This window comes from Luteimonas sp. AC640a (assembly GCF_979256585.1).
In genome coordinates this window covers 261,889-316,566 of sequence record NZ_CEEDOV010000007.1, presented here as the reverse complement: position 1 = coordinate 316,566, position 54,678 = coordinate 261,889, and the positions used below count along the sequence as shown (strand labels likewise).

Here is a 54,678-nt window from a genome sequence, read left to right as displayed (position 1 = left end):
ATCGATGCCGCGGTCGCCGCGATGCCGGCCGCCACGGGCGATGCGCCGGCGCTGTACGTCGTCGGCGTGGCCGGCGATGCCAGCGAGGACGTGTTCCGCAACGAGGTGCGTTTCCTCACCGAGCGCGTTGCGCCGCGCCTCGGCGCGGGGGCGCGTGCGCTCGCGCTGGTCAACAACGTCGACAGTCTCAAAGGCGCAGGCACCCCGCTCGCCACTGCGCCGAATCTGAGTCATGCGCTAGCCGCGGTCGGTGCGCACATGGACCCTGAGCGCGACGTACTGCTGCTCTACCTGACGATGCACGGCTCGCCCGACCACGCACTCGGACTGGCCCTGCCCGATGGCAGCGAAGACACGATCACGCCCGATGCCTTGCGCGCCGCGCTCGACGCGTCCGGCATCGTGAACCGCGTGGTCGTGATCTCGGCCTGCTACTCGGGCGGCTTCGTGCCTGCGCTCAAGGATCCCGACACGCTGGTGCTGACCGCAGCGCGTGCCGATCGGCCCTCGTTCGGTTGCGGCAGCGAATCGACGATCACGTTCTTCGGCCACGCCTGGCTGCTCGATGGGCTCAATGCGGATCGTGATTTCACGAACGCCTACCGTCTGGCGGCGCGCGCCATCAAGCAGCGCGAACGCAAGCTCGGCTACGAACGCTCCGGTCCGCAGATCGCCGCCGGCGCGCGCATCGGCGAAACGCTGTCGCGCTGGCACGCCACGCTGCCGGCAGACGCAGCATCGGCGGTGTATCCCTACCCGATCGAACCCTAAGCGCCATCGGCAGACGGTCCCAGGCCGCAGGGTCCGTAAGCGCGATGCCGTACTTCGCGAACACCGCATCGCACGCAAGCGCGCGCCTACGCGATTGAGGCTGGGGGGCCCTCCGCATCGCTCGTCACGTCTGATTGCGCCGAGACTGATTCTCGTTTCGTCATTGCGCTGCGGTGCCTCGATAGACTCCCACCGCGCCGCCAGCCAGCCATCGCCAGCCAGCGACGCGCACGACCCGCCCGCCAGCCTTCGCGCGCCAGCCGGTCATCTTCGAAGAACCCGCCAAGTGCGGGTTTTTTTGTGGCCGCAATCCATGGCAGCCACTCTTTGGGCCGTCGCGTTGCGACGTCACGAATCGCGCGAGGCGATTCTTTGTGGCGTGCGATCCAGCGGATCAGCCGTGCAGACGCTCGCCACGCGCGAGCATGTCCGCAAGCGCCTGTGCCCGGCGCACGCGTCCGGCCGCAGTCTTCAACGTCGCGACCCGGAAGCACACCGCATAGCGGTTGGTCCGGTCGAGCGCGTCGAATGCGGCCTGCGCGCCGGGCGTCGTCACGAGTGCCGCCTGCAGTTCATCCGGTGCCGCCATCGAGGCTGCGCCGGCGTAGGCCGCGTCCCAGCGACCGTCCGCCTTCGCCGCGTCGATTTCGCGTTGCCCCGCCGGGCCGATGCGCTCGGCCGCGTGCAGACGTCCGACATGCGCGACGTTGCGCGCCGACCACAGACTACGCGTGCGTCGTGGCGTGAAGCGCTGCAGGAACCACGCATCGTCGAAGCCGCGCTTCTGACCGTCGATCCAGCCATGGCACAGCGCCACATCGAGCGCCTGCGCATACGTCACAGACGGCGTGGCGTTGCCCTGCTTGGCAATCTTCAACCACAGCCCGGCGGCCTCCGCGTGCGCGAGCAGCCATGCTTCCCAAGCTGCCTCGTCAGCGAATGCCTGCACCGGCAAGCCGTCGGGCGGTGCGGCGCTCATGGTCTGGAACCAATGCGTTCGAAACGGTCGAGGCGATACGTCGTGTGCGCACGCTGTTCGCGCTGCCAGACGTCGACTACACGGACCTCCACCACGTGCTCGCCGACCTCGCGGTCGGTCGGCAGCGCGCCACGCCACAGATGCATCGATGGCGTCGCTTCCGGCGAACGATCCAGCCCCCGCAACGCATCGGCGAGATCATCGCGTGCGTTCTCCAGCAGCAGGCGCGGATCCGCGCGTTCGACACGGCGCATCGGTGCCCAGGCGCCATCGCCGACGCGGAACTCGACCCGCGTGTCGGCTTGGCCCATGTAGACGTTGGCGTAGACGCCCCAGGCCGGATACGCGCCCTGCCGCAATACGCGCGGCGCATGCAGCGCCATCGCCTGCGTGGTGGCCGGATCGTCGGAACTGCGCGCCGGATACCAGTCAAGGCGGTAGTCGCCATCGGCTTCGATGTGCAGCGTGGCGAAGCCGTTCGGCGTGCCGTCGGCCATCGTCGCGTCCGGAATGCCATCGGCATCGGGCGCGCCGCTCCAGAACGCGCCGCTGACCGCGCCGACGTTGTACTCGTGCAGCGGCGTCGCGCCGTGCCAGCCGTTGGCCGCGTCGTGATGCACGTGCTGTTGCGTGTGGCGATGGCCGGTCAGCAGCAACACATGCGGATAGCGTTGCAGCGCCGCGAACAGACGCGCGCGATCCGCGCTGCGCATGGTCTCGGGTGCGCCGGCGGACGCGGTGTCGAACCAAGGCACATGCGCGGCGACGACCAGCAGGCGATCGACCGGTGCGTCGGCGAGGTAGGCCTCGACGAATGCGAACTGATCCTCGCGCAGACCGCCGACGTAGGACGGACGCGCGCCCGGCTGATAGATCACGTTGTCGAGCACGAGCACGTTCGCCAGCGGCGTTTCCCACGCATAGGTCTCCGGGCCATACGCGGCGCGGAACGACGCAGTCGAACCCGCGTCGTCCGCGGCTTCGAAATCCAGATCGTGGTTGCCAGGCGCATGCAGCCACGGCGTGTCGAGACGCGCGGTCGCGCGATCGATCAGCGGATACAGTGCGGGATCGTCATTGGTGACGTCGCCGAGCATCAGGCCGAGCCCGAACGGGCCGACGGCACGCGCGGCCTCCACCACGGCGCGGTCGTAATAGCCCACTTCATCGGCGGTTCCGGTCTGCGGATCGGCGAACACCGCGACATCGAGTGGACCCGCCGCCTCGCCCGCCTGCAGCCCGAACGTGCAGGCGGCGCCACTGCTGCCGGCCGCGCGCCAGAACGCGGGATTCGCTCCTTCGCGCGGCAGCGTCCAGCCCGCGGGCTTGATGACGAACACCGGCGCGTCGTCGCCGGATAGGCCTTCGAAGCGCCCGTCCGCGTCGGTTTCAACGATGTGACGACCATCCGACACACGCACGCCCGGCACGCCTGCGCTGCGCCCATCGGCCTGCGTGCCGACCACGCGACCCGCGTCGCAGGCGAACGCGACGCCTGTCGACAGAGACAGCAGGATGAGTGCGGTCGGCACGAACCGGCGACGGTGAATAGGCGACATCGGCGACACCTGTGTTGCAGGGGAATCGGCGGATTATGCCGCCGGATGATTTCGCCCGGCCGCTGGTCTACGCTTGCCGCGTTCGAAGGCCATGGATATGGCCGATGCGGCGCGGCATGGAACACGGGGGCGACAGGATGACGCTGATCGGCAGGGCGATGCGGAGGTGGCGATGCTGGCTGTTGTTGGCATGCCTGTGCTGTCCGCTGGGTGCACCGGCGCTCGCGCGCAGCGACGTCGTGCTGACGCCCGCGACCGATCGCTACGCGCTTTCGTCGCAGCTGGGCCACTACCACGACCGCGACGACATCGACGACCTCGCTACCGCCTGGCAACGGGTCGACGTGAACGGCATGGCGCCGCTGCCCGGTGGCGCCGATGCGTTCGGGTTCCAGCACGGCACGTTCTGGTTCCACGCGCGCGTGGTCAATCGCAAACCCGGTGACCCGCGCTGGATGCTGGTGCAGGAATATCCGCTCAGCGACGAAGTCGATCTCTACGTGCGCTACGCCGACGGTCGCGTGCTGCACCTTGCCGGTGGCGACCACCGTCGGTTCGCCTCGCGCAGCGTGCGCTACCGGCATCCGAACTTCAGTTTCGAACTGCCGGTCGGCGCACCGGTCGATCTGCTGGTGCGCGTGCGCAGCCAGAGCTCGATGCAGGTGCCGCTGCAGCTCTACACACCGAAGGCATTCACCGAAGTCTCGCGCGACGCGCAGCTGGCGATCGGCCTGTACTACGGGATCATGCTGGCGCTGTTCTTCTACAACCTCGTGCTGTGGTTGTCACTGCGCGATGCCAGCTACTTCTGGTATCTGTGCCACGTCACCGCATTCGGCCTCGTGCTGTTCACGCTCAACGGTCTGGGCTTCGAATACCTGTGGCCGGGATCCTCGTGGATGGCCGATCACATGGTGCCGATCTCGATCTGCCTGGCACTGATCGCGATGCTGCAGTTCTCGCGCACATTCCTCGAACTCCCACGACGCTGGCCGCGCGGCAACGTCCTGTTGCTCGCGCTGATGACGTTTTTCGTGCTGTTCGGCATCGCGTCGATCTGGTTACCGCTGCGCATCTCGACGCCTGTCGCTTCGCGCGCGGTGCTGCTGGGTGTGGTCGGCATCGTCATCGCGACGATCGTCGTGCTGCGTCGCGGGTACGCCCCGGCCTCGCTGCTGCTGCTCGCGTGGTCGATGTTCCTGCTCGGCACCGCGGTGTTCACCCTGCTGGCGTTCGGCATGCTGCCAAAGAACTTCGTCACAGAATACGGCGTGCAGATCGGTTCGGCACTGGAGATGCTGCTGCTGTCGATCGCGCTGGGCCACCGTTACGCCGCGCTGCGCCACGAGAACCTGCGCATCACCGCCGAGGCCAACCAGAGGCTCGAACGCAAGGTCGCGCAGCGCACCCAGGAAGTGCGCAGCACCCTGCTGCAGCTGGAAGAGGCGCACGCCCGCCTGCGCGATTCCAGCCGCCGCGATGGCCTGACCGGCCTTTACAACCGCACCTGGTTCCACGAGGCCGTTCGCGATCTCGCGCAACAGGCGAAGCAGACTGGGACGCCACTCGCGGTACTGATGATCGACCTCGACCACTTCAAGTCGATCAACGATCGCCATGGCCATCTGGCCGGTGACGACTGCCTGCGCTGGGCCGCACGTCGTATCGGTCGCATCCTGCGCCCGCACGACGCCCTGCTCGCGCGATTCGGTGGCGAGGAGTTCGTGGCCGCGATTCCCGGCTGTGATCTCGCAGCTGCCGGCGCCGTCGCCGAATCCATCCGCCACGCGCTCGGCGACGAGCCGTTCGACAGTGGCGAGACCTGCATCCGGGTCACCGCCAGTCTCGGCGTGCACGTGATCGAGCCGACGGCAGATACCGGCGTCGACGACGCGCTCGGCAACGCCGACCGCGCGCTGTACGCCGCCAAGGCCAACGGCCGCGACTGCGTGGAGCTGGCCGCCGGGCACTGCTGAGGCCCGCCCTGTACGCAGCCGGACCCATGGTTTCGTGGCGCTGCGGCAGTCCGGTATCCTGTACGGCTTCACGGCCCCGTAGCTCAGCTGGATAGAGCGTCCCCCTCCTAAGGGGAAGGTCGCCCGTTCGAATCGGGCCGGGGTCACCAACCGCGACTTCCCCTACCGGCCCTGCGCCGCGTCGCGCCGCTTCCCACCGTACGCCAGCCGGTTGTCCTATCGGCGGCGTCCGCTCACAAGGAGTTCTGTCCATGACCCATTCCGTCCTCACCGCGCTCGGCCTGTCCGGCACCGAATCGGGCACCTACCTGGGCAACGGCGAGTGGTCGAAGACCCGCGATGCCGGCGTCATCGAGCCCATCAACCCGACCGATGGCGAAGTGCTCGCCCGCGTACAGGCCAGCTCACAGGCCGATTACGATCTGATCGTTGAGCGCGCCCAGGCGGCGTTCAAGATCTGGCGCAAGACGCCGGCCCCGCGCCGCGGTGAAGCGGTGCGCCTGTGCGCCGACGCGCTGCGCACGCACAAGGACGCGCTGGGTTCGCTGGTCGCGCTGGAAATGGGCAAGTCGAAGCCGGAAGGCGACGGCGAAGTGCAGGAAATGATCGACATCGGCGAGTTCGCCGTCGGCCTGTCGCGTCAGCTCTACGGCCTGACGATGCACTCCGAGCGTCCGGGCCACCGCATGTACGAGCAGTGGCACCCGATGGGTGTGGTCGGCATCATCAGCGCGTTCAATTTCCCGGTTGCGGTGTGGGCCTGGAACGCGCTGGTCGCCGCGGTCTGCGGCAACATCTCGATCTGGAAGCCGTCGCCGAAGACGCCGCTCTCCGCGATCGCGTCGATGAAGATCTGCAACGAGGCGCTGAACAAGGCCGGTTTCCCGGACATCTTCTTCCTGTTCAACGATGCCGGCAGCGATCTCGCGCAGGCCTTCGTCGACGACAAGCGCGTCGCGCTGGTCAGCTTCACCGGTTCGACTAAGGTCGGCCGCCACGTCGGTGAGCGCGTCGCCAAGCGCATGGGCCGCTCGCTGCTGGAGCTGGGCGGCAACAACGCGATCATCGTCGACCCGACCGCCGATCTGAAGCTGGCGATCCCGGCGATCGTGTTCGGCGCCGTCGGCACGGCCGGCCAGCGCTGCACGACGACGCGCCGCCTGTTCGTGCACGAGTCGATCTTTGATGACGTGCTGGCCAAGCTGAAGACCGCCTATGGCCAGGTCGAGAAGAAGATCGGTGATCCGACCGACGCCGCCAACCTGATGGGCCCGCTCAACAGCCGCGATGGTGTGCAGGCGTATCTCGATGCGGTCGCCAAGGCCAAGGCCAGCGGCGGCACGATCGAAAGCGGCGGCCGCGCGCTCGACGATCGCAAGGGCAACTTCGTGCTGCCGGCGCTGATCAGTGGGCTGACCAACGATGCCGAGGTCGTGCAGACCGAAACGTTCGCGCCGATCCTCTATGTCATGAAGTACAGCGATCTGGAAGAAGCGATCGATCTGCAGAACGACGTGCCGCAGGGCCTGTCGTCGTCGCTGTTCACGACCGACCTGCGCGCGTCCGAGCAGTTCCTGAGCGCCTGGGGTTCGGATTGCGGCATCGCCAACGTCAACATCGGCACCAGCGGCGCGGAAATCGGCGGCGCATTCGGTGGCGAAAAGGAAACCGGCGGCGGTCGCGAATCGGGTTCGGACGCGTGGCGCGCCTACATGCGCCGCCAGACCAATACGATCAACTACTCCGACTCCATGCCGCTCGCCCAGGGCATCAAGTTCGACCTCTAAGGTCGATCCCGGGCGCCGCGGATTCCGGTCCGCGGCGTCTGCGCGCTTGCGCGCGATGCCCTGGTGTCTGAATAATCGTGTCTCCCCCCGCTTTCCCTGGACCGCCGCCGATGGCGCTGCGACTTCCGGCCTGCATGCCTGCCGCGATGTGCACCTGCGTGTCAGCTTCGTCTGCATGCGATCCGACGCGAGGCCCTCGCGCATGAACACGCCTGCGGTCTATCGCAGCACCAGCGCAATGGCGATCGTCAGTCTCGTCGCCGGCCTGCTCGGCTGGTCACTGCTGCCGGTCATCGGCAGCGTCGTGGCGATCGTCACCGGGCATCTGGCCCGCGGCGAGATCCGCCGTCGTCCCGAAGCGCTCGACGGCGATGGTCTGGCCGTCGCAGGTCTGGTGCTCGGGTATCTGATGGTGGCAATGACGGTCATTGGCCTGCTGTTCGTCTTTCTGTTCTTCGGCGGCCTGATGGCCGTGATCGCAGCGGCGTCCTGATGTACGCGAGCGCACGTCCGCTGCTGTTCCGGCTCGATCCCGAGCGCGCACACGGTCTGACACTGACGGCGATGGACGCGCTGCATCGCGTGGGTCTGTCGTCGCTGATCGCCACGCCGCCGCAGCCGCTGCCGACTGAAGCCTTCGGTCTGCAGTTCCCGAATCCCGTCGGCCTCGCCGCCGGGCTCGACAAGAACGGCGACCATATCGACGCGCTGTTCGCGCTGGGTTTTGGTTTCGTCGAGATCGGCACGACCACACCCAGGCCACAGGACGGCAATCCGAAGCCGCGCATGTTCCGGCTGCCGCGCCACCGCGGCCTGATCAACCGTCTGGGCTTCAACAACCAGGGCGTCGATGCGCTGGTCACCAACGTGAGCCGCGCGAAACGCGCCGGCATCCTCGGGATCAACATCGGCAAGAACAAGGACACGCCGAACGAATCGGCGGCCGACGATTACCTGTTCTGCATGGAGCGGGTGTATCCGCTGGCCGACTACATCACCGTCAACATTTCCTCGCCCAATACCGCCGGCCTGCGCGAGCTGCAGGAAGAGCAGGCGCTGCGCCGGTTGATCGGCACGCTGCGCGAGGCGCAGGAGCGGCTGGCCGCGCAACACGGCAGGCGCGTCCCGTTGCTGGTCAAGGTGGCGCCCGACCTCAGCGACGACGACATCGAGGCCGCGGCCCGCGTGTTGTCCGATCTGCATGTCGATGGCGTCATCGCCACCAACACCACGATCTCGCGCATCAGCGTGCAGGACGACCGCCGCGCCGACGAGACCGGTGGGCTGTCCGGCGAGCCACTGATGAACAAGTCGACGACCGTGTTGCGGATGATGCGCACGCGCCTCGCCAGCGAGATTCCGCTGATTGGCGTGGGCGGCATTCTCTCGGGCGCCGATGCGGTGAAGAAGATGGCTGCAGGCGCATCGCTGGTGCAGGTGTATTCGGGCCTGGTCTACCGTGGGCCGGCGCTGATCGGCGACTGCGTCGAGGCGATCCGCCGTCGACGAGAGGCGCCGAGTCGCGGCAACCTGCCCAGCCGCTGATCGCACCGATGTCCACTTCTTTCCGTCTGCTGCAGCCGGCCGATCTGCGCCCGCGCAATACCTTCGGCGTGGCCGCGCATGCGCGCCGGCTGATCGAGGTGCTGGATGCCGCGACCGTACCGCAGGCACTCGCCGCGCTCGACGGCGATGCACGCCCGCTGGTCATCGGCGGCGGCAGCAATCTGCTGTTCGCGGGCGACGCCGTCGATGCACTCGCGATCATCGATGCGCGACGCACCGTGGTCTCCGACGATGGCGAGCGCGTCGTCGTGCGCGCTGCTGCGGGCGCCGACTGGCACGGCTTCGTGCTGTGGACGCTGGCGCAGGAGCTCGGCGGCATGGAGAACCTTGCGCTGATTCCAGGCACGGTCGGCGCCGCGCCGATCCAGAACATCGGCGCGTACGGCGTCGAGGTCGGCGAACACGTGGTCGCGGTCGAAGCCTTCGACCAGGACACGCGCAACTTCGTGCGGCTCGATCGCGACGCCTGCCGCTTCGGCTATCGCGACAGCGTCTTCAAGCAGATGCCGGATCGCTGGATCGTCACTACTGTGGAATTCGCGCTACACCGCTTCGCGCAGCCGGTGCTCGATTACGCGGGCCTGCGCGATGTGCTGGCCGCGCGCGGCATCACCGCGCCCCGTCCGCTCGACGTGGCCGAAGCTGTCATCGACATCCGCCGCAGCAAGCTGCCGGACCCTGCGGTGATCGGCAACGCCGGCAGCTTCTTCAAGAATCCGATCGTGCCTGCCGCGCAGGCCGCCGCACTGGTCTCCGCGCACGCGGGCATTCCGGTGTTCGCAGTCGATGAGGGCCTGCGCAAGCTTTCGGCCGCCTGGCTGATCGATCGCTGCGGCTGGAAGGGCCATCGCGACGGCGACGCGGGTGTCGCGCCGGGCCATGCACTGGTGCTGGTCAATCACGGCAACGCACGGGGCACCGAACTGCTGGGGCTGGCGCGACGCATCGCGGCCTCGGTGCAGATGCGCTTCGGCGTGGCGCTGGAACCCGAACCGAAAATCGTCGGCGCGGCGTGGTGAGCGCACGCGCCCTGCTCCGCTGGCGCCCCGCGACCGTGCAGGGACAGGCCGCGCTGCTGATGCTCGGCAGCACCTCGGCGTTCGCGTTGATGGCCATCGCCATCCGCTACGCATCGGCGACCATTCCGACCACCGAAGTCGCGTTCTTCCGCAACTTCTTCGGCCTGCTCGCCCTGCTGCCGATCATCCTGCGCAGCGGCGCCGGTCTGCCGCGCACGCACAATCTGGGCCGCTACGCGATCCGCACCGTGGTCGGTCTGGGCTCGATGCTGTGCGCGTTCTGGGCGATCGGCCATCTGCCGCTGTCGCAGGCGATCTCGCTGTCGTATGCGGCACCGCTGTTCGCGACGATCGCCGCGGTGATCTGGCTCGGCGAGATCGTGCGTATCCGACGCTGGATGGCGGTGTCCGCCGGTTTTCTCGGCGTACTGGTGATCCTGCGACCGGGCGTGGCGTTCACGGCCGCGATGCTGGTGCCGGTGGTCGGCGCGCTGCTCGCCGCCCTCGTCGCGATCCAGATGAAGCAGCTCTCGAAGCTGGATCCGCCCGACACGATCGTGTTCTACACCTACCTGCTGTGGGTGCCGCTGTCGCTGATACCGGCCCTGTTCCAGTGGGTCTGGCCGAGCCCGACGGTGTGGCTGTGGCTGATCGCGACCGGCGTGCTGGGCACATTGGGCCAGTGGCTGTGGACGCGCGCGCTGCGCCTGGGCGAGGTGTCGGCGCTGCAGCCGATCAGCTTCGTGCAATTGCCGATCGTCGTGCTGTTCGGCTGGCTGCTGTTCGGCGAGGTCATCGACATGTGGACCGCGATCGGCGCCGGAATCGTGTTCGGTGCGAACGGTTACATCGCGCACCGCGAAGCGGTGCTGTCACGCCGGGCCGCGACGCAGCGACCGGCGGAAGCGGCGAAGCCGAGCGAATAACTGGATCTGTAGAAGCGCGCTGACGTGCGAAGAGGTGTTGCCGGTGACGCCCATCGCGCGCCAGCGCGCTCCTACAGGTCGCGCCTCAGACGTCGTCTTTCGCGACCTCGCGCAACTTGCCCTGATGCAGTTCCATGACCCGGTCGAGCTTGCGCGCGAGTCGGCGGTCGTGTGTCACCAGCACCAGGCTGGTGTGCTGCGCGCGATTGAGTTCGAGCATCAGCTCGAACACCGTTGCCGCGGTGCGTTCGTCGAGGTTGCCGGTAGGCTCGTCGCCGAGCACGCAGGCCGGCTTGTTGACCAGCGCCCGCGCCACCGCCGCACGCTGACGCTCGCCGCCCGACAGCTCGCCCGGCTTGTGGGCGAGCCGATGGCCGAGACCGACGGTCTCCAGAAGATCGCGCGAACGTTTCGTGGCGTCGGCATCGCTGGCACCGTTGAGCAGCGCCGGCAGCATGACGTTCTCAAGTGCCGTGAATTCCGGCAGCAGGTGATGGAACTGGTAGACGAAGCCCAGCGACCGGTTGCGCAGCGTTCCGCGGGCCGCGTTCGACAGCGCGCTCATCTTCTGCCCCGACACGTACACCTCGCCTGCGGTCGGCGTATCCAGCCCGCCGAGCAGATGCAGCAGCGTGCTCTTGCCGGCGCCGGATGCACCGAGAATCGCGACGGTCTCGCCGGCGCGCACCGCGAAGTCCAGGCCGTCGAACACAGGTGTGTTCAACGTGCCTTCGGCGTAGGTCTTGCCCAGGCCTTCGGCCGCGAGCACGACGGTGTCGGGCGCGGTCGTAGGTGCAGCCGTGATCGTGTCACTCATAGCGCAGCGCCTCCGCCGGTGCCGTGCGCGCCGCGCGCAGCGCCGGATAGATCGTCGCGACGAAGGCCATCACCAGCGCGACGCTGGCGATCATGACCACATCGCTGACCTGCAGATCGATCGGCAGGCCGGTCACGTAATAGACGTCCTCGGGCATCAGCACGACGCCGAACAGGCGTTCGATCGCACCGAGGATGTGTTCGAGATTGAAGGTCAGCAGCAGGCCACCGGTGATGCCGAGGATCGTGCCGATCACGCCGATCATCGTGCCCTGCACCATGAACACCTGCATGACACCGCCGGGCGTGAGCCCCAGCGTGCGCAGGATCGCGATGTCGGCCTGCTTGTCGGTCACCAGGCTCACCTGGGAGGCGACGAGATTGAACGATCCCATGACGATGATCAGCGACAGCAGGATGCCGATCATCGTCTTCTCGAGTTTCAAAGCCCGGAACATGTTCGCGTTCTCGATGCTCCAGTCGCTCACCCGGTACACGCCGCCGAGCTTGTGCACGAGATCGCGCGTGACCTGCTGCGCGCGGTCCATGTCGTGCAGTTTCAGGCGCACGCCGGTGACGCCGTCGCCAATGCGCAGCAGCCGCTGCGCATCGCTGAGATTGACCACCGCGAGGCGCCGGTCGAAATCCTGATAGCCGGCTTCGAAGATGCCGCTGACGGTGAAGCGTTTGAGCTGCGGCACCGCGCCCATCGGCGTGACCTGGAAATCGGTGGTCACGATGACACTGTCGCCGACGCCGACGCCGAGCCACAGCGCGAGTTCGCGCCCGAGCACGATGTTGAACGTGCCCGGCTGCAGATCCTCGAGCTTGCCGATGACCATCGACGTGGTGAGATCCGAGACCTGCGCTTCGTCCTCGGGCACGATCGCGCGCACCGCGGCCGGCTCGTTGCGACGGCCGCGCAGCAATGCCTGCGTGTCGACGTACGGCGCGGCGCCTGCGACGCGGGGATCCTCGCGCGCGACATCGACCGCGCGCTGCCAGTTCGACAGCGTGTCGCCGTCGGCGCTGATCGTCGCGTGCGCGACCATGCCGAGCATGCGGTCGCGGATTTCCTTCTGGAAGCCGCTCATCACCGCGAGCGTCGTGATCAGCACGGTCACGCCGATGGCGATACCGAGGATCGAAGCCAGCGAGATGAAGGAGATGAAGCCGTTGCGCCGCTTGGCCCTGAGATAACGCAGGCCGATGGCGGCAGGAATGGGTCTGAGCATGGACGTCCGGTCATGGGGGCCGCGGCGTCCGCGGCCGCCGGGCCGGTGCGCCGCCCGCCCGGGGCGCCGCTATGGTGCCATCGAATCCGGTGTCGGTCGCGTAACCAGCGCGGAAGCGGCCAGACGGAGTTCACGTCGCGCGGGCGGTGGCAGCGTGTCGGGCCACCACAGCAGTCGACGCACGCGGCGACCGTCGCGCCAGAGCAGGACCGCCAGCGGGCCACGCCATTCGAGATGCGGCGTGTCGAGGACGACGCCGTCGAGGTGGGCGGCACCTGCGGCATCGATCACGAGTGCGCGTACCGGCGCACGTCGCTCGACGGCGATGCGATGCAGGGTCGCGGCGATAACCAGCGGCATCGCGCAGAGGGTCGCGATCAATGGGAGCTCGGACAGCCACAGCGCGATGCAGGCGCAGAGGCCGATCACCGCGAGCATGGTCTGCAGCAGGATCGAAGGTCGCCAGTCCAGCCGCAGCGGCAGTGGCTCAGCCGGGCGGGAGCTGCCGGATCGACTGGACGAGGGTGTCGAGCTGCGCATCGTCGGAACGCTCATGGCCGAGGAACCACTTCCAGAGCCTATCGTCCTCGCAATCCAGCAGCCGTCGGAAAACCTCGCGCTCGGCTTCGGTGGATGTCGCCCAGCAGCGGTCGAGCCAGCGCTCGAACAAGCGATCGAGCTCGCGCATGCCACGCCGGCTGCGCCAGCGCAGGCGACGGAGTTCGGTGGCGTCGTCATGGGTCATGGTGCGCTCCATTGCGGCCGCATCGACTACGGAAAGGCGTCAGAACGCCGTCCCGCGAGAAAATCAGATCAGTCACGATCAATCAGTGCTCGGCGATCCGGACGGCAACATCGTCGCCCCAGCGAAAGCTGGGGTCCATCTTGACGTTAGACCACGTCGCGAGAATGGATCCCAGCGTTCGCTGGGATGACGAGAGACCGCAGCCGTTCAACGTGGTTGCGACTGCCGCGAACACAGTGTTCGCGTTCGCTGCACTCAGCCGCGACGCGCCAGCATCAGCTGCTTGATTTCGCCGATCGCCTTGGCCGGGTTCAGGCCCTTCGGGCAGGTCCGCGCGCAGTTCATGATCGTGTGGCAGCGGTAGAGCTTGAACGGATCTTCGAGATCGTCCAGACGCGCACCGGTGTCTTCGTCGCGGCTGTCGATGATCCAGCGGTAGGCCTGCAGCAGGACTGCCGGGCCGAGGTAACGCTCACCGTTCCACCAGTAGCTCGGGCAGCTGGTCGAGCAGCAGGCGCACAGGATGCACTCGTACAGACCGTCGAGCTTGGCGCGGTCTTCCTTGGACTGCAGACGCTCGCGATCCGGCGGCGCTGCGCTCTGCGTGCGGATCCAAGGCTGGATCGAGGCGTACTGCGCGTAGAAGTGGGTCAGATCGGGTACCAGATCCTTGACCACTTCCATATGCGGCAGCGGATAGATCGGCACCTCGGCCTTCTTGCAGTCCTCGATCGCGCGGGTGCAGGCCAGCGTGTTCGTGCCGTCGATATTCATCGCGCACGAACCGCAGATGCCCTCGCGGCACGAACGGCGGAAGGTCAGCGTCGGATCGATCTCGTTCTTGATCTTGATCAGTGCGTCGAGAACCATCGGCCCGCACTTGTCGAGATCGACCTCGTAGGTATCCGTCGACGGATTGCGGCCGTCATCGGGATTCCAGCGATAGACCTTGAAGGTGCGCGTGCGCGTGGCGCCCTTGGCCGGGAAGTGCCGGCCCTGCTGCACCTTGGAATTCTTCGGAAGCGAAAATTCTGCCATTTGGATTCCCCGGCTCAGTAAACGCGTGCTTTCGGCGGCACGACTTCGACTTCGTCGTCGAGCGTATACATGTGCACCGGGCGGTAATCGATCTGCGTGTTGCCGGCATTGTCGGCCCAGCACAGGGTGTGCTTGTGCCAATTCTCGTCGTCGCGGTCCGGGAAATCCTCATGCGCATGCGCGCCGCGGGATTCCTTGCGGTTCTCGGCCGAAACGATGGTGACCAGCGCCTGGCCCAGCAGGTTCTGCAGTTCCATGGTCTCGATCAGATCCGAGTTCCACACCATCGAGCGGTCGCTGACCTTGACGTCGGCGAACGAGGCATGGATCTCGCGGATCTTGTCGACACCCTCGGCTAGCGTCTTGCTGGTGCGGAACACGGCAGCGTCGTTCTGCATCGTGCGCTGCATGTTGTCGCGGATCACCGAGGTCGGCGTGCCGCCGGTCGCGTGACGCAACGCGTCGAGGTTGGCCAGCGACTTGTCGCAGGCATCCTTGGCGAGCGGCTTGTGGCGCGCGCCCGGCGTGAGCGTCTCGGCGCAGCGGTTGGCCACCGCGCGACCGAACACCACCAGGTCGAGCAGCGAGTTCGAACCCAGACGGTTGGCGCCGTGCACCGACACGCAGGCGGCTTCGCCGATCGCGTACAGGCCCGGGACCACCGCATCCGGATTGCCGTCCTTCAACTGCACGACTTCGCCGTGGTAGTTGGTCGGAATGCCGCCCATGTTGTAGTGGACGGTCGGAATCACCGGGATCGGCTGCTTCTCGACGTCGACGCCGGCGAAAATCCGCGCGCTCTCGGCGATGCCGGGCAGCTTCTCGTGGATTTCCTTCGGGTCGAGATGGGTCAGATCCAGATGGATGTGATCCTTGTGCTCGCCGACGCCGCGGCCTTCGCGGATTTCCATCGTCATCGAACGCGAGACGACATCGCGCGAGGCGAGATCCTTGGCGTTCGGTGCGTAGCGCTCCATGAAACGCTCGCCGCTGGCATTGCGCAGGATGCCGCCTTCGCCGCGCACGCCTTCGGTGATCAGACAACCCGCGCCGTAGATGCCGGTCGGATGGAACTGGACGAACTCCATGTCCTGCAGACCCAGACCGGCGCGCAGCGCCATGCCACCGCCATCACCGGTGCAGGTGTGCGCGGAGGTCGCGGAGAAATACGCGCGGCCGTAGCCACCGGTCGCCAGCACCACGCCCTGGGCGCGGAACAGGTGCAGCGTGCCCTCGGCCATGTCGAGTGCAAGCACGCCGCGGCAGGCGCCGTCCTCGTCCATGATCAGGTCGAGCGCGAAGTACTCGATGAAGAAGCGCGCGTCATGCGCCAGCGACTGCTGGTAGAGCGTGTGCAGGATCGCGTGACCGGTGCGATCGGCCGCGGCGCAGGTGCGCTGGGCGATGCCCTTGCCGTATTCGGTGGTCATGCCGCCGAACGGACGCTGGTAGATCTTGCCTTCTTCGGTGCGCGAGAACGGCACGCCCTGGTGCTCGAGCTCGATGATCGCGGGGATGGCCTCGCGGCACATGTACTGGATGGCGTCCTGGTCGCCCAGCCAGTCGGAACCCTTGATCGTGTCGTAGAAGTGATAGCGCCAGTCGTCGTCGCCCATGTTGCCGAGCGCGGCGGAGATGCCGCCCTGCGCCGCCACCGTGTGCGAACGCGTCGGGAAGACCTTGGTCAGACATGCGGTCTGCAGGCCCTTGTGGGCCAGGCCGAAGGTCGCGCGCAGGCCGGCGCCGCCGGCGCCGACGACGATCATGTCGTAGGTGTGTTCGGTGATCTTGTAAGCGTTGGTCATGTGGTTCTCAGCCCAGCAGTGCGATGCGTGCAATCGCGTACAGCGATGCGAGCGCGCCAGCGGCGCAGGCGAATGTGACGAGGAGCTGGAGGCTGACCTCCAGCGCGCGCTGGTGGATGTAATCCTCGATCACCACCTGCAGGCCGAGCTTGGCGTGCCAGAACATCGCGATGGCGAACAGCGCGAACGCGATCGCGTTGAACGGACGCGCGATGACGGTCTGCACGGTGACGAGGTCGGCACCGGCCAGCGACACCAGCGTGCCGATGAACCACGCGACCAGCGGCACCAGCGCCACGGCGGTGACACGCTGCCACCAGAAATGACCGGTACCGGTCTTGCCCGAACCGAGGCCGCGTGCGCGACCGACCGGCGTACGGAAATCAGGCCGCTGCACGGCCTGGTCCGGCGTCTTGGACTCGCTCATGCGCCACCCCGCAATGCAATGAACCAGATCACGGCAGTCAGCACGACGGCCAGCGTGATCACGGTGTACCCGGAGCGATAGACCTCCGGCAGTTCGAAGCCCATGCCCGCATCCCACATCAGGTGGCGGATGCCGTTGAGCAGGTGATAGACCAGCGCGAACGAGAACGCGATGAGCGCGATCGTGCCGAGCGGCGAACCGAGGCAGGCCGAAGCGCTCGCATAGGCGTCGCCGCCTTTTGCGACCGCCAGCAACCACCAGGCGAGGCCGAATGCACCGACCGAGGCGATGATGCCGGTGACCCGGTGCATCAGGGACATCACCGATGTGATCTGCAGGCGATACAGCGTGCCGAGCATGAACGGTGACAGGGGGCGGTTACGGTGTGCCATCGTTGTACTGCTCTCCTCGCTGGCGGCGTCTCGCCGCGTGGCTGGTACTGCGGATCTGTCCGCCAGACACGACGTGACGGATCAAAAATCGATGCAACGACCGTTCTTTTCCCAGTCGCCATACCGCGTGGGATCGAGACCGTTGCGGCCTCCGATCTCTTCTGCGGGCGGCGATGCCGGAACAGGCATTTCCGCAGGCGTCGACGACGGTGTGTCCGTGTCCTCGCCTATGATGTCCGGATTGGTCATTCGTTCAATTTTAGTTCCCACAGGCATGTCAGACAAGCTGCAATCCACTTCCGATGCTGCATTCGCGCTTCCAGACATCGCGTCGTTGACGCTTCGCGGACGCGATTGCATCGCATTCGCGCAAGCACAGTTCATGAGCGACATCGCGACGCTCGGCGACGGACAGTGGCAGTGGAGCGGTTGGTTGACCCCGAAGGGACGTGTTATCGCTCTGTTCGCCGTGCTCCGGCACAACGCGGAACGGCTCGATCTGATCGTGCTCGATGCCGACGTGGATGCATTGGCGACATCGCTGAAACGCTACGTCTTCCGCAGCAAGGTCTCGATCGAGGTGCGCAGCGACGTTTCCGCGTCGGGACGGTTCGCATTGCCTTCGATTGCGCAGGGCTCGACCGCGGCGATCGATTTGGCCGGCATCGAGCTGGACTTCGGCTCGCCGGGTGCGCCACGCACGCTGGTGCTGCGCGAGGCCGATACCGACATCGCACACGATGCCGACGCGCAGCTACGCTGGCGCGCGTTCGACATCGCCCACGGCCTGCCCCGCTTCGATGCGGACCAGCGCGAGCAGTGGACGCCGCAGCAGCTGTCGCTGGAACGTCTGGGCGCTTTCAGCGTCGCCAAGGGCTGCTATCCCGGACAGGAGATCGTCGCGCGTACGCACTTCCTCGGCCAGGCAAAACGCGGACTGGCCGTTCTGCGCGGCGCTGCCGATGCCGCAGCTGGCGAAGACGTGCGGTCCGGCGAACAGGCGCTGGGCAAGGTCGTGTCGGTCGCCGGCGATCTCGCGCTGGCCGTGTTGCCGCTCGAGCGACCTGACGCGACGCTGCAGATCGGCGGGGTCGATGTCGTCGACACACCGCTTCTGGATGGCCTCGCCCGCTGATCCCATGGGCGTTTCCGCCCCGCCCTGATCGCCATCCGACTGTCGTGATCCGGCTGTTATGCTCGGCCGCGACAGGGGGCGCACGCGCCCGGGGGAATGTCGAAGCCGTCGCCGCACAGGCCGAGGCCCGTGTGGAGACATGGATCAGGGGAACCATCCAAGGGGTCGTCATGAAGCACAGTTCGCTGTCCGCGGCATTTGCCGCGTCCGTTGTCGCGTGTGTACTCGCCGCCTGCGCCAGCTCCAAGCCGGTACAACCGCCCGCGCCGCCACCGCCGCCACCCGAACCCACCGCGTTCGTCGAACAGCTCGATGCCGATGGCCTGTTCGCGTTCGGCAAGGCCGACATCCGCGACATCAGCCCCGCGGGCCGCGCGGCACTCGATGCCCTCGCCGGCCGCCTGTCCGGCCGCACACTCGATGTCGTCCACGTGATCGGCCACAGCGACCGCATCGGCAACAAGCAGGGCAACCTGCGCCTGTCGAACCGCCGCGCCGAAGCCGTGCGTGCTTATCTGGTCGAACACGGCGTGCTGTCGGACCGCATCACTGCGGTAGGTCGTGGCGATGTCGAGCCGGTGACCGAGTGCACGTCCGAGCGTGGTCAGGCGCTGATCACGTGCCTGGCGCCGAACCGGCGCGTGGAAGTGCGGGTGCGCTTGGCGGATTGACGTCCGGACGATGGGTTTCGTGATCGTTCGACCCATCCTGCGCGCCACCGTTGGCAGGTACTTAAGCCCCTCTCCGCAAGAGAGAGGGGTTGGGGTGAGGGCGAACGCACGCGGCATGCCGAATCAAGCGGCTCGGCACGCTCGGGAATGCACGTCGCGATGCCAGCGCCTCACACCATCGTCAGCGCCGCCGCGACGATGTCCGCCTCCGACGGAATCACCAGGAACGCCGCCCCCGCCAGCGGCGTGAACGTATCGGCGCCCACCACGCGCCGCCACGGCGTGTCGCCGAAACCGGCCTCCGCGATCGCGGTGACGATGCCCTCGCCCACGCCCGCGCTGCGACGGCCTTCGTCGACCACGAGTACGCGGGCGCATTCGCCGACATGGCGGGCGATCTCGCCTTCGTTGAGCGGCAGCAGCCAGCGCAGATCGACCACACGCACCTTCCAGCCGCGCTCGGCTTCGATCAGCCGCGCCGCGCGCAGGCTCATCGGCACGCCATTGCCGAAGGTCAGCACGACCAGATCGGTGGCGTTTGCATCGTAGACACGCGCCTCGCCGAACGGCATCGCCTGATCGGGTGGCGGATAGGCCGTCGACCAAGCACCGTCTCCGGCGGCGTACAGATCCTTGGCCATGTACAGCGCGATCGGCTCGAGGAACAGGCACACCCGACCGTCGACCTTCGCCATCGCGGTGAGGGTGCGCAGCATCGTCGCCGCGTCGTCGCCGCGCGAGGGACAGCCGACGGCGATGCCGGGGATGTCGCGCAGCGCCGCGATCGAATTGTCGTTGTGGAAATGCCCACCGAAGCCGCGCTGGTAACCCAGTGATGCGATGCGCACGACCATCGGATTGCGGTACTGGCCGTTGCTGAAGAACTGCAGGCTCGCGGCCTCGCCGCGGATCTGGTCACCGGCGTTATGGAAATACGCGAGGTACTGGATCTCGGGCAGCGGGAGCATGCCCATGTTGGCGAAGCCCTGCGCCAGGCCGAGAATCGTCGTCTCGTCGAGCAGCGTATTGAACACGCGCCGCCCGCCAAAGGCTTTCTGCAGGCCCTTGGTGACGGTGTAGACACCGCCCTTCTGCGCGACGTCCTCGCCGAACAGCAACGCTTCGGGATACTTCGCAAACAGGTCGTGCAGCGCCTGGTTGATCTGCACCGCCAGATGCTTCGGCGGTTGGCGTTCGGGCAACGCAGCCTCGCTGCCGAAGGCCGCGATGCGCGCCTCGGCATCAGGCACACGCGTTGCTTCGGCATGGACTCGCTCGGGCGAATACGGCGCGAGCGGTGCCATGACATCGTCGAGTCGCGTCAGCCGCGGCCGGCTGTCGGCGTCTTCAGCCGCGGCGAAACAGCGCACGCGCATGGCTTCGTAGAGATCCAGCAATTCGCTCTTCGACAGCAGTCCGGATTCGAGCGCGATCGACGCGCTGCGCAGCAGCGGATCGCTGGCCTCGACCGCGCACAGCTCCGCCAGCGCGCGCCATTCGATCTCGAAGTCGGTACCCGCGTGGCCCATGAGCCGGGTCGTGCGCAGATGCAGAAAGGTCGGCCGTCGCGTGCGTCGGCAGTGTGCGACGGCGCGTTCGACATCCTCATAGCCGGAGGCCAGATCCAACCCGTCGGCAGCGAAATAGTCGAGATCAGGCCGGTGCGCGAAGTTGCGCGCGATCCAGCCATCCGGCGTCTTCACCGAAATGCCGATGCCGTTGTCCTCGCAGACGAACAGCACCGGCGCGGGCAGCTTCTGGTACGCGCTGTAGGCCGCCGCGTTGAACGCGGTCTGCGCGGTCGCGTGGTTGCTCGACGCATCGCCGAACGAGCACACGACGATGCTGTCGGCGGGCACGGGCAGCGCATGGCCGATACGGCGCGCGTGCTCGATCGCGATCGCGGTGCCGAGCGCCTTGGGCAGATGCGAGGCGATGGTCGAGGTCTGCGGCAGCACCCACAGCGGCTTGCTGCCCCAGACCTTGTGCCGGCCGCCGCTGGCCGGATCGTCCGCGCTCGCGGCGAACGACAGCGCCGAGTCCATTACCGGATCCATGCCCGGCACCTTGCGGAAGCGTTCGGCCATGAAGCCGCCACTGCGGTAATGCAGGAACGCCGGATCGGTATGCCGCGTGGCGCGCGCGACCATCGCATTGCCTTCGTGGCCACTGGAACCGATGGTGTAGAAGACCTTGTTCTGCACACGCAGCACGCGCGCCATCAGATCCAGATGGCGGCTGATCAGCTGCGATTCGAACAGTTCGCGGAAGCTACGTGCATCGAGCGCGCTGCCGGTGAGGATCGCCTCGTGATCGGCCGGCGCCATGTCGCGCGAGCCGTCCCATTCGCGGACGAACTGTTGGAAATTCGCGTCGCAGATCTCGGCGCGGTTGAGGCCCTTCATGCGGGCCGGGATCGGATCGGGAACGACTGCAAACATCGAGTCACCTTCAGTCCGTGGCCGCGAGCCTCGCGGCGTTGACCGGCGCGGGCGCCGGCATGTCGATGAAACCCGGCGTGCCACGTACGCGCGCGAGCCAGTCGCGCAGCGCCGGATACGGGGCCAGGTCGAAGCCGCCGTCAGGCGCGACGACGGTGTAGGCGAACAGTGCGACGTCGGCAACGCTATAGGCGCTGCCGGAGAACCAAGCCGCGCCGCCAGCAAGATGGCCGTCCATCACCGCCAGCGCACGGTGCCCGCGCGCCTGCAGCGCGGGCAGTTCCGCGCGGCGCGGCGAATCGGCATCGGTCCAGCCGCGGATGAAACGCGCGACCGCGATCGCGGGCTCGTGGCTGTACTGCTCGAAGAACATCCAGCGCAGGGCCTGCGCATACTGCCAGGGATCGCTCGGCAGCAGCGGCGTGCCGGCGGCGAGGAAGCACAGGATCGCATTCGACTCGACCAGCACACGGCCATCGTCGAGTTCCAGCATCGGCACCTGGCCGTTCGGATTCTTCGCCAGATATGCCGGCGTCCGCGTCTCGCCGCGACTGCTGTCGGTCTCGATCCACGTATACGGCCGGTCCAGCTGCTCAAGCAGCAGACGCACCTTGTGGCAGTTGCCGGACGGCGAATAGCCGTGGACGAGGGTCATGCGCGGGTCGCCCTGCCCGCCTGCCACTGCGCACGCGACTGGCCCCATATCTCCACCTGGTCGGTGTCGAAAGGTGCAGGCAGCAGGCCCATGCGCAGGAAGCGCGAGCCCAGTTTCTCGGCGACGCGCTTGGAACCGGTATTGGCCGGCGCGATGGTGTGGATCACCTCGTCCCACCCGAGCATGTCGAACGCCCAGTCGATCGTCGCGACCGCCGCTTCAGGCCCATATCCACGCCCCCACGATGCGCGGCGCAGGCTCCAGCCCACCTCGGTGCCCGGCCAGCCGAACGGCTGCCAGGGCCCGACCCGGCCGATCCAGTCGCCGCTGGTCTTCTCGATCACCGAAAACATGCCGAATCCGAGCAGGTGCCAACTGCCCAGCAGTCCGGCGAAGCTCCGCCAGGCGACCGGCGGCGGCTGCATGCCGCCGAGGTGACGCATGGTTTCCTCGTCGCCGGAAAATTCGGCGTAGGCCTCGAAATCCTCGCGCCGCGGCAGGCGCAGGATCAGGCGTTCGGTCTCAATCTGGACATCCGGATACGACACGTCATGTCTCCTGGAACGTCTTTGCAGGGGCACCGGATCCGGACGTGCGCACACCGCCCCGAGGCCTCGATCTCAGAACGCGTTGATGCCGGTCAGCTCGCGGCCGACCACGAGCTGGTGCACGGTCTCGGTGCCCTCGTAGGTGATCACCGATTCGAGATTGAGCGCATGGCGGATCGGGCTGTGTTCGGTGGTGATACCGGCGCCACCCAGCAAGTCACGCGCCTCGCGCGCGATGTCGATCGCCATGCGGCAGTTGTTCCACTTCGCCAGCGACACCTGCGTAGGCTGCATGTTGCCGGCGTCCTTCAGACGGCCGAGCTGCAACGACAGCAGCTGCGCGCTGGTGATGCGGCGCGCCCAGTCCGCCATCTTGATCTGCGCACTCTGCGTCGCCGCGACCGGGCGCTCGAACAAGATGCGTTCCTTGGAGTAATTCAATGCCTCGTCGAGGCAGGCGATGGCTGCACCGATCGGCCCCCAGGTGATGCCGTAGCGCGCCTGCGTCAGGCAGCCTAGCGGACCCTTGAGTCCTTTGACGTTCGGCAGGCGATTGGCCTCCGGCACGCGCACGCCATCGAAGTACAGCGCGCTGGTCACCGATGCCCGCAGGCTCATCTTGTGCTTGATCTCCTGCGCGGTGAACCCCGCGAAGTCCTTTTCTACGAGGAACCCCTGGATGCCGTCTTCGGTCTGCGCCCAGACGATCGCGACGTGGGCCAGATTGCCGTTGGTGATCCACATCTTCGAACCGCTGAGCACCCAGTCGTCGCCGTCGCGTTTCGCATGGGTCTTCATGTTCCCCGGGTCCGATCCGCCGTGCGCTTCGGTCAGACCGAAGCAGCCGATGACGTCCCCCTTGGCCATGTCCGGCAGCCAGCGCCGGCGCTGCGCTTCGCTGCCGTAGGCGAAGATCGGATACATGCACAGCGAGGACTGCACGCTCGCGAAGCTGCGCAGCCCGGAATCACCGCGTTCGAGCTCCTGACAGATCAGCCCGTAGCTGACCGAGTTGAGTCCGGCGCAGCCGTATTCTTCCGGCAGCGTCGCGCCGAGCAGGCCGAGGCTGGCCATCTCGGGGACCAGTTCGTGCGGAAAGCGCGCCTGGTCGAAGCAGTCGCCGATGATCGGCAGCACCCGTTCGTCGGTGAAACGTGCCACCGCGTCCTGCACGGCCCGCTCCTCGTCGGACAGCAGCGAACGCACGTCGTACAGATCGTAAGGATGCAGGGCCATGGCGGATCGTCCCGGAGGGTGATCGGCCGATTGTATCGGTGGCAACGATCGCGTGCCGGGCGGACCCCGGACATGCGAGGGGCCGGCGTTGGCCGGCCCCTCGGTTCACGCGATCAAACGGTGGCGCGTTACTGGCGCGCCGCCGACGACGTATCCGCCGGTGTTTCGAGAGCGGCCGTCATGATCCGGCCGTTGATGACCGGCAGACGCTCTTCCGGGCGCTCGTCCATGCGGATCGTGCGCTCGGTGCCATCGTAGACGTAGGTCACGTCATAGCCAACCGTGCGCTCTTCGTCGCCCAGCAGGATGCGATTGCCCGGCTTGGCGTCGGTGCGCATCGAACCGGTGGTGCCGTCCGGATTGCGGTAGCTGACGTTGTAGGCAACGACGCGGGAGGACTGCGACGAATCCTGTACGGTGCGGCACTGGCGATCGACGCGCTCGGAAACGCGACCACCCACGTGGTTGCGGTCGACGCGGTTGCCGACGAAGCCACCGGCGGTCGCACCGGCCGCCGTCGCCAGCTTGCGGCCGTTGCCGCTGCCAATCTGGTTGCCGACCAGGCCACCGACCAACGCACCGACGACGGTACCGCCGACATTGCCGTCGCGCTCAGGCAGACGCTCCTGCACCACGACATCCTCACAGACTTCGCGCGGCGAACTGCTGGTCATGGTTTCGCGGATCGGCTCACTGCCGAGCACGGTGGCGTAGAGCTGTCCGGTTTCGTTGATCGGTCGAACGTCGACGACGTCGGCATAGTCCAGCGCGTCGCGCGATTCACCGATCGGCTCGCCGGTCTTCGCGTCAACGGCGCCGGGCACATCCGCACCTGCAACCGGATCAACCGCATCGCGGCTGTTGTGATACGCACCGACGGCCACGCCACCCACGAGCAGGGATGCCAATGCAATCGCGATCGTATTGCTCTTCATCGCTCTCTCCTTTCGACCTGGACGGCCTGTTTCGTTCTTGGTGCCGATTGCAGCATCCTCATGCTGAACAGCCGCCGGGATTCGGTGTTCCAGGCTGACGATCCGCTAAACCGGGGTTGCGGAACGGCGTGCTAGCGTCCATTTCACCTCCGAATTCCGACGTTGGATACCGCCGTGCCCAATCCGCTGACCGTTCCACTCATCGCATGGCTGTCGCGGCTGAGCTACCCGCGCATCTTCATGGTCACTGCCGTGCTGTTCGGCTTGAACGTGCTGGTTCCCGATCCGATCCCATTCGTCGATGAAATCCTGCTGGGCCTGGCGACCGTCGTGCTGGCGAAACGCAAGCGCACGCCGAAGCCAGGCGACAAAGCGCCCCGGCGGCCGCTGGACGGTGAGGCGCGTCGCTCCTGAGCACCGCCATGCTGGTCGACAGCCACTGCCATCTCGACGCGCGCGAGTTTGATGCCGATCGCGAGGCGGTCGTCGACCGAGCGCGGCAAGCTGGCATTGCCCATCAGGTGATCCCCGCCACGCACGCGGACGCTTGGCCGAAACTGCGCGATGTCTGCGCCACCACGCCCGGCTTGCACGCCACATACGGCCTCCACCCCACATTCCTGGCGCAGCACCAGCCTGCGCACCTCCACGCGCTCGCCGAATGGATCGAACGCGAGCGGCCGGTTGCGATCGGAGAGTGCGGGCTCGATCATTTCGTCGAAGGTCTCGATGCCGACGCGCAGCTGCATTACTTCGAAGGCCAGTTGCGGCTCGCGCATGCGCACGACCTGCCGGTGATTGTGCATGCACGACGCGCGGTGGAAGAGACCATCGGTCTGCTGCGCCGCCTCGACGGCTTGCGCGGCGTGGTCCACAGCTTCAGCGGCAGCCCCGAGCAGGCGGCGCAGCTGTGGAAGATCGGATTTCTGATCGGACTCGGCGGGCCGCTGACCTATGACCGCGCGAAGCGTCTGCATCGCGTGGCCGCTGACGTGCCGCTCGAACAGCTGCTGCTCGAGACCGACGCGCCGGACCAGCCCGACGCCGATCACCGTGGCCAGCGCAACGAGCCGTCGCGACTCACTCGCATCCGAGACGTGGTGGCGCAGCTGCGCGGCATCACGCCTGATGAAGTCGCTGCGCAGACCTCGCGCAATGCGCTGGCACTGTTCCGGATCGCAGCGGACTGACACGCCCGCTCAGGCAGCGACTTCAGCTGAAGGCTTGAGCAGCAACTCGATCGCGCGGCCCACGGCCGCGAACGCGAAGGCGCCGGTGACGTGCGTCGCCGCGCCCAACCCGCTGCCGCAATCGAGGTTCAATGCCGCGTCCGGACCGAGCTGCGGGCGGAGGCCACAGACCGTGCCGTCCGCCTGCGGATAGCGCACATTCTCGAGCGAGTAGATCGCCGACACGCCGAAGTAGCGCTTGGCCGTCTTCGGAAAATTGAATTCCGCGCGCAGCTTCTTGCGGATCAGCGCGAGCATCGCATCGTGCTCGGTGCGCGACAGATCGCGCACGCGCACCAGAGTCGGATCAATGCGACCACCCGCGGCGCCGACCGTGATCACCGGCAACTTGCGGCGCCGGCACCAGGCGATCAGTTCGACCTTGCTGCGGAAGCTGTCGCAGGCATCGATGACGAGATCGAAACCGCCGCCCAGCATTTCTTCCAGATTGCTCGGGGTCACGAAGGCCTGTACGGCATGCAGCTCCATCGACGGATTGATGGCGCGGCAGCGCTCGGCCATCGCCTCGGCCTTGTTGCGACCGTACTGGCCGGCCAGCGCAGGCAACTGCCGGTTGGTGTTGGACACGCAGATGTCGTCGGCATCGATCAGCGTCAGCGCACCGACGCCGGTCCGCGCGAGCGCTTCGGCGACCCACGAGCCGACACCGCCCAGACCGACGACCGCGACATGCCGCTGCAGCAGGCGCGTGACGCTGCCCTGCCCGTACAGCCGTTCGATGCCGGAAAATCGTGCGCGTGCGTCTTCGTCCATGCGCACAGTTTAACGGCGGCGGGCCGCGCACGGCCGCGTGCTAAGGTCGCGCCGCCCAGCGCCCCGCCAGGAATCCGCGATGCCCACGACACCTCCGACCGCCACGCCGCCGCCCCGCGCGCCGTCCTCGGCGGCAGGCTATCTGGTGGTGTTCGCGATCGGCCTGCTCTTCGGCGTCGTACTGATCGTGGTGATGCTGCGCACCTTGGATGCGCGAAAGACCTGGCAGGACCGCTACCCCGCCGCGGTGATGCAGCTCTACCAGGCGCAGATGGCGCAGCTGTCGAGCGATCTGGATGCGAACCGCTGCGCAGTGAGCGACGCCCTCCCCCACCTGCAGACGATGCGCGCCCTGTCGAATGACCTCGAGCCGGCCTTCCCCGACCTGCGTGACCACCGTGGCTTCGTCGCGCATGCCGACAACACGCGTCGCACGCTCGACGCGGCGCTGGCGACGCCCCCGGCGGACTGCGCCAGCCTACGCATGACGACCGACGCGGTCAGCGAGACATGCGGCGCCTGCCATCAGGACATGCGCGGCTGACGCCGACAGCGCGATTCGACTGAACGGGCGCTGCATGTTTCCGGCGGACGCGGCGGAATTGCTGCGGCATTCACGCGGCACTGCCTAGCGTTGCCCCGTCGGGCCGATCACGCCCGCGCTCCCTACAGAATCCTGCGAAAGCAACCGGAGGTTAGCCCCATGAAGACTGGTCTGATCGGAACCGCCGCCCTGGCCGCATCCATCGCCCTCGCCGGCTGCGCGACCTCGCCCGGATACGGCAACGGCTACGGCAATAGCGGTTATGGCAACAGCGGTTACGGCCGTCCCGCGAACTGCTACGACTGCGGCACCGTCACGCGGATCGAAACCGTTCGCGGCAACAGCAATCCCAATATCGCCGGTCCGCTGATCGGTGGCGTCGTCGGTGCGGTTGCCGCGAAGGAACTTGCACGTCGCAACACCGACAGCGAAGGCCGTCGAAATGTGGCGATCGGCGCGGGCGCAGTCGGCGGCGCGCTGGCCGGCAACGCGATCCAGAACCGCACCGAGGGCGGCGGCGCCCATTACAACGTCCATGTCCGGATGCAGGACGGCCGCACGACCGTGCTGTCGCAGAGCGACGTCGGCGGTCTGCGCGAAGGTTCGAATGTGCGCGTGCAGAACGGTCAGGCCTACGCTTACTGATCGGCGCCACGCGCGGACAAGAAAAAACCCGGCGCAGGCCGGGTTTTTTCTGGCTCGAATCCGTCGGAATCAGAGCGGATTGACCGCATCCGCCTGCAGACCCTTCTGACCCTGCACCACCTCGAACGAAACCTTCTGGCCTTCCTGCAGCGACTTGAAGCCGGTGCCCTGGATGGCGCGGAAATGCACGAATACGTCTTCACCACTTTCGCGGCTGATGAAGCCGAAGCCCTTGGCGTCGTTGAACCACTTGACGGTGCCTTCTTCGCGATCTGCCATGTTGCTCTCTCTCCCTGGAACGTTTCGATAGTTGATCGATGGAACGCCTGATGCGGCGGCTGGTTGCAAGGAGAACACGGGTGCGACGATGCAGCGGACCGGGTGGGACGAGCCAACACGAATCTACTTCACGCAGGGTCACGGTTCACGGTGACCTTGACAAACACAGCGATCGCAAAGTACCCCGCTGTTTATGAAAATGCAATCCGGGCTCACCCCATCTTCTCGCGACCGCCGGAACCTGGTTGCGACGCCATTTCGAGGAGCTGCAACGTGGACCTGAGTGCCCTGTTCTATGTGCTCGCGGCACTGCTCGTCGTGGTCGGTCTGGCAGGTGTCGTACTGCCTGCATTGCCGGGCGTGCCCTTGATGTTCGCCGGCATGCTGCTTGCCGCCTGGGCCGATGGCTTCGAGCGCATCGGCGTCTGGTCGCTGTTCACACTGGGCGTGCTGACCGCAGTGTCGTTCGTGGTCGATTTCTGGGCAACGGCGGTCGGGGCGAAACGTGTCGGTGCCAGCAGGCTTGCACTGGTCGGCACGATCGTCGGCACCTTTGTCGGTCTGTTCTTTGGATTGCCGGGCTTGTTCGCCGGCCCGTTTGTCGGCGCTGTGATCGGCGAACTGATCAGCCGCCGCGATCTTCGGCCGGGTGGTCTGGGCCAGGCGACGCGCGTCGGCATCGGCACGTGGATCGGCATCGCGATCGGCGTGGCGCTCAAGCTGGCCTTGGCAGTTCTGATGCTTGCGGTCTTCGCATTCGCCTGGTGGTGGTGAGTGCACTATCGTCGCGCTTCAGCCCGACGACGACTGCACGCGACATGCCTGATACCGCTTCGCTCGACCCCGCGCCGCCGCCACGCTTGAGCCGAGCACTGGCCGGCGCACTGCTCGCGGCGCTGGCTTGCATTTTCGTCGCACCGGTCCAGGCGACGCCGTCGGTTACTCGGGCCGCACCAGTCGCCACGGCGCCGGAAGCACAGACGTCAGTCGAAGCCTCGACGACCCCGACGCCGGTCGTGGTCGTCGACGATATCGATGTGCGCACCCGCCTCGAGCAGGTGTACGACGAGGCCGAAGCGCGGTTGCTGCGCCTGGTCGCGCATCTGCCGTTGCTGCTCGCTGCCGCGCTGATCGTCTTCCTTGCCTCGTGGATCGGCAGCCTCGTGTCGCAGCACCTGCACTGGCTGCGCCTGCGGACGCGCAATCCCTATCTGGACGGATTGATCCGGCGCGCGGTACGCACGGTGATCGTGATGATCGGCATCCTGGTCGCGCTGGACCTGCTCAACGCCACCGCGCTAGTCGGCGCGATGCTCGGTTCGGCGGGCGTGCTGGGTCTGGCGCTGGGCTTCGCGTTCAAGGACATCGCCGAGAACTACATCGCCGGCATCCTGCTGAGCTTGCGCCGGCCGTTCGAGCCCGGCGAGATGGTCAAGATCGACAGCTACGAGGGCAAGGTCGCCGCGCTCAGCGCGCGCGCGATGACCCTGATCACGCTGGACGGCAACGAGCTGCGCCTGCCCAATGCGCTGGTGTTCAAAGCGGTGATCCTCAACTACACCAGCAATCCGAAACGCCGGTTCGATTTCACTTTCAATATCGACGCCAGCCAGTCGATCCGTAAGGCGCACGCCGTAGCGATGGCCGAGATCACCAGCATCGAAGGCGTGCTCACCGATCCCGGCCCGTCGTGGACCGTGGTGGAGTTCGGCGCGAACGGCGTGGTACTGCGGTTCTTCGGTTGGGTGGATCAGCGCGAGAGCGATCTGGCCAAGATCCGTAGCGAGGCGATCCGCCTCGTCAAGGGCGCCTTCTGGCGCGACGGAATTCAAGGACCGAAGACCACGACGCATGTCGTGCTGGCACGGGAAGAGGAGACAGCCGCCCCTGCAGTCGACGACCATGAGCCCGCCACCAGCGTCGGCGTCGATACCTCGGTCAACCGGGATATCGACCGCCAGGTCGCCGAGGTGCAAAGTACCGACCAAAGCAACCTCCTCCCGCTCAAGGACGCGACCTGATCATGCGACCCGCTTATCTTCTTCCTGCCGCCCTGGCGGCAGCCACCGGTCTTGCCCACGCGCAGACAGCCGAGATCCCGACCACCGCGCCCAATGCGCCCGCGAGCCTCGATGCCTGCATCGCGCTCGAGCAGGACGCGCAGCGCCTGGCGTGCTTCGACTCGATGACAGGCCGCGCCAGCCGTACGCCGGAACAGGCCGACACCGAAGCCGCGGTCGCACGCGAGTTGCGCAGGGATCCCGCGGTGCGCGCCGATGCAATGGCCGAGGGCACCGCGTCGCGCAGCCTCTATGCCCACGACAGCAGTGACCGTCTCGCCGATGCGATCGCCAATGCCGGCCAGGGCTCTCTGCTCGACAGTCGCTGGGAGCTGGCCAAGGATTCCAAGCTCGGCATCTTCAACATGCGTGCCTACAAACCGGTCTATCTGTTGCCGGCCTTCTGGAGCTCGAATGTCAACCAGATGCCGTCGTCTCCGAATCCCGACAACACGGTGACCACACCGCAGTCGCTCGACAGCCTGGAGACCAAGTTCCAGCTCAGCTTCAAGACCAAGGCGGTGGAGAACCTGTTCGGGACCAATGGCGACATCTGGATGGGCTACACGCAGAGTTCCCGCTGGCAGACCTACAACAGCGAAGAATCGCGCCCGTTCCGCGAAACCAACTACGAACCCGAAGTACTGCTGGTGTTCCGCAACGGCTACAGCATCGGCGGCTGGAACGGCCGCATGGCCGCGATCGGCATCAACCACCAGTCGAACGGGCGCGGCGATCCGCTCTCGCGCAGCTGGAACCGGGTGATGTTCAACGTGGGCCTGGACCGCGACAACTGGGCCGTGACGGCGCGGCCGTGGATCCGCATTTCCGAGGGCAGCGACGACAACAATCCGGACATCGAGGATTTCATGGGCCGTGGCGATCTCACGGTGACCCACGTCCGCGGTGGTCACGAATTCTCGCTGATGGCCCGGCATTCGTTGCGTGGCGGCGACCGCTCGCACGGTGCGCTGCAGTTCGACTGGGGCTTTCCGATCCACAAGAATTTCCGTGGTCATCTACAGGTCTTCGACGGCTACGGTGAGAGCCTGATCGACTACAACCACAAGGCGACCTACGTCGGCCTGGGCATCTCGCTGCTCGAGTGGTTCTGAGGATCGTCGGCTGACTTTCTGACGCCGCCGTCGCCCTGCGCGGGCGGCGGCGCGATCTGTTCTATGCTCGGCAGCGTCTTCCGCCCACCGGTTCACGCATGGACGCTGCCGTCGCCCGCCCCCGCCGTTCGTTCTTCGCCTATGCCTCGGCGTTACTCGGCATGCTCAGCGTGTTCGGCGTTGTCTGCTTCCATTTTCCGGAGCTGCTGACCAGCCGCGAATTCCGCGCGGTCTACGATGAAGGATTCGCGCGCAACCTGCTGTTGGTCGGTCTGGTCGCAGCCTTCATCCTCGGCACGCTGGCGATCCTGCGCGACCGCAACCGCCGCATCGCGACGGTCGGTGTCGGCAGCGCGACACTCGCGGTGCTGCTCGGCGGCACCAATGTGCAGTTCGACAGCATCGGCGCGACGCCTTACTCGCTGGGTCTCGACTGGTTCGTGATCTCGCTGTTCTTCTCGGCGCTGGTGTTCGTGCCGCTGGAGCGTTATCTGGGCAAGCGGCGCATGTCCCCGCTGCGCCGCGGCTGGCGCACCGACATCGCCTACTTCTTCATGAGCCATGTGCTCGTGCAGTTCATCCTGATCCTGGTGACCGCGTCGACCTCGACGATCGCCGGACTCGCAGTGTTCCCCGCGCTCAAGGACGCGATCCAGTCGCTGCCGGTCTGGGCGCAGTTCCTGATCGCAGTGTTCGTCGCCGACCTCGCTCAGGCGCTGCTGCACCGCGCGTACCACAACGTGCCATGGCTCTGGCGCTTCCACGCGGTGCACCACTCCAGCCGCGAGATGGACTGGCTGGCCGGCTCGCGCATCCATTTCGTCGAGATCGTGCTCACGCGCAGTTTCGTGCTGCTGCCGCTGCTGGTGCTGGGTTTCTCGACGCCGGCCGTCAATGCCTATGTGATTCTGGTCGGCCTGCAGGCGGTGATCGCCCACGCCAACATCGGCGTGCGTTTCGGCTGGCTCGAATACCTGCTGGTGCTGCCGCGCTATCACCACTGGCACCACGCGCGGCAGCAGGACTACATCGACGTCAACTACGCGATCCACCTGCCGTTGATCGACATGCTGATGGGCACGTTCAAGCTACCGCGCGACCAGGCGCAGTGGCCCGAGGAATACGGCGTCATGAAGCTGGAGACCGTGCCGCAGGGCATCGTCGAGCAGCATCTGATGCCGTTCCGGCGGAAGAAGACCTTCGACGAATTCGTGGACTGAGTAGACGGACATGAGGCGCACGTTCCGTACCGCCAAGCGTGCCAGCGTCTGCACGCTCGCCCTGTGGCTGCTCGCAGGCTGCGCCACCGAACCGCGCTTGCTGCTGCCGACTTCGCCCGAAGGCCTTGCGTGCATCGCGGTGTGCAATGCGGTGCTGGCCCGATGTTCTTTCGATGAGGCAAGCCGGGCGGAGAGCATCGCGCGAAGTTGCGACAACAGCGGCGAGGTGCAGACCTGTGTCGACCGTGCGGTCGACGATCGCACCGTGCACGCGTGCGAAGCCAGGCAGAGCATGGGCGCATGTCAGGGTTCGGTGCCGAACACCGCGCATTGCCGCGAAGACCGCCTGATGTGCGCGCTGCAATGCGGTGCGAAGATGTTAGATCCCTGACCGGAGACGACGACGGCGCCCGCAGGCGCCGCCGCGTTTCGAACGGTCGAACGGCTCAGGCGATCTCGACCACCGGAATTCCTCCGATGCGCGCCTTCCATTCGCGCGGGCCCGTCTCGTGCACCGAGGTGCCGGCCGAATCGACGGCGACGGTCACCGGCATGTCCTGCACTTCGAATTCGTAGATCGCTTCCATGCCGAGGTCCTCGAACGCGAGCACCTTCGCCGCCTTGATCGCCTTCGACACCAGATACGCCGAGCCGCCGACCGCCATCAGATACACCGACCGGTGCTTCTTGATCGCCTCGATCGCGGTCGGGCCACGCTCGGCCTTGCCGACCATGCCCAACAGGCCGGTCTGTTCAAGGATCTGATCGGTGAACTTGTCCATGCGCGTCGCGGTGGTCGGGCCCGCGGGGCCGACGACTTCGTCGCGCACCGGATCGACCGGGCCGACGTAATAGATGAAGCGGCCCTTGAGATCGACCGGCAGCGTCTCGCCGCGGTTGAGCATCTCGACCATGCGCTTGTGCGCAGCGTCGCGGCCAGTCAACAGCTTGCCGCTCAGCAGCAGCACCTCACCCGGCTTGAAGGTCGTGACCTCGTCCGGCGTGATCGTCTCGAGGTCGACGCGGCGCGCGCCGGTCGGGTTGTAGGTCAGCTCCGGCCAGTCGGCGAGCGACGGCGGATCGAGCATCACCGGGCCGCTGCCGTCGAGCGTGAAATGCGCATGGCGCGTGGCCGCGCAGTTCGGGATCAGCGCAACCGGCAGATTCGCCGCGTGGGTCGGGAAATCCTTGACCTTGATGTCGAGCACCGTGGTCAGGCCGCCCAGGCCCTGCGCGCCGATGCCGAGCGCGTTGACCTTCTCAAAGAGCTCGAGCCGCAGCTCTTCGGCGCGGTTCGACGCGCCACGGGCCTGCAGCTCGACGATGTCGATCGGCTCCATCAGCGCTTCCTTGGCCAGCAGCATCGCCTTCTCGGCGGTGCCGCCGATGCCGATGCCGAGCATGCCCGGCGGGCACCAGCCGGCGCCCATCGTCGGCACGGTCTTGAGCACCCAGTCGACGATGGAATCGGAGGGGTTGAGCATCGCGAACTTCGACTTCGCTTCCGAACCGCCGCCCTTGGCCGCGACGATCACATCGACGGTGTTGCCCGGCACGATCTTGACGTTGACCACGCCCGGCGTGTTGTCCTTCGTGTTGATGCGCTTGCCGGCGGGATCGGCCAGCACCGAGGCGCGCAGTTTGTTGTCCGGATGGTTGTACGCGCGGCGCACGCCTTCGTGGACCATGTCCTCGACGCCCATCGTCGCGTCGTCCCAGCGCACCGACATGCCCACTTCGAGGAACACGGTGACGATGCCGGTGTCCTGGCAGATCGGCCGGTGGCCTTCGGCGCACATGCGCGAATTGATCAGGATCTGCGCGATCGCATCCTTCGCGGCCGGCGACGCCTCGCGCTCGTAGGCGGCGGCGAGATTCTTGATGTAGTCGACCGGGTGGTAATAGCTGATGTACTGCAGGGCGTCGGCGACGGACTGGATGAAGTCGTCCTGGCGGATCGACACGGGTGTCGACGACACCTGGGATACGGAATGGCTGACGGTCACGGCTGGCTCGAAGGCTGGCGGAAAACCCGCCCATTCTAGGCTATCGGCTCGCGGACACGGCCCGGCGGGGGCTGCAAGGCCGGCGCGCGCCGCGCACACTGCGCGCATGGACATTCTCGTACTCGTGCTAGATCTGGTCGGCACCTTCGTCTTCGCCCTCAGCGGCGCGATGCTTGGCGTGCGCCGCCGTCTGGACCTGTTCGGCGTGCTGGTGGTCGCGTTCGCAGCAGCCACGGCCGGAGGCATGACCCGCGACGTGCTGATCGGCGCGACCCCGGTCGCCGCCCTCAGCGACTGGCGGTACCCGGCGATTACGCTGGCGGCCGGCGTGATCAGCTTCGCCTGGGCACCGTTGATCGAGCGGCTGCAGCAGCCGGTGCGGATGTTCGATGCGATGGGGTTGGCGCTGTTCGCCGTCGCAGGCACGCAAAAGGCGCTGGATTTCGGCGTGCCGCCGCCGATGGCGGCCGGCCTCGGCATGCTCACCGGCATCGGCGGCGGCATCGCCCGCGACGTATTGCTGGCGCAGGTGCCGCTGGTCCTGCGCGCCGAACTCTATGCGGTCGCGGCGCTGGCCGGCGCGGCCGTGGTCGCCACGGGGCATTGGCTGCAGTGGCCGCCGATGCCCTGTGCGATCGCAGGCGCCCTGCTGTGCTTCGGCTTGCGGATGATGGCCCTGCGCTTCGGCTGGCATCTGCCGGTGGCGCTGCAGTCCGGCGGTGAAGGCGAACCGCCCGACGCGATGCGCTAACCGTCGCAGCGGCCTGCCCTGCACGCGCATACGATATCGCCCATGTCGACACCCACCCCCACGCGCGCTGCCGCAAGCGCGCAACGCCCCAGCCTGCGCGAACGCTTCGACGCGATGCGCAATCTGCGTCCGTTCCTGAAGCTGATCTGGCAGACCAGCCCCGGCCTGACGCTGACCAGCCTGGGTCTGCGCCTGATCCGCGCGTTCCTGCCGGTGGTGATGCTCTACATCGGCAAGCTGATCATCGACGAGGCGATCCGCCTCGTCGGCGCGGGCGTCGCCTTCAATGATCTCGCCACCGCCTGGCACGGCGGCGCGCTGAATCATCTCGCCTGGCTGCTCGCGCTGGAATTCGGTCTGGCGATCGGCTCCGATCTGCTCGGCCGCATGGTCAGCTACGCCGACAACCTGTTGTCGGAGCTGTTCACCAATGCGACCAGCGTGCGCCTGATGGAACACGCGGCGACGCTCGATCTCGAAGACTTCGAAGATCCCGAGCTGCAGGACAAGCTCGACCGCGCGCGCCGGCAGACCATGGGCCGCATGAACCTCATGGGCCAGCTGTTCGGCCAGGTGCAGGACGCGATCACCGTGGTGAGTTTCGCGATCGGCCTGATGGTCTACGCGCCGTGGCTGATCCTGCTGCTGGCGATCGCGCTGATCCCGGCCTTCATCGGCGAATCGCATTTCAACGCGCTCGGCTACACGCTCAACTTCCAGTGGACGCCCGAGCGCCGCCAGCTGGAATACGTGCGCCAGACCGGCGCCAGTCTGGAGACCGCAAAAGAGGTCAAGATCTTCGGCCTGCACCGGTTCCTGATCGACCGCTACCGCACGCTCGCCGATGGCTTTTTCCTGGCCAACCGCTCGCTGGCGCGACGCCGCGCGATCTGGGGCACGCTGCTGGCCGCGCTCGGCACGCTGGGTTACTACGTCGCCTACGCCTACATCGCCTGGCGCACTGTGCGCGGCGATTTCACGATCGGCGATCTGACCTTCCTCGCCGGCAGCTTCCGCCGCCTGCGCCAGCTGCTGGAAAGCCTGCTGGTCGGGTTCTCGCAGGTCGCCGGGCAAGCGCTGTATCTCGACGACCTGTTCTCGTTCTTCGCGATCGAGCCTGAAATCACCTCGCCCGCTGACCCGGTGCCGTTCCCGCAACCGATCCGCGAAGGCTTCGTGTTCGAGAACGTGGGCTTCCGCTATCCCGGCGCCGAGCGTTGGGCGGTGCGGCATCTCGACTTCACCCTGCAGGCGGGTGAGGTGCTGGCGCTGGTCGGCGAGAACGGCGCGGGCAAGACCACCCTGGTCAAACTGCTGGCGCGTCTTTACGACCCCGACGAGGGCCGGATCCTGCTCGACGGCCGCGATCTGCGCGACTACGACCTCGACGCGCTGCGCGCGAATACTGGCGTGATCTTTCAGGACTTCGTGCGCTACCACCTGACCGCCGGCGAGAACATCGGCGTCGGCCGCATCGAGGCGATGGATGACGACGCGCGCATCCAGGACGCCGCACGCCGCTCGATGGCCGACGAACTCATCGCCGGCCTGCCCGGTGGCTATGACCAGCTGATCGGCCGTCGTTTCAAGACCGGCGTCGATCTGTCGGGCGGCCAATGGCAGAAGATCGCGATCGCCCGCGCGTACATGCGCGAGGCGCAGGTGATGATCCTCGACGAGCCGACCGCGGCGCTCGACGCACGCAGCGAGTTCGAAGTCTTCCGCCGCTTCAAGGAGCTGTCGGAAGACCGCACCGCCGTGCTGATCTCGCATCGTTTCTCCAGCGTGCGCATGGCCGACCGCATCCTCGTGCTCGAGCAGGGCCGCATCGAAGCCAGCGGCACGCATGCCGAACTGATGACCCAGGGCGGGCGCTATGCGGAACTGTTCGAACTGCAGGCGGCCGGCTACCGCTGATCCGCTTCTGTAGGAGCGCGCTGGCGCGCGATGGGGCGTTGCCGGGATTGCCATCGCGCGCGAGCGCGCGCTCGGACAATCCGCAGCCGTGAGTCGCCGTTGACGCCGGCTTGCGTAGGCTGCCGGTGACCAACGGAGTGCACCGAATGACCGACACCAGCCGCGCCCTTGCGCGTCATGCGCAGATCCTGCGATTCCTGATGAAATATCGCAGCGCGGGCGTGTTGTCGGGTTTCGAATTCGATCCGGCGACGGCCGATGCAGCACTCGAAGGCGAGCCAGGCAAGCCGGAAGCCTTCGTTGACGACCTCGAAGCGCTGGGCCCGACCTTCATCAAGATCGGCCAGGCACTGTCGACGCGGCCCGATATGGTGCCGCCCGCCTATCTCGCTGCGCTGGAGCGCATGCAGGACGACGTGGCACCGCTGCCGTTCGAGGTGATCCACGACGCGGTGGAGGATGCGCTGGGCGTGCGCATCAGCAAGATCTTCGAGACTTTCGACGAGACACCGATCGGCGCCGCATCGCTGGCGCAGGTGCATCGCGCGACGCTGCGCGATGGCCGCAAGGTCGCGGTGAAGGTGCAGCGTCCCGGCATTACCGAACAGATCCGCGACGATCTCGACACTCTCGCCCGCCTCGCCGGTGGCGTGGATCGCGTCACCGAAGTCGGGCGCCGCATCCGCTTCGCCGACTGGGTACACGAGTTCCGGCGCACGCTGCTGGCCGAACTCGACTATCGCATCGAGGCCGAGAACCTCGACCGTTTCGACGCGCATTTCGTGGCATATCCCGCGCTGTTCGTGCCGAAGCCAATCTGGGATCTGACCCGCGCCCGCGTGCTGACGATGGAACTGGTCGAAGGCACCAAGGTCACCGATATCACCGGCCTGCAGCGCACCGAGCGTGACATGGCGCCACTGGCGACCGAGCTGCTGCACGGCTATCTCGACCAGGTGTTCGTGCACGGCGAGATCCACGCCGATCCGCATCCCGGCAATCTGCTGTTCACCCGCGACGGGCGTCTCGCGCTGCTGGATCTCGGCATGGTGGCGCACGTGCCGCCGCGCACCCGCGAACGCCTGCTGAAACTGCTGTTCGCGGCCGTGGACGGACGCGGCGAGCAGGTCGCGGCCGAAGGCATCGCGATGGGCACGCGGCTGGAGGATTTCGACGAGGGACGCTACTACCGCGACGTCGGCCAGCTGGTCGCGCGCTATGCCGCGCAGTCCGGCGCCACCGGCCAGACCGAAGGCCGGTTGATGCTCGACCTCGTGCGCCTGGCGACATCCTGCGGCCTGCGCACGGCGCCGGAGATGAGCCTGCTCGGCAAGACGCTGCTGCATCTCGAATCGGTGGTGCAGGCACTCGATCCCGATCTGGACATGAAGCGCGTCGTCGAGGACCACCTCAACAACATGATGCGCCAACGCCTGCGCAAGTCGCTGTCGCCGGCCAATCTCGCCAGCGAACTGATGGACATGCAGGAGCTGGTGCGCGACGCGCCGCGCAAGGTGTCGAACGTGCTGTCGCTGCTGTCGGAGAACCGTCTGCGCGTGCGGCTGACGGGCCTCGAGGAATCGCACCTGCTCGAGAGCCTGCACAAGATCGCCAACCGCATCGCGGCCGGCATCGTCACCGCGGCGCTGATCCTGGCCTCGGCCATGATGATGGACAACCCCGGCGGCCCGCGCCTGTTCGGCTATCCGGCGATCGCGCTGCTGCTGTTCCTGACCGGCGCCGGCCTCGGCATCGCGATCGTGCTCAGCGCCCTGCTGGGCGACAAGCGCGCGAAGCCCAATGAGGAGCACGGCCCGAACTAGGCCCGCCTAGCGGCTAGCACCTGCGCGTGCGGCGCAGGTGGAACGCCCTGTCCGGCGCGATCATCGGCTGCAAAATGAGAACCGGTCTCATCGCTGGTATCATGCCCGGCTTTCCCGCGTCGCTTCTTTCGCATATGTCAGCCGCCTTTGGCACCGAAACCGTGCTGGATGTCCGTCACTGGACGGACGCCTACTTCAGCTTCACCACCACCCGCGACGATGGCTTCCGCTTCGAGAACGGCCAGTTCGTGATGATCGGGCTGGAAACGGAAGGCAAGCCGATCCTGCGTGCGTATTCGATCGCCAGTGCGAACTGGGAAGAGCAGCTGGAGTTCTTCAGTATCAAGGTCGACAACGGCCCGCTGACCTCGCGTCTGCAGCACATCAAACCCGGCGACCAGGTGCTGATCGGCCGCAAGCCGACCGGCACCCTGCTGATCCACGATCTGCACCCGGGCCGGAACCTGTATCTGCTGGGCACCGGCACCGGCTTCGCACCGTGGCTGTCGGTGATCAAGGATCCCGAGACCTACGAGCGCTTCGACAAGGTCATCGTGACCCACGGCGTGCGCACCCCGCAGGATCTGGCCTACCGCGACTACATCGTCAACGAACTGCCGCACCACGAATTTCTCGGCGAGCAGATGTCAAAGCAGTTGCTGTACTACCCGGCGGTGACTCGTGAGGACTTCGACTTCAACGGCCGCAGCCACCGCGGCCGCCTGACCGAACTGCTCGACAGTGGCCGCATGGCGTCCGACCTCGGCCTGCCGCCGCTCGACGCCGAACACGATCGCGCGATGATCTGCGGCAGCCCGCAGATGCTGGCCGACTTCCGCCAGCTGCTCGACACCCGCGGCTTCGAAGCCGCCCCGCGCATCGGCACGCCGGGGCAATATGTCTTCGAACGGGCGTTCGTCGAGAAGTAGTCTCAGCAGGCCGTACACTCCAGGCACTCACCACTGGAGTGGCCCATGAAGATCCTCGTGACCGTCGATGGCAGCGATATTAGTTCGCGAGCACTGAAGTTCGCTCTCAAACTCGCCAAGCAGTCCGCCGCGGGTTCGAGCGTGACCGTGCTGCATGTGGATCCACCGGTCTTCCCCGGTGTCGAACGCAAGATCGGCAAGGAGGCCGTGCGGGCCTATCACGACGACAACCATGCACATGCCTTCAAAGCCGTACGCAAGGCGTTGGGGCGTACCCAGGTTGCGGTGGAGGAAGTGACCGCAGTCGGCGAGATCGCCGCCACCATTCTTGAGGTCGCCGGCAAGCGCAAGACCGATTTGCTGGTGATGGGCTCGCATGGGCGCGGCGCCGTGAAGGGCGTGCTGCTGGGCTCGGTCTCGAGCAAGGTCATCGCCCAGACCACGATCCCGGTCACGATCGTCCGCTGAGGCTGCGCGGCCGGCCTGACGCGTGCGTCAGTCGGCCAGCGCCGCTTCGATCGGCCTGCGCAGACTCTCCGGCTTGGCCGACGGCGCGAACCGGTCGATGACCTGCCCGTCGCGGCCCACCAGGAACTTGGTGAAGTTCCACTTGATCGCACGCGTACCCAGCACGCCGCGCTTCTGCGCCTGCAGCCAGGTCCACAGCGGATGCGCGTTCGCGCCGTTGACGTCGATCTTGGCCGACATCGGAAAATCCACGGCGTAGTTCAACGCGCAGAAATCCCGGATATCCGCCGCCGCGCCCGGCTCCTGATGCCCGAACTGGTCGCAGGGGAAACCCAGCACCACCAGGCCTTGGTCGCGGTAGTCGCGCCACAGCTGCTGCAGGCCGGCGTACTGCGGGGTGAACCCGCACTTCGAAGCGACGTTGACGATCAGCAGCACGCGATCCGCGTAATCGGACAGCGGCTGCGGCGACCCATCGAGGCTGGTCGCCTGGAAATCGAATGCGCTGGTCATCTCAGCTCCGGCATTGAAAGCGGATCGCCAGTCTGACTCACCGCTCTGCATCACGCGATACATCGTTCGCAGCGCGACTGAAGTTTCGCGCGTAAACCACTGTCGCTCCGTGGAATTCCGGGACCGGACTTCCGGCATAGGCCACGTCCACACCCGATCGGCTAGCCTAGTGGGTCATGTCACCGGGAGAATCCCCTTTGCTGAAGCACCCGCTCGCCGTCGCTCTGTGCGCCGCTCTTGCCGTGTCCGCCCTGCCCGTTTTCGCGCAGTCCACCGGCACCGGCACCGCCTCCGCCCCGCCCGCCGCGAGCGCCCAGCGCACCGCCGACAATCCGCTGTTCGTCGAGAGCACGCTCGATCTGCGCTACCCGCACTTCGACCAGATCAAGGACGCGCATTTCGGACCTGCGTTCGACGCCGGCATGGCCGAAAACCTGCGCGAGATCGAAGCGATCGCGAACAATCCCGAAGCGCCGACGTTCGACAACACGATCATCGCGCTGGAGAAGTCCGGTGAAGTGCTGTCGCGCGCCCGCGGCATCTTCGGCAGCCTCAACGGCACCGACACCAACGATGCGCGCAAGAAGATCGACGCCGATTACGCGCCGAAGTTCGCGGCCCACCGCGACGCCGTGATGCTCAACCCGAAGCTGTTCGCACGCGTCGATACGCTGTTCAAGAACGTCGACTCGCTGGGCCTCGATGCCGAAGGCAAGCGTCTGGTCGAGCGTTACCACACGATGTTCGTCCGCGCCGGTGCCAATCTGACCGAGGCGCAGAAGGAAGAGATGCGCCGCATCAACGCCGAGTCGGCGAAGCTCGGCACGACCTTCAGCCAGAACGTGCTCAACGAAGTCAACGATTCGGCCGTCGTCGTCGACACCGTCGAGGAACTCGACGGCATGAGCGAGGCGCAGATCGCGGCGGCTGCAGATGCGGCGAAGTCGCGTGGCCTCGAAGGCAAGTACGTCATCACCCTGCTCAACACCACCGGCCAGCCGCCGTTGCCGCAGCTCAACAACCGTGACGTGCGCGAACGCGTGCACAAGGCGTCCGTCGCCCGCGGCAGCCGCGGCAACCAATACGACAACACCGAGGTCATCTCGCAGATCCTCAAGCTCCGCGCCGAACGCGCCAACCTGATGGGCTACCCGAACCAGGCCGCCTTCATACTCGAGGATTCGACCGCCGGCACCGTCGAGGCCGTCAACGACATGCTGGGCCAGCTGGCACCGGCCGCCGTCGCCAACGCCAAGCTCGAAGCCGCCGAACTGCAGGCGATGATCGACCGCGAGCAGGCCGCCAAGGGCGAGCCGACGTTCCAGCTTGAGCCGTGGGACTGGGCGTACTACTCGGAGAAGGTTCGCCAGGACAAGTACAGCTTTGACGACGCGCAGCTCAAGCCCTACTTCGAGATGAAGAACGTGCTGGAGAACGGCGTGTTCTTCGCCGCGACCAAGCTCTACGGCATCACGTTCAAGGAGCGCACGGACCTGCCGAAGTACCACCCCGACACCTGGACCTACGACGTCTTCAATGAAGACGGCAGCCAGCTCGCGATCTTCATCTTCGACCCCTACGCACGCGCCTCCAAGCGCGGCGGTGCATGGATGAACTCGTACGTGTCGCAGTCGGAACTCGAAGGCACGCTGACGGTCACCGCGAACCACCAGAACATTCCCAAGCCGCAGGCCGGCCAGCCGACGCTGCTGACCTGGGACGAAGTGACGACGATGTTCCACGAGTTTGGCCACTCGCTGCACGGCATGTTCTCGGACGTGAAGTACCCGTTCTTCAGCGGCACCAGCGTGCCGCGAGACTTCGTCGAGTTCCCGTCGCAGGTCAACGAGATGTGGGCCGACTGGCCGGAAGTGCTGGCGAACTACGCCAAGGACTACCGCACCGGTGCGCCGATGCCGGCCGAACTGTTGGCCAAGGTGCAGGCCGCGGCGAAGTTCAACCAGGGCTTCGCGACGACCGAGTACCTGGGTTCGGCGATGCTCGACCAGTATCTGCACCAGCTGCCGGCCGATCAGCTGCCCGACGGCTCGGAAGTCATGGCGACCGAAGCGGCCGCGCTCAAGGCCGCCGGCATCGACTACGCGCCCGTCCCGCCGCGTTACCGCACGCCGTACTTCAGCCACATCAACGGCGGCTACGCGGCCGGCTATTACGCCTACATCTGGTCGGAAGTGCTGGACGCGAACACCGTCCAGTGGATCGAGCAGAACGGCGGCCTGACCCGCGAGAACGGTGACCGCTTCCGCAGCACGCTGCTGTCGCGCGGCGGCAGCAAGGACGCCAAGCAGCTGTTCCTCGATTTCACCGGCCACGAGCCGCAGATCGAGCCGCTGCTGATCAAGCGGGGTCTCGCGCCGGATCCGAAGGACGCGGCGAACTGATCATTCCCCGCATCGTGTGACCCGAAACGCCCGGCCTTGCGCCGGGCGTTTCGTTTGGCGGCCTCGCGTGCACATTGCGGTGCGTCCGAGGTCCCGCATTGACCCCGCACACGTCCGCCGCACACACGGCCTGTAGCATGGCCGCATGTCCGCGATCGTCCTCGATACACCCGATGCCACCACGCGATTGCGCGACTGGCTGGCCGGCTTCCAGCGTGTGTTCGTGCTCACCGGCGCGGGCATCAGTACCGGCTCGGGCATTCCCGATTACCGCGACGCCAACGGCGACTGGAAACGCGCCGCGCCGGTGACCTGGCAGGCATTCACCGGCGACCCGGCGGTGTACCGCCGGTACTGGGCCCGCAGCTTCGTCGGCTGGCCGAAGTTTTCAGTCGCGCAGCCGAACGCTGCGCACCACGCACTGGCCACGCTTGAACATGACGGACCGGTCACGACCCTGTTGACGCAGAACGTCGACGGCCTGCACCAGCGTGCCGGCAGTCAGCGCGTCATCGATCTGCACGGCCGGCTCGACCAAGTCACCTGCCTGTCCTGCGGTCACCTCACGCCACGCGACGCGCTACAGCCACAGCTGGTCGCCGACAATCCGCACTGGCATCCCGGAGACGCGGCGATGGCGCCCGACGGCGATGCCGACATCGCGGCCGAGGCCGAGAAGATCTTCGTGCCACCGCATTGCCCGCTGTGCGGCGGCATGCTGAAACCGGATGTCGTGTTCTTCGGCGAGAACGTGCCGCGCGTCCGCGTGCAGGATGCACAGGCGGCATTGGGCGCGAGCGACGCGATGCTCGTCGTCGGCTCGTCGCTGATGGTCTATTCAGGATTCCGCTTCGCCAAGATGGCGGCCGATGCCGGCCTGCCACTGGCGATCCTCAACGGTGGTACGACGCGCGCCGACGCTCTCGCGACGCTACGGCTGGACGCGGAGATCGGCGCGACGCTTGGCGCACTCGCGCCCTGAGACTCAGGCCTGGACGAACAAATCGCGGTAGGCCGGTGCCACATGCGGCAATAGCACGGCGGCCGGCACATCGACCGTCTGCACACCGTCCGAGTAGGGCCCGACCTGATAGGGCGGGAACACGAACCGCAGGCCCGACAGCTTGCCGCCGGGGCCGGGAATCGGCTCGAACTGCTGGTAATTGGCGACGTCCGGGCCCGAGCCCTCGTCGATCATCTTGCCGGCGGATCGCATCTGGCGACTGCGCTCTTCGGGCTCGAGCTCGTCGGCATCGATCCGCTGTGACAGCGCGGCATGCAACTGCTCGCGCACGTAGCCGGAGATCGCCTTCCAGTCGCCCTCGCCGGCCAACAGCGCCTCGGCAGTCAGCAGCTTCTGCTCGCGCACCAGCCAGATGAAGCGCTCGATCAGCGGATTGTCGTGCGCGCCGCCGGTGTAGCTGCTGCCGTCGGCTGCGATCGCGAGCATGTCCGGCGTATCGACCAGGGTGCTGAAGTTGAGCGACAGGTCGTACATCGTGCCCGGCTGCAGTTCGGCGCCGCCGACCGCTTCCATCAATTCGTCGCGCGCGGCCTGGGCGTAGCGGTGCAGTTCCCCCGCGAGTCCGGGGTACTTGTTGGCCTCGGGCGAATAGCTGATACCGACGATGAACTTCGGGTCCATCTCGACCACGTCCTTCAACTCCGCCGGCGCTTCCTCCAGCGGCTGTACGGTCTCGGCAGCCGGTGGCGCATCGCTGGCCGCGGACTGCGCGGGCGCCGGCACATCGCGCTGACACGCGGACAGGGCCAGGGCCAGGGCCAGCAGCCGCAGGCAATACAGGGACCGGATCGGTGCAGACATCGTCGCTCCAAATGACGTGGCGGAACGGAAAACTAACGGGCGCGTTGTGCGATTGTCGTGACGGCATCCGTCGGCGGATCGCACATACAAAAAGCCCCGGACGTTGCCGTCCGGGGCCCGATCTTGCGGAAGGCGGCGTGTCTTAGACAGCCTGCACTTCGTCGGCCTGCAGGCCCTTCTGGCCCTGGACGACCTTGAAGGTCACCTGCTGGCCTTCCTGCAGCGACTTGAAGCCGGTGCCCTGGATCGAACGGAAGTGGACGAACAGGTCCTGGCCGCTTTCCGGGGTGATAAAGCCGAAGCCCTTGGCATCGTTGAACCACTTGACGGTTCCGGTCTGACGATCGCTCATTGTGTTACTCCTTGAATCAGTTTGAATTGGGAACACGACACCCGCCGACGCTGTGGTCCGGATGCCGCGACTGTCGAGCAAGGGGTAACGCGAAGCGATGGAGCGGATCGTCCCGACCGGCGAACCGGGCGTTCAACTTGGATCTACCGCATCGGAGCCACGATGTACCGTGATCCCGCCTTGAACAGTTCGCGCACGATACCGCAATTGAAAAAGAAAAGGTGAATGCGGGAACGGCCTTTAATGGCCCGCTTTCGCGCCTGTACCGGCGGCCTCCTTGGCGGCCAGATGACGGGTCGCATACCAGCATTCCGACTTCACCTGGAGACCTGCGTGGGCCGCATGCCGGCTTGCGGCCTCGACCAGCGCAGCGCCATATCCGCGCCCGCTCAATGCACTCGGCACGACGGTATGCAGGATGGTGAGGACGCCCTGTTTTTCGCGGTATTCGAGATGCGCGACCCGTCCGTCCACGCTGATCTCGAAGAGATGGCGGTGCGCATCGAGATGGATCGGTGGCGTCGACATGGGCCGAAAGTCCTACTTCAAGATCAGAAATTTCCGACCCTATGCTGACACGTCGGGCGCGCGCCAAACGCACGGTGCGACGGCTCGATCATGACGCGGCGCGTCATGATTACGCGCCGAACACGTCAGTCCGCGTGACGCCCGCGGTCAGGACGGGGGACACGCCGTCATATCAGCGTTGGCACGGGATGTGCTGCATAACGGGGGATAAAGGGGAACGCGCAGCCATGGACACACGTCGTACCGACTTGCGGGAAGCCATCGAGCGGCTGTTCGAGTTGACCCGGCTCGACCAGACCGATTCCAGCGAATTCGAGCAGTTGGACCACTTCGTCCAGCAGCGCCTGTTGGAGACCTACGCCGACGAGGTGCCCGACGTCGCGCTGCGCGTCGTGGCCTGAGCCTGAGCCGATACGGGCGCGCGCGTCACGACGCACGCGCCCTGCCCGGTCAATCGTTGGAGTTACGGTGGTCGCGCTTTCCTTGATTGCGGCGATCACGCGTGCTGATGCTGCCGTTGATTGATGCCTGACGGCTCTCGGCTTCGTGCAGCGCCAACGCCTTCGAACGCGCCTGCGGCGACTGGTAACCGGGCGTATCGACAGCGGCGGCCTCGGCCCCCAGCGTCTCCCACGGCTTGCTGGCCTTGGCCTCCGCATCATGCTGCTCGAGCAGCTTGCGGGTGTTTGCGAGGGCCTGTTCCGGCGTGATGCCACGCGTGCCGCGACCGCTGGTCTTGCTGGCCTTCTCCACAGGCGCCTTGGCCTTCGCTGCCTTCGCCGCAGTGCGAGCCGCAGGCTTGGCTGCCGCCGCCGGCTTCGCAGTCGCGGACGCTTTGCCAATCGCCTTCTTCGCTGCCGGCTTCTTGGCAACCTTCGGAGATGCAGTTGCTGCAGTGGCCTTGCCCGACACCTTTTTGGCTGTCTTCTTAGCGGCCTTCTTCGCAACCTTTCTCGTGGCCTTCGCTGCGGACGCAGGCGTTGCGGCCTTCTTCGCCGTCGTCGTCTTCCTTGCGGGCTTCGAGGCCTTTGTGGCCGCCGACTTCGCAGCCTTTTTGGTGGTCTTGCCGGTGACCTTCGCCGTCTTGGCAGGCGCACGCTTCGGCGCGGCCGTCTTCGCCGGCTTGGACTTTGCGGCGGCCTTTGCGGCCTTGGCGGCGTCGCGCTGGCGGGTTTCGAGACGCGACAGAATGTCGGCCAGCAATTCGGCCTTCTCGCCCGTGCGCGCATTGGCCAGACCAGTGCGGCCCGACTTGCTGCCGCTGGTCTTGCGCGATGCCAGACGCTGACGCTTTTCCAGATCACGTGCGCGATCGCGCGCCGTGCGTGCACGTGAGACCAGCTGCGTCAGACGCGCGTCGCTGTGATCGCGCAGAGCATTCGCACGACTGTCGTCGTAGAGGCCCATTTCAGTCTTGTTGAGCAGGGCGGTGGCTTTCGCTCGCGTAACTGCCATGAGTCGCACTCCGTGGTTGGACGTGCGGCCAGAATTATCACGCGTTACATGCAGATGCGGTGAGCAGTCACCGGAAAACGCGTTGTCAGAACGACGGCGCCATCAATCGATCGAGGAACACGCCGATGATCCGCGGCTCCATGATCACGGTGAACAACATGCCGTAACCAGCGCCCCACAGATGCGCGCTGTGGTTGATGTTGTCGCCACCGCGCTTGTCCATCCAGATGCTGTAGCCCACATAGCAGACGCCGAAAACAATCGCCGGCATCGGGATGAAAAGCACCAGTAGCAGCTGCCAGGGATTGATCAGGATCGATGCGAACAATACGGCGGAAACAGCGCCCGATGCACCGAGGCTGCGGTAGTTCGGATCATGCCGATGGCGCAGATACGTCGGCAGGATCGCGACCAGAATCGCGGACACGTAGAACAGCAGAAACCCGACCGGACCGATGTACGGCGCGAACGCGCGCTCGATGCCGGCGCCGAAGAAGAACAGCGTGATCATGTTGAAGATCAGGTGCTGCCAGTCGGCGTGGATGAAGCCGTGCGTGATCAGCCGGTCGTACTGCTTGTGGCGATCGATCGCCGGCGGCCACAGGATCAGACGACCGAGCAGCTTCGGCTTCTCGAACGCCTGCCACGAAACCAATACGGTCACGGCGATCAGGAAGAGTGTGACGGGTCCAAAATTCATCGAAAGTCCTCCGCATCAGGCGACGCGGTAGTTGTCCTGCATGGGATAGCGGCGCGCGTAGAGTCCGAACGCCAATGCCGCGACGAATGCGAACGCGGCGAAGAAGAACATCAGAAAAGCGTTCTCGCTCATCCCGGTCGAGGCGATGTACGCCGTTACCGCGTCGTTGCGCACGCCCGCGTTGGTCAGCAGCACCCACAGGCTGCCGAAGGTGCTGGTGAGATACCAGAGCGCCATGATCACGCCCTTCATCGCCTGCGGCGCCTGGCTGTAGGCGAATTCCAGCGCGGTCGCCGACACCAGCACTTCGCCGAAGGTCAGCAGCAGATACGGCACCGACTGCCAGGCGAGCGATACTTCCTGGCCGCCGTCGAGCCACAGCTGCAGCCCACCGGCGACGATCCACGAGGTGCCGGAAATCGCGATGCCCCAACCCATGCGGCGCAAGGCGGTCGGTTCGAAGCCGAGCTTGCGCAGCGCGGGATACAGCACGAGGTTGTTGAACGGAATCAGCAGCATCACCAGCAGCGGATTGAGCGCCTGCATCTGCGCGGCGTCCTGGATCAGCCAGCTCGGCCACCACGCCGATGCGTGCGGAATCACCATCTCGCGACCCTGGATGATCCAGGTCGAGGCCTTCTGGTCGAACAGCGACCAGAACGGCGTGACCAACGCGAACACGATCAGGATGCGCAGCACCGCGCGCACACCGTCGACAGCCGCATCGGGATGCAGGCCGCGCGCGCGTTCGAGCTGCAGCGATGCGCCCCAGCCGCCCAGCGCGATGATGACGCCCAGCGCGAGACACGCGGTGATGACGAAACCGAAGTCGGTCGGCCACCACGACAGCGACACCGTCGCCGACAGCAGCCACAGCAGCAGCATCACCACAGCCGACACCACACCGACCATCGCCACCGCCAGACCCGGACGGCCTTCGCCTGCGAGACGCGCGCGCAGCGCAGTCTTGACCACTTCGAAGAACGCGTGCGGATCGCGGCGCGTCGGCGGCACATTGACGTATTCCTTGCGGCCCAGCCAGAACACGAACGTCGCGATGAACATCAGGATGCCCGGGATGCCGAACGCGACAGCGGGCCCGTAATGGCGCAGGAACAACGGCGCCAGCAGCGAGGCGAAGAACGAGCCGAAGTTGATGATCCAGTAGAAGGCGTCGAAGACCACTTTCGCCTTGCTCTTGTTGGTCTGGTCGAACTGGTCGCCGCAGAAGGAGACCACCAGCGGTTTGATGCCGCCCGAGCCGAGCGCGATCAGGAACAGGCCGGTGTAGAAGCCGGTCGCATTGTTCTCGAATGCCGCGAGGCACGCATGGCCGGCGCAGTAGATCAGCGAGAACCAGAGGATCGTGTGGTACTTGCCGAAGAAGCGGTCGGCCAGCCAGCCGCCGAGCAGCGGGAAGAAGTACACGCCGATGACGAAGGTATGGAAGATGTCCTTCGCCGCCGCGTCCCGGTCCGCGCCCTGCGGCAGATAGCCGAGCAGCACCGAACTGATCAGGAACGGCACCAGGATGTTGCGCATGCCGTAGAAGCTGAAGCGCTCGCAGGCTTCGTTGCCGATGATGAAGCCGATCTGGCGGGGCATCGGCCCACTGGTGGTCTGCGGTGTCGTCATCGGCGCGTCGCGGGTATCTGGAAGCCGCACAGACTACCCGATCGCAGCGCGCCGCCAGCCGCTTGCACGCACGCCCGAAACCGACAAGTGCCGGGCGTCCGCACCCATCGCACTTGGGCCTGCGCGTCACGGGCGGCATCATGGCGGATCGCCTGACCGGACTCCGCCATGCTGTCGCCCCGTCTGCCGCTCGCTCTCGCCCTGCTGCTGTCTGCCCTGCCCGCCGCCGCGGCGGATGATCCGCGCATCACCATCGCCGAGCGCAGCGGCTTCGTCGAAACCGGCCGCTACGACGAGGTGATCGCGCTGTGCGACACCTTCGCGCGCCTGCATCCCGATGCGGTGCGGTGCATCCGCTTCGGCACCTCGCCCGAAGGCCGGCCGATGCAGGCGCTGGTCGCCAGCCGCAGCGGAGCGCTGGATCCGCAAGCCGCGCACGCGGCCGGTGTGCCCGTGGTGCTGGTCCAGGGCGGCATCCACGCGGGCGAAATCGACGGCAAGGATGCGGGTTTTCTCGCGCTGCGCGAGCTGCTCGACGGGAGTGCCGCGCCCGGTGCGCTCGACGATGCGGTGCTGGTGTTCGTGCCGGTGTTCAGCGTCGACGGCCACGAGCGTTTCGGCGCGTGGAACCGGCCCAATCAGCGCGGCCCGCGCGAGATGGGCTGGCGCACCACCGCGCAGAACCTCAACCTCAACCGCGACTACGCCAAGGCCGACGCGCCTGAAATGCAGGCGATGCTGGCGCTGGTCGAGGCCTGGGATCCGATCGCATATATCGATCTGCACGCGACCAACGGCGCGCAGTTCGAGCACGACATCTCGATCCAGGTCGAGCCCGTGCACGCCGGCGACGACGCACTGCGCGAGGTCGGTCGTACGTTCCGCGACGCGGTGATGGCGGATCTCGCCGCGCAGGGTTCGCTGCCGCTGCCCTACTACCCGTCGTTCGTCGAGCACGACAATCCGGCATCCGGTTTCGAGGACGGTGTGTCGCCGCCGCGGTTCTCGACCGGCTATTTCCTGCTGCGCAACCGCATCGCGATGCTGGTCGAAACGCATTCGTGGAAGACATATCCGGTGCGCGTGCGCATCACCCGCAACACCGTGGTCTCGGTGGTCGAGCAGGTCGCGCGCCACGGCCGCGACTGGATGCGTATCGCGCGCGAAGCCGATACCCGCGCAGCAGCGCTCGGCGGCACACGCGCGCCGTTGGCATGGAAGGCGACCGACGCCAGCCACACCGTCGATTTCCGCGGCTACGCGTACACGCGCACGCCGTCCGAAGTCTCGGGCGCACTGATGACCCGCTACGACGAAACCACGCCGCAACTGTGGCGGGTGCCGATGCGCGACACGCTGCTGCCGTCGGTCGAGGTCGCCCTGCCGCGCGGTGGCTATCTGGTGCCGGCCGCGCATGCGGACTGGGTCGGCGAGAAACTGCGCCAGCACGGCATCGTCTTCCACACGCTTGTCGCGGCGCAGCCCGAAGGCGCGGTCGAGGTGTTCCGCGCGACGACCGCATCGCCGGCAGCCGCGTCGGTCGAAGGCCATCAACGCCTCGATCTGCAGGGTGCGTGGACGGTCGAACAGCACGCCATCGGTGCCGGCGCATTGTTCGTGCCGATCGCGCAGCCCAAGGCCCGCCTGGTCGCCGCGCTGCTGGAGCCGCAGGCGCCGGATTCGCTCGCGGCCTGGGGCCGGTTCAATACGCACTTCGAGCGCAAGGAGTACATGGAGGATTACGTGGCCGAACAGGTCGCGCGCGAGATGCTGGCGCGCGATCCGGCGCTGCGCGCCGAGTTCGAGGCGAAGCTCCGCGACGATGCCGCATTCGCGGCCAGTTCCGAGGCACGCCTGGATTTCTTTTATCGCCGCCACAGCGCCTGGGACGACCGCTACAACCTATACCCCGTCATGCGCACCGACACCGTGCAGACCAACGGAGACGCCACGCCATGAAGCGCCTGATCACCGCCCTGCTCGCTCTTTCGCTCGCCGCCTGCGCGGCCACCCAGCCGCGCGTAGAACAGCCAGAGGATCTACGCGTCGTTACCCTCAACATCTATCACGACAAGGCGGACTGGCCGAAGCGCCTGCCTTTGATCGTGGAGCAGCTGCGCGCTCTCGATGCCGACGTCATCGCGCTGCAGGAGGTGCTGCAGACCGCGGAGTTGCCGAACCAGGCACAGACCCTCGGCGATGCGCTTGGCTATTCGGTGCAGTTCGTGTCCAACGATGCCGAAGGCCAACCACACCGCTACGGCAATGCCCTGCTGACCCGCCTGCCCGTCCTTTATCAAGATTGGACATCGCTGGAACCGCGCGACGATTCGCGCAGCATGGGGCACGCGCGGTTGCGCTTCGACGGCGGGCCACTGGATGTCTACTTCACCCATCTGCACCACACCCCCGAAGGCGCCGGACTCCGTCGCCGCCAGCTCGAGGACGCGCGCGCCTTCATCCAGCGTCACGGCGATGCAGCGCCTTCCATCGTGCTCGGCGACTTCAACGCACTGGCGAGCGCGCCGGAGCTGTCGGTGCTCGACGGGTATGTCGACACCTTTGGCGCGCTGCACCCGGGCGCCGATGCCGCACGCGTGACCACATTGAACCCGCATTTCTTCGCCGATTTCCGCAGGCGCATCGATCATGTCTACGCGCGGACCGGACGTTTCGAGATCCGCGAGGCGCGCATCGTGCTCAATACGCCGGGTGCGGACGGCACCTGGCCTTCCGACCACTTCGGCACGCTCATCGTGCTGCGCCCGACGGCGCGTTGACCCGCCATTCCACCGCGCCGGCGCATGCTCGGCCGCGACGCCCTCCAACAGGAAGCCCGACCATGTCCCGTGCCCTGCTCCGCCTCGCCGCACTGCCGCTGTGTGCGTCTGCCCTACTGGCCGCCTGCCAGACCACGCCGCCCCCGTCCACGTCCGGAACTGCATCGATGACCGAGTCCACCGAGAGTGTGCGCATCCAGGGCGAGGCGATGTATTTCGAGAAGATCCTGCTGCCGGAAGGCGCGCAATTGCGCGTGCAGGTGCTCGACAACCAACTGGCCGACACGCCGCGCGCGATGCTTGCCGAACAGGTCACGACGGCCGGCCCAGGGCCTTACGAGTTCGCGATCGACGTGCCCCGCGCCAAACTGCGTGACAACGGCCAGTACGGCCTGCATCTCTCGGTCTCGATGCCGGACGGCAGCCTGCGCTTCGTCACCGATACGCGCGTCCCGGTCAACATCGCCGCCGATACGGTGGACGTGCATGTGGGCCAGATCCGCCTGGTCCACGTGCAGCCGTAAGCCAGAATTTCAGTCGTTGACGAAGCGCACGCGCCGGGTGATGCCGCAGGTCAGCGCGTAGGAGATCGTGCCCGCGGCTTCGGCCACGGTCTCGACAGGCAGCGCATCGCCCCACAGCACGACCGGATCGCCGGCGCGTGCATCTGGCTGGCCGCGCAGGTCGATCGTCATCAGGTCCATCGACACGCGACCCGCCACGCTGGCCATGCGCCCGTTGACCAGCACCGGTGTGCCGGCGGGCGCGAGTCTCGGATAACCGTCGCCATAACCGACCGCGGCCACGCCGATCGGCATGTCCTCGGGCGCTTCCCAGGTAGCGGAATACCCGATGCGCTCGCCCTTTGCCACGCGGTTGACCGCGAGCAGGCGCGTTTCGAACGTCATCGCAGGCCGCAGGCCGAACGATGCACCACTGCGACCGGTCACCACTGACATGCCATACAGCGCGCCACCCGGGCGTATCCAGTCGCCATAGGCGTCGGGCCAGCCGAGCACGGCCGCGGAGTTGGCCAGCGATCGGGGGCCGTCGAGTCCTTCGGTTGCCGCGACGAATGCACGCATCTGCGCCGGTGTCTGCAACCCGTTCGGCGTGTGCGCGTCGAACTCGTCGGAACTGGCGAAATGCGTCATCAGCACGATGTCGCTGGCGACGCCGCGCGCCGCGCGCAGTCGCGCATGTGCGTCGCGGACCTGATCGGGCGCGAAGCCGAGCCGGTGCATGCCCGTGTCCACCTTGAGCCAGACCCGGATCGGCGCGCCGTCGGTCTGCTCCAGCAGATCGAGCTGCGCCGCGTGATGCACGATCGCCTCGGCGCCAAGCGCGCGCAGCTGGTCGAGATCGTCGGGATTGTCGAAACCCGACAGCACCAGGATCGGCTGCTCGAGTCCGGCGGCGCGGATGCGCGCTGCATCTTCGATGGCGGCGACACCGAATGCATCGGCCTCGCGCAGGGCGCGCGCGGCGGTTTCCAGGCCGTGCCCGTAGCCATCCGCCTTGACCATCGCCATCAGCTGCCGCCCCGGCGCCCGCGCGCGCATCGCGCCCAGGTTGTGGCGCAATGCATCGGTGTGGATGGTGGCGGTGATCGGGCGGGCCATGCGAAGCGCAGCGAGTGTGGGCCGTCTATTGTGCCTCCGCCGCGGCGCGCACGTCGGCGAGGAAGTGAACCGCGTGACTACTCGAAGCTGCCGATCGAATCGTGCGAGAGATTGTCGAAGCGCGTGTACTCACCGAAGAACTTCAGCTTCACCGAGCCGGTCGGGCCGCTACGCTGCTTGCCGATGATGATCTCGGCCAGGCCTTTGTCCGGCGAGGTTTCCTTGTTGTAGTAATCGTCGCGGTAGATGAAGACGATGATGTCGGCATCCTGCTCGATGGCGCCCGATTCGCGCAGGTCGGCCATCACCGGGCGCTTGTCGGCGCGCGTTTCCAGCGAGCGGTTGAGCTGCGACAGCGCCATCACCGGCACGTTGAGCTCCTTGGCCAGACCCTTGAGCGAACGCGAGATTTCCGAGATTTCGGTCGCGCGGTTCTCGCTGTTG

Annotated in this window: 57 protein-coding genes and 1 tRNA gene (2 of these 58 cut by a window edge); 30 read left to right on the top strand and 28 right to left on the bottom strand. The window is 66.5% G+C overall.

What is annotated here, in order from left to right:
* On the top strand, positions 1-771 hold the 3' portion of the coding sequence (locus ACZ9YD_RS05680) for a C13 family peptidase (RefSeq protein ID WP_465074150.1). 78 nt of this gene lie to the left of the window's left edge; the window shows 771 of its 849 coding nt (coding positions 79-849); its start codon lies off the left edge, out of view; its stop codon occupies positions 769-771.
* Between the two features lie 394 nt (positions 772-1,165).
* Here the strand turns inward: ACZ9YD_RS05680 and ACZ9YD_RS05675 are convergent, their stop codons facing one another.
* Both ACZ9YD_RS05675 and ACZ9YD_RS05670 read right to left on the bottom strand, forming a co-directional pair.
* A complete protein-coding gene (locus ACZ9YD_RS05675) occupies positions 1,166-1,750 on the bottom strand; it encodes a YdeI/OmpD-associated family protein (RefSeq protein ID WP_465074149.1) in 585 nt (194 codons plus the stop codon).
* Positions 1,747-3,309 (bottom strand): calcineurin-like phosphoesterase C-terminal domain-containing protein, encoded by a 1,563-nt coding sequence (locus tag ACZ9YD_RS05670; RefSeq protein ID WP_465074148.1) that lies wholly within the window; start codon positions 3,307-3,309, stop codon positions 1,747-1,749. The genes ACZ9YD_RS05675 and ACZ9YD_RS05670 overlap by 4 nt, the downstream gene beginning before the upstream one ends.
* Before the next feature lie 182 nt (positions 3,310-3,491).
* On the opposite strand from ACZ9YD_RS05670, the gene ACZ9YD_RS05665 reads away from it, so the two are divergent.
* From ACZ9YD_RS05665 to ACZ9YD_RS05635, 7 genes are all read left to right on the top strand, one after another.
* Positions 3,492-5,285, top strand: a complete 1,794-nt coding sequence (locus ACZ9YD_RS05665; RefSeq protein WP_465074147.1) for a sensor domain-containing diguanylate cyclase — start codon at positions 3,492-3,494, stop codon at positions 5,283-5,285.
* A 72-nt stretch (positions 5,286-5,357) separates the two neighbouring features.
* Positions 5,358-5,434: transfer RNA gene (locus ACZ9YD_RS05660), tRNA-Arg, on the top strand.
* A gap of 102 nt (positions 5,435-5,536) precedes the next feature.
* A complete protein-coding gene (gene amaB, locus ACZ9YD_RS05655; protein WP_465074146.1) occupies positions 5,537-7,072 on the top strand; it encodes an L-piperidine-6-carboxylate dehydrogenase in 1,536 nt (511 codons plus the stop codon).
* 202 nt (positions 7,073-7,274) lie between these two features.
* Positions 7,275-7,565 (top strand): DUF4190 domain-containing protein, encoded by a 291-nt coding sequence (locus ACZ9YD_RS05650; protein ID WP_465074145.1) that lies wholly within the window; start codon positions 7,275-7,277, stop codon positions 7,563-7,565.
* The gene (locus ACZ9YD_RS05645) at positions 7,565-8,617 is read left to right on the top strand and encodes a quinone-dependent dihydroorotate dehydrogenase (protein ID WP_465074144.1); all 1,053 of its coding nucleotides are present in this window, start codon (positions 7,565-7,567) and stop codon (positions 8,615-8,617) included. Before ACZ9YD_RS05650 ends, ACZ9YD_RS05645 begins: the two co-directional genes overlap by 1 nt.
* Positions 8,618-8,625: 8 nt before the next feature.
* Entirely contained in the window at positions 8,626-9,657 is a 1,032-nt protein-coding gene (gene murB, locus ACZ9YD_RS05640) for a UDP-N-acetylmuramate dehydrogenase (protein ID WP_465074143.1), read from the top strand.
* Positions 9,658-9,716: 59 nt separating this feature from the next.
* Positions 9,717-10,583: a DMT family transporter gene (locus ACZ9YD_RS05635; RefSeq protein WP_465074688.1), complete on the top strand. Its 867-nt coding sequence runs from the start codon at positions 9,717-9,719 to the stop codon at positions 10,581-10,583.
* 85 nt (positions 10,584-10,668) lie between these two features.
* Here the strand turns inward: ACZ9YD_RS05635 and lolD are convergent, their stop codons facing one another.
* The 9 genes from lolD to ACZ9YD_RS05590 form a co-directional block, all read right to left on the bottom strand.
* Complete coding sequence (lolD, locus tag ACZ9YD_RS05630; RefSeq protein WP_465074142.1) at positions 10,669-11,400, bottom strand: lipoprotein-releasing ABC transporter ATP-binding protein LolD; 732 nt, start codon at positions 11,398-11,400, stop codon at positions 10,669-10,671.
* Positions 11,393-12,634, bottom strand: a complete 1,242-nt coding sequence (locus ACZ9YD_RS05625) for a lipoprotein-releasing ABC transporter permease subunit (RefSeq protein ID WP_232150128.1) — start codon at positions 12,632-12,634, stop codon at positions 11,393-11,395. The genes lolD and ACZ9YD_RS05625 overlap by 8 nt, the downstream gene beginning before the upstream one ends.
* Positions 12,635-12,703: 69 nt before the next feature.
* Complete coding sequence (locus tag ACZ9YD_RS05620; RefSeq protein ID WP_465074141.1) at positions 12,704-13,189, bottom strand: hypothetical protein; 486 nt, start codon at positions 13,187-13,189, stop codon at positions 12,704-12,706.
* Positions 13,122-13,379: an FAD assembly factor SdhE gene (locus tag ACZ9YD_RS05615; RefSeq protein WP_465074140.1), complete on the bottom strand. Its 258-nt coding sequence runs from the start codon at positions 13,377-13,379 to the stop codon at positions 13,122-13,124. Before ACZ9YD_RS05615 ends, ACZ9YD_RS05620 begins: the two co-directional genes overlap by 68 nt.
* Before the next feature lie 255 nt (positions 13,380-13,634).
* Positions 13,635-14,417, bottom strand: a complete 783-nt coding sequence (locus ACZ9YD_RS05610; protein ID WP_465074139.1) for a succinate dehydrogenase iron-sulfur subunit — start codon at positions 14,415-14,417, stop codon at positions 13,635-13,637.
* A 14-nt stretch (positions 14,418-14,431) separates the two neighbouring features.
* Entirely contained in the window at positions 14,432-16,222 is a 1,791-nt protein-coding gene (sdhA, locus tag ACZ9YD_RS05605) for a succinate dehydrogenase flavoprotein subunit (RefSeq protein ID WP_465074138.1), read from the bottom strand.
* A 7-nt stretch (positions 16,223-16,229) separates the two neighbouring features.
* Positions 16,230-16,649, bottom strand: a complete 420-nt coding sequence (sdhD, locus tag ACZ9YD_RS05600) for a succinate dehydrogenase, hydrophobic membrane anchor protein (protein ID WP_232135772.1) — start codon at positions 16,647-16,649, stop codon at positions 16,230-16,232.
* Positions 16,646-17,041: a succinate dehydrogenase, cytochrome b556 subunit gene (sdhC, locus tag ACZ9YD_RS05595; protein WP_465074137.1), complete on the bottom strand. Its 396-nt coding sequence runs from the start codon at positions 17,039-17,041 to the stop codon at positions 16,646-16,648. Before sdhC ends, sdhD begins: the two co-directional genes overlap by 4 nt.
* Positions 17,042-17,122: 81 nt before the next feature.
* Positions 17,123-17,434 (bottom strand): DUF1674 domain-containing protein, encoded by a 312-nt coding sequence (locus ACZ9YD_RS05590; RefSeq protein ID WP_465074136.1) that lies wholly within the window; start codon positions 17,432-17,434, stop codon positions 17,123-17,125.
* On the opposite strand from ACZ9YD_RS05590, the gene ygfZ reads away from it, so the two are divergent.
* Positions 17,316-18,176: a CAF17-like 4Fe-4S cluster assembly/insertion protein YgfZ gene (gene ygfZ / locus ACZ9YD_RS05585; protein ID WP_465074135.1), complete on the top strand. Its 861-nt coding sequence runs from the start codon at positions 17,316-17,318 to the stop codon at positions 18,174-18,176. The genes ACZ9YD_RS05590 and ygfZ overlap by 119 nt on opposite strands.
* Positions 18,177-18,346: 170 nt before the next feature.
* On the top strand, positions 18,347-18,847 hold the full coding sequence (locus ACZ9YD_RS05580; protein ID WP_465074134.1) for an OmpA family protein: 501 nt from the start codon (positions 18,347-18,349) through the stop codon (positions 18,845-18,847).
* Between the two features lie 170 nt (positions 18,848-19,017).
* On the opposite strand, the gene ACZ9YD_RS05575 is transcribed toward ACZ9YD_RS05580, so the two are convergent.
* The 5 genes from ACZ9YD_RS05575 to ACZ9YD_RS05555 all read right to left on the bottom strand — a co-directional run bounded on the left by ACZ9YD_RS05575 (position 19,018) and on the right by ACZ9YD_RS05555 (position 24,662).
* Complete coding sequence (locus ACZ9YD_RS05575; RefSeq protein WP_465074133.1) at positions 19,018-21,288, bottom strand: thiamine pyrophosphate-dependent enzyme; 2,271 nt, start codon at positions 21,286-21,288, stop codon at positions 19,018-19,020.
* Positions 21,289-21,298: 10 nt separating this feature from the next.
* The gene (locus tag ACZ9YD_RS05570) at positions 21,299-21,943 is read right to left on the bottom strand and encodes a glutathione S-transferase family protein (RefSeq protein WP_465074132.1); all 645 of its coding nucleotides are present in this window, start codon (positions 21,941-21,943) and stop codon (positions 21,299-21,301) included.
* Complete coding sequence (locus ACZ9YD_RS05565) at positions 21,940-22,491, bottom strand: GNAT family N-acetyltransferase (RefSeq protein WP_465074131.1); 552 nt, start codon at positions 22,489-22,491, stop codon at positions 21,940-21,942. The genes ACZ9YD_RS05570 and ACZ9YD_RS05565 overlap by 4 nt, the downstream gene beginning before the upstream one ends.
* Before the next feature lie 72 nt (positions 22,492-22,563).
* Entirely contained in the window at positions 22,564-23,727 is a 1,164-nt protein-coding gene (locus tag ACZ9YD_RS05560; protein WP_465074130.1) for an acyl-CoA dehydrogenase family protein, read from the bottom strand.
* 128 nt (positions 23,728-23,855) lie between these two features.
* Positions 23,856-24,662, bottom strand: coding sequence for a glycine zipper 2TM domain-containing protein (locus tag ACZ9YD_RS05555; RefSeq protein WP_465074129.1), 807 nt, complete (start codon positions 24,660-24,662; stop codon positions 23,856-23,858).
* A 174-nt stretch (positions 24,663-24,836) separates the two neighbouring features.
* On the opposite strand from ACZ9YD_RS05555, the gene ACZ9YD_RS05550 reads away from it, so the two are divergent.
* Both ACZ9YD_RS05550 and ACZ9YD_RS05545 read left to right on the top strand, forming a co-directional pair.
* On the top strand, positions 24,837-25,076 hold the full coding sequence (locus ACZ9YD_RS05550; protein ID WP_465074128.1) for a DUF6116 family protein: 240 nt from the start codon (positions 24,837-24,839) through the stop codon (positions 25,074-25,076).
* Positions 25,077-25,084: 8 nt separating this feature from the next.
* Positions 25,085-25,852 (top strand): TatD family hydrolase, encoded by a 768-nt coding sequence (locus tag ACZ9YD_RS05545; RefSeq protein ID WP_465074127.1) that lies wholly within the window; start codon positions 25,085-25,087, stop codon positions 25,850-25,852.
* A 9-nt stretch (positions 25,853-25,861) separates the two neighbouring features.
* Here the strand turns inward: ACZ9YD_RS05545 and ACZ9YD_RS05540 are convergent, their stop codons facing one another.
* Positions 25,862-26,665, bottom strand: a complete 804-nt coding sequence (locus ACZ9YD_RS05540) for a tRNA threonylcarbamoyladenosine dehydratase (RefSeq protein WP_465074126.1) — start codon at positions 26,663-26,665, stop codon at positions 25,862-25,864.
* 79 nt (positions 26,666-26,744) lie between these two features.
* Between ACZ9YD_RS05540 and ACZ9YD_RS05535 the strand changes: the two genes are divergently transcribed.
* Together ACZ9YD_RS05535 and ACZ9YD_RS05530 are read left to right on the top strand one after the other, a co-directional pair.
* Positions 26,745-27,209, top strand: coding sequence for a hypothetical protein (locus ACZ9YD_RS05535; protein WP_465074125.1), 465 nt, complete (start codon positions 26,745-26,747; stop codon positions 27,207-27,209).
* 159 nt (positions 27,210-27,368) lie between these two features.
* On the top strand, positions 27,369-27,854 hold the full coding sequence (locus ACZ9YD_RS05530; protein ID WP_465074124.1) for a glycine zipper 2TM domain-containing protein: 486 nt from the start codon (positions 27,369-27,371) through the stop codon (positions 27,852-27,854).
* 69 nt (positions 27,855-27,923) lie between these two features.
* Here ACZ9YD_RS05530 and ACZ9YD_RS05525 read toward each other — a convergent pair whose 3' ends face one another.
* Positions 27,924-28,133: a cold-shock protein gene (locus ACZ9YD_RS05525; RefSeq protein ID WP_465074123.1), complete on the bottom strand. Its 210-nt coding sequence runs from the start codon at positions 28,131-28,133 to the stop codon at positions 27,924-27,926.
* Between the two features lie 273 nt (positions 28,134-28,406).
* Between ACZ9YD_RS05525 and ACZ9YD_RS05520 the strand changes: the two genes are divergently transcribed.
* The 5 genes from ACZ9YD_RS05520 (at position 28,407) to ACZ9YD_RS05500 (ending at position 32,919) form a co-directional block, all read left to right on the top strand.
* Positions 28,407-28,907 carry a DUF456 domain-containing protein gene (locus tag ACZ9YD_RS05520; RefSeq protein ID WP_465074122.1) on the top strand — a complete coding sequence of 167 codons (501 nt, stop codon included), beginning with the start codon at positions 28,407-28,409 and terminating at the stop codon, positions 28,905-28,907.
* Positions 28,908-28,951: 44 nt separating this feature from the next.
* Positions 28,952-30,154: a mechanosensitive ion channel family protein gene (locus ACZ9YD_RS05515; RefSeq protein ID WP_465074121.1), complete on the top strand. Its 1,203-nt coding sequence runs from the start codon at positions 28,952-28,954 to the stop codon at positions 30,152-30,154.
* Between the two features lie 2 nt (positions 30,155-30,156).
* Positions 30,157-31,308 (top strand): phospholipase A, encoded by a 1,152-nt coding sequence (locus ACZ9YD_RS05510; protein WP_465074120.1) that lies wholly within the window; start codon positions 30,157-30,159, stop codon positions 31,306-31,308.
* A gap of 98 nt (positions 31,309-31,406) precedes the next feature.
* On the top strand, positions 31,407-32,528 hold the full coding sequence (locus tag ACZ9YD_RS05505; protein ID WP_465074119.1) for a sterol desaturase family protein: 1,122 nt from the start codon (positions 31,407-31,409) through the stop codon (positions 32,526-32,528).
* A gap of 10 nt (positions 32,529-32,538) precedes the next feature.
* The gene (locus ACZ9YD_RS05500; RefSeq protein WP_465074118.1) at positions 32,539-32,919 is read left to right on the top strand and encodes a hypothetical protein; all 381 of its coding nucleotides are present in this window, start codon (positions 32,539-32,541) and stop codon (positions 32,917-32,919) included.
* Between the two features lie 55 nt (positions 32,920-32,974).
* On the opposite strand, the gene ACZ9YD_RS05495 is transcribed toward ACZ9YD_RS05500, so the two are convergent.
* Positions 32,975-34,492 carry a fumarate hydratase gene (locus ACZ9YD_RS05495; protein WP_465074687.1) on the bottom strand — a complete coding sequence of 506 codons (1,518 nt, stop codon included), beginning with the start codon at positions 34,490-34,492 and terminating at the stop codon, positions 32,975-32,977.
* Positions 34,493-34,640: 148 nt separating this feature from the next.
* On the opposite strand from ACZ9YD_RS05495, the gene ACZ9YD_RS05490 reads away from it, so the two are divergent.
* The 5 genes from ACZ9YD_RS05490 (at position 34,641) to ACZ9YD_RS05470 (ending at position 40,422) form a co-directional block, all read left to right on the top strand.
* Positions 34,641-35,285: a trimeric intracellular cation channel family protein gene (locus ACZ9YD_RS05490; protein ID WP_465074117.1), complete on the top strand. Its 645-nt coding sequence runs from the start codon at positions 34,641-34,643 to the stop codon at positions 35,283-35,285.
* 42 nt (positions 35,286-35,327) lie between these two features.
* On the top strand, positions 35,328-37,202 hold the full coding sequence (locus ACZ9YD_RS05485; RefSeq protein ID WP_465074116.1) for an ABC transporter ATP-binding protein: 1,875 nt from the start codon (positions 35,328-35,330) through the stop codon (positions 37,200-37,202).
* Positions 37,203-37,348: 146 nt separating this feature from the next.
* A complete protein-coding gene (locus ACZ9YD_RS05480; protein WP_465074115.1) occupies positions 37,349-39,025 on the top strand; it encodes an ABC1 kinase family protein in 1,677 nt (558 codons plus the stop codon).
* A 134-nt stretch (positions 39,026-39,159) separates the two neighbouring features.
* Entirely contained in the window at positions 39,160-39,954 is a 795-nt protein-coding gene (locus ACZ9YD_RS05475; protein ID WP_465074114.1) for a ferredoxin--NADP reductase, read from the top strand.
* 45 nt (positions 39,955-39,999) lie between these two features.
* Entirely contained in the window at positions 40,000-40,422 is a 423-nt protein-coding gene (locus ACZ9YD_RS05470) for a universal stress protein (protein ID WP_465074113.1), read from the top strand.
* Between the two features lie 27 nt (positions 40,423-40,449).
* On the opposite strand, the gene ACZ9YD_RS05465 is transcribed toward ACZ9YD_RS05470, so the two are convergent.
* Positions 40,450-40,935, bottom strand: coding sequence for a glutathione peroxidase (locus tag ACZ9YD_RS05465; RefSeq protein WP_465074112.1), 486 nt, complete (start codon positions 40,933-40,935; stop codon positions 40,450-40,452).
* A gap of 176 nt (positions 40,936-41,111) precedes the next feature.
* On the opposite strand from ACZ9YD_RS05465, the gene ACZ9YD_RS05460 reads away from it, so the two are divergent.
* On the top strand, positions 41,112-43,337 hold the full coding sequence (locus ACZ9YD_RS05460; RefSeq protein WP_465074111.1) for a M3 family metallopeptidase: 2,226 nt from the start codon (positions 41,112-41,114) through the stop codon (positions 43,335-43,337).
* Between the two features lie 145 nt (positions 43,338-43,482).
* Complete coding sequence (locus ACZ9YD_RS05455; RefSeq protein ID WP_465074110.1) at positions 43,483-44,319, top strand: NAD-dependent protein deacetylase; 837 nt, start codon at positions 43,483-43,485, stop codon at positions 44,317-44,319.
* A gap of 3 nt (positions 44,320-44,322) precedes the next feature.
* Here the strand turns inward: ACZ9YD_RS05455 and ACZ9YD_RS05450 are convergent, their stop codons facing one another.
* From ACZ9YD_RS05450 to ACZ9YD_RS05440, 3 genes are all read right to left on the bottom strand, one after another.
* Positions 44,323-45,162 carry an RsiV family protein gene (locus ACZ9YD_RS05450; RefSeq protein WP_465074109.1) on the bottom strand — a complete coding sequence of 280 codons (840 nt, stop codon included), beginning with the start codon at positions 45,160-45,162 and terminating at the stop codon, positions 44,323-44,325.
* A gap of 142 nt (positions 45,163-45,304) precedes the next feature.
* Complete coding sequence (locus tag ACZ9YD_RS05445; protein ID WP_159679025.1) at positions 45,305-45,514, bottom strand: cold-shock protein; 210 nt, start codon at positions 45,512-45,514, stop codon at positions 45,305-45,307.
* Between the two features lie 240 nt (positions 45,515-45,754).
* Positions 45,755-46,042 (bottom strand): GNAT family N-acetyltransferase, encoded by a 288-nt coding sequence (locus tag ACZ9YD_RS05440; protein ID WP_465074108.1) that lies wholly within the window; start codon positions 46,040-46,042, stop codon positions 45,755-45,757.
* Between the two features lie 227 nt (positions 46,043-46,269).
* Here ACZ9YD_RS05440 and ACZ9YD_RS05435 point away from each other — a divergent pair, with 227 nt between their 5' ends.
* Positions 46,270-46,443 (top strand): hypothetical protein, encoded by a 174-nt coding sequence (locus ACZ9YD_RS05435; protein WP_465074107.1) that lies wholly within the window; start codon positions 46,270-46,272, stop codon positions 46,441-46,443.
* 49 nt (positions 46,444-46,492) lie between these two features.
* Here the strand turns inward: ACZ9YD_RS05435 and ACZ9YD_RS05430 are convergent, their stop codons facing one another.
* The 3 genes from ACZ9YD_RS05430 to ACZ9YD_RS05420 form a co-directional block, all read right to left on the bottom strand.
* A complete protein-coding gene (locus ACZ9YD_RS05430; RefSeq protein WP_465074106.1) occupies positions 46,493-47,497 on the bottom strand; it encodes a hypothetical protein in 1,005 nt (334 codons plus the stop codon).
* 85 nt (positions 47,498-47,582) lie between these two features.
* Entirely contained in the window at positions 47,583-48,197 is a 615-nt protein-coding gene (locus ACZ9YD_RS05425; RefSeq protein WP_465074105.1) for a rhomboid family intramembrane serine protease, read from the bottom strand.
* Positions 48,198-48,212: 15 nt separating this feature from the next.
* The gene (locus tag ACZ9YD_RS05420; RefSeq protein ID WP_465074104.1) at positions 48,213-49,832 is read right to left on the bottom strand and encodes a POT-type proton-dependent oligopeptide transporter; all 1,620 of its coding nucleotides are present in this window, start codon (positions 49,830-49,832) and stop codon (positions 48,213-48,215) included.
* A gap of 168 nt (positions 49,833-50,000) precedes the next feature.
* Between ACZ9YD_RS05420 and ACZ9YD_RS05415 the strand changes: the two genes are divergently transcribed.
* The 3 genes from ACZ9YD_RS05415 to ACZ9YD_RS05405 all read left to right on the top strand — a co-directional run bounded on the left by ACZ9YD_RS05415 (position 50,001) and on the right by ACZ9YD_RS05405 (position 53,136).
* On the top strand, positions 50,001-51,791 hold the full coding sequence (locus ACZ9YD_RS05415) for a M14 family metallopeptidase (protein WP_465074103.1): 1,791 nt from the start codon (positions 50,001-50,003) through the stop codon (positions 51,789-51,791).
* Entirely contained in the window at positions 51,788-52,612 is an 825-nt protein-coding gene (locus ACZ9YD_RS05410; protein ID WP_465074102.1) for an endonuclease/exonuclease/phosphatase family protein, read from the top strand. The genes ACZ9YD_RS05415 and ACZ9YD_RS05410 overlap by 4 nt, the downstream gene beginning before the upstream one ends.
* Positions 52,613-52,674: 62 nt before the next feature.
* Positions 52,675-53,136, top strand: coding sequence for a YbaY family lipoprotein (locus ACZ9YD_RS05405; protein WP_465074101.1), 462 nt, complete (start codon positions 52,675-52,677; stop codon positions 53,134-53,136).
* A gap of 9 nt (positions 53,137-53,145) precedes the next feature.
* Here ACZ9YD_RS05405 and alr read toward each other — a convergent pair whose 3' ends face one another.
* Positions 53,146-54,234, bottom strand: a complete 1,089-nt coding sequence (alr, locus tag ACZ9YD_RS05400) for an alanine racemase (RefSeq protein ID WP_465074100.1) — start codon at positions 54,232-54,234, stop codon at positions 53,146-53,148.
* Between the two features lie 77 nt (positions 54,235-54,311).
* Positions 54,312-54,678 carry the final stretch of a replicative DNA helicase gene (locus ACZ9YD_RS05395; protein ID WP_465074099.1) on the bottom strand. The gene runs 1,055 nt beyond the window's last position, so the window shows 367 of its 1,422 coding nt (coding positions 1,056-1,422); its start codon lies off the right edge, out of view; it ends in the stop codon at positions 54,312-54,314.

Coding starts and splice junctions, on each gene's coding strand:
- ACZ9YD_RS05405 (WP_465074101.1), top strand. CDS start 52,675: ATGTCCCGTGCCCTGCTCCGCCTCGCCGCACTGCCGCTGTGTGCGTCT.
- ACZ9YD_RS05510 (WP_465074120.1), top strand. CDS start 30,157: ATGCGACCCGCTTATCTTCTTCCTGCCGCCCTGGCGGCAGCCACCGGT.
- alr (WP_465074100.1), bottom strand. CDS start 54,234: ATGGCCCGCCCGATCACCGCCACCATCCACACCGATGCATTGCGCCAC.
- ACZ9YD_RS05555 (WP_465074129.1), bottom strand. CDS start 24,662: ATGAAGAGCAATACGATCGCGATTGCATTGGCATCCCTGCTCGTGGGT.
- ACZ9YD_RS05420 (WP_465074104.1), bottom strand. CDS start 49,832: ATGACGACACCGCAGACCACCAGTGGGCCGATGCCCCGCCAGATCGGC.
- ACZ9YD_RS05650 (WP_465074145.1), top strand. CDS start 7,275: ATGAACACGCCTGCGGTCTATCGCAGCACCAGCGCAATGGCGATCGTC.
- ACZ9YD_RS05635 (WP_465074688.1), top strand. CDS start 9,717: ATGCTCGGCAGCACCTCGGCGTTCGCGTTGATGGCCATCGCCATCCGC.
- ACZ9YD_RS05560 (WP_465074130.1), bottom strand. CDS start 23,727: ATGGCCCTGCATCCTTACGATCTGTACGACGTGCGTTCGCTGCTGTCC.
- ACZ9YD_RS05515 (WP_465074121.1), top strand. CDS start 28,952: ATGCCTGATACCGCTTCGCTCGACCCCGCGCCGCCGCCACGCTTGAGC.
- ACZ9YD_RS05410 (WP_465074102.1), top strand. CDS start 51,788: ATGAAGCGCCTGATCACCGCCCTGCTCGCTCTTTCGCTCGCCGCCTGC.
- ACZ9YD_RS05615 (WP_465074140.1), bottom strand. CDS start 13,379: ATGACCCATGACGACGCCACCGAACTCCGTCGCCTGCGCTGGCGCAGC.
- ACZ9YD_RS05480 (WP_465074115.1), top strand. CDS start 37,349: ATGACCGACACCAGCCGCGCCCTTGCGCGTCATGCGCAGATCCTGCGA.
- ACZ9YD_RS05450 (WP_465074109.1), bottom strand. CDS start 45,162: ATGTCTGCACCGATCCGGTCCCTGTATTGCCTGCGGCTGCTGGCCCTG.
- ACZ9YD_RS05465 (WP_465074112.1), bottom strand. CDS start 40,935: ATGACCAGCGCATTCGATTTCCAGGCGACCAGCCTCGATGGGTCGCCG.
- lolD (WP_465074142.1), bottom strand. CDS start 11,400: ATGAGTGACACGATCACGGCTGCACCTACGACCGCGCCCGACACCGTC.
- ACZ9YD_RS05540 (WP_465074126.1), bottom strand. CDS start 26,665: ATGGACGAAGACGCACGCGCACGATTTTCCGGCATCGAACGGCTGTAC.
- sdhD (WP_232135772.1), bottom strand. CDS start 16,649: ATGAGCGAGTCCAAGACGCCGGACCAGGCCGTGCAGCGGCCTGATTTC.
- ACZ9YD_RS05505 (WP_465074119.1), top strand. CDS start 31,407: ATGGACGCTGCCGTCGCCCGCCCCCGCCGTTCGTTCTTCGCCTATGCC.
- ACZ9YD_RS05545 (WP_465074127.1), top strand. CDS start 25,085: ATGCTGGTCGACAGCCACTGCCATCTCGACGCGCGCGAGTTTGATGCC.
- ACZ9YD_RS05460 (WP_465074111.1), top strand. CDS start 41,112: ATGTCACCGGGAGAATCCCCTTTGCTGAAGCACCCGCTCGCCGTCGCT.
- ACZ9YD_RS05610 (WP_465074139.1), bottom strand. CDS start 14,417: ATGGCAGAATTTTCGCTTCCGAAGAATTCCAAGGTGCAGCAGGGCCGG.
- ACZ9YD_RS05645 (WP_465074144.1), top strand. CDS start 7,565: ATGTACGCGAGCGCACGTCCGCTGCTGTTCCGGCTCGATCCCGAGCGC.
- ACZ9YD_RS05580 (WP_465074134.1), top strand. CDS start 18,347: ATGAAGCACAGTTCGCTGTCCGCGGCATTTGCCGCGTCCGTTGTCGCG.
- amaB (WP_465074146.1), top strand. CDS start 5,537: ATGACCCATTCCGTCCTCACCGCGCTCGGCCTGTCCGGCACCGAATCG.
- ACZ9YD_RS05425 (WP_465074105.1), bottom strand. CDS start 48,197: ATGAATTTTGGACCCGTCACACTCTTCCTGATCGCCGTGACCGTATTG.
- ACZ9YD_RS05620 (WP_465074141.1), bottom strand. CDS start 13,189: ATGAGCGTTCCGACGATGCGCAGCTCGACACCCTCGTCCAGTCGATCC.
- ACZ9YD_RS05675 (WP_465074149.1), bottom strand. CDS start 1,750: ATGAGCGCCGCACCGCCCGACGGCTTGCCGGTGCAGGCATTCGCTGAC.
- ACZ9YD_RS05440 (WP_465074108.1), bottom strand. CDS start 46,042: ATGTCGACGCCACCGATCCATCTCGATGCGCACCGCCATCTCTTCGAG.
- ACZ9YD_RS05445 (WP_159679025.1), bottom strand. CDS start 45,514: ATGAGCGATCGTCAGACCGGAACCGTCAAGTGGTTCAACGATGCCAAG.
- sdhC (WP_465074137.1), bottom strand. CDS start 17,041: ATGGCACACCGTAACCGCCCCCTGTCACCGTTCATGCTCGGCACGCTG.
- ACZ9YD_RS05525 (WP_465074123.1), bottom strand. CDS start 28,133: ATGGCAGATCGCGAAGAAGGCACCGTCAAGTGGTTCAACGACGCCAAG.
- ACZ9YD_RS05475 (WP_465074114.1), top strand. CDS start 39,160: ATGTCAGCCGCCTTTGGCACCGAAACCGTGCTGGATGTCCGTCACTGG.
- ACZ9YD_RS05590 (WP_465074136.1), bottom strand. CDS start 17,434: ATGTCGCTCATGAACTGTGCTTGCGCGAATGCGATGCAATCGCGTCCG.
- ACZ9YD_RS05455 (WP_465074110.1), top strand. CDS start 43,483: ATGTCCGCGATCGTCCTCGATACACCCGATGCCACCACGCGATTGCGC.
- ACZ9YD_RS05470 (WP_465074113.1), top strand. CDS start 40,000: ATGAAGATCCTCGTGACCGTCGATGGCAGCGATATTAGTTCGCGAGCA.
- ACZ9YD_RS05485 (WP_465074116.1), top strand. CDS start 35,328: ATGTCGACACCCACCCCCACGCGCGCTGCCGCAAGCGCGCAACGCCCC.
- ACZ9YD_RS05535 (WP_465074125.1), top strand. CDS start 26,745: ATGCCCACGACACCTCCGACCGCCACGCCGCCGCCCCGCGCGCCGTCC.
- ACZ9YD_RS05625 (WP_232150128.1), bottom strand. CDS start 12,634: ATGCTCAGACCCATTCCTGCCGCCATCGGCCTGCGTTATCTCAGGGCC.
- ACZ9YD_RS05575 (WP_465074133.1), bottom strand. CDS start 21,288: ATGTTTGCAGTCGTTCCCGATCCGATCCCGGCCCGCATGAAGGGCCTC.
- sdhA (WP_465074138.1), bottom strand. CDS start 16,222: ATGACCAACGCTTACAAGATCACCGAACACACCTACGACATGATCGTC.
- ACZ9YD_RS05530 (WP_465074124.1), top strand. CDS start 27,369: ATGAAGACTGGTCTGATCGGAACCGCCGCCCTGGCCGCATCCATCGCC.
- ygfZ (WP_465074135.1), top strand. CDS start 17,316: ATGTCAGACAAGCTGCAATCCACTTCCGATGCTGCATTCGCGCTTCCA.
- ACZ9YD_RS05490 (WP_465074117.1), top strand. CDS start 34,641: ATGGACATTCTCGTACTCGTGCTAGATCTGGTCGGCACCTTCGTCTTC.
- ACZ9YD_RS05500 (WP_465074118.1), top strand. CDS start 32,539: ATGAGGCGCACGTTCCGTACCGCCAAGCGTGCCAGCGTCTGCACGCTC.
- ACZ9YD_RS05435 (WP_465074107.1), top strand. CDS start 46,270: ATGGACACACGTCGTACCGACTTGCGGGAAGCCATCGAGCGGCTGTTC.
- ACZ9YD_RS05570 (WP_465074132.1), bottom strand. CDS start 21,943: ATGACCCTCGTCCACGGCTATTCGCCGTCCGGCAACTGCCACAAGGTG.
- ACZ9YD_RS05670 (WP_465074148.1), bottom strand. CDS start 3,309: ATGTCGCCTATTCACCGTCGCCGGTTCGTGCCGACCGCACTCATCCTG.
- murB (WP_465074143.1), top strand. CDS start 8,626: ATGTCCACTTCTTTCCGTCTGCTGCAGCCGGCCGATCTGCGCCCGCGC.
- ACZ9YD_RS05430 (WP_465074106.1), bottom strand. CDS start 47,497: ATGGCAGTTACGCGAGCGAAAGCCACCGCCCTGCTCAACAAGACTGAA.
- ACZ9YD_RS05415 (WP_465074103.1), top strand. CDS start 50,001: ATGCTGTCGCCCCGTCTGCCGCTCGCTCTCGCCCTGCTGCTGTCTGCC.